The organism is Cupriavidus sp. 21MJTG02-4, assembly GCF_057798975.1.
The window spans coordinates 10839-68509 of record NZ_JBYOJP010000009.1; the positions used below are offsets into that span (position 1 = coordinate 10839).

Genomic DNA, 57671 nt, shown 5'->3' on the forward strand with positions numbered 1-57671 from the left:
GTGTGTGCTTGTTTGGGCGCCGCGGGGCCTGCTCCGTGGGCTGGCCGCGCCACGCCGGGCCAGTCTAAGGTGCCCCGGCGCGCCTTAGCTTCGTCGAAAACGACGATTGCGGGAGACGCATTCTGCACTAGTGTGGACCAGACCTACCCACGCCCCTGACTGCCATGACCCAACCCATCCCGACCTTCGAGACCCTGCGCTACGCCGTGGAAGACGGCGTAGCGACCATCACCCTGCACCGGCCCGACCAGCTCAACGCCTTTACGGGCCAGATGATGCAGGACCTGATCGCCGCCTTCGACGCCACCGATGCCGACGACAACGTGCGCGCCGTCATCGTCACGGGTGCCGGCCGCGCGTTCTGCGCGGGCGCGGACCTGTCGGGCGGCAGTTCCACCTTCGATTTCGAGAAGCGCTATGGCGCGAAGCCCGACACGGCTCACCGCGACGGCGGCGGCCGCGTGTCGCTGCGCATCTTCCGCAGCCTCAAGCCGGTCATCGGCGCGGTGAACGGCGCGGCGGTCGGCGTTGGCGTGACCATGCAGTTGCCGATGGACATCCGGCTGGCGTCCACCGATGCCAAGTTTGGCTTCGTGTTCGCGCGGCGCGGCATTACGCCGGAAGCCGCGTCTTCGTGGTTCCTGTCGCGCGTGGTCGGCATCTCGACCGCACTCGAGTGGTGTTACACCGGCCGCGTGTTCTCGGCGCAGGAAGCGTTCGAGCGCGGCCTGGTGCGCTCGCTCCATGCGCCCGACGACCTGTTGCCTGCCGCACGCGCCATTGCGCGGGAGATCGCCGATAACGCGGCGCCGGTGTCCGTGGCCATCTCGCGTCAACTGATCTGGCGCATGGCCGGCGCCAGCCACCCGATGGAGGCGCACAAGCTCGACAGCCGGGCGATCCAGTCGCGCGGCCGTTCGGCCGACGTCAAGGAAGGCGTCAGCGCGTTCCTGGAAAAGCGCCCCGCCGCCTTCCCCGATCGCGTTTCGGAAGACATGCCGGACTTCTTCGAATGGGGCAACGAGCCGCCGTTCGCCTGAGGAGAAGCCAACATGAAAGTCAGCCAGGCGGTCGACAGCCGCAAATCCGTGCGTGGTTTCCTGCCGAAGCCCGTTGATGCCGATACCATCCGCCGCGTGCTGAACACCGCGGCACGCACGCCCTCGGGCGGCAACCTGCAGCCGTGGCACCTCCACGTGGTGGGCGGCGAAGAGATGGATCGGCTCAAAGGCATCATGCGCCAGCGCGTGGCGGAAGCGCCCGGCGGCGAAGACCGCGAGTACGCCATTTATCCGCGCGAGCTGGACTCGCCGTACCGCGACCGCCGCTTCGAAGTGGGCGAGGCGCTATACCGCTGCCTGGATATCCCGCGAGAAGACAAGCGCGGGCGCCTGGCGCAGTTCGCCAACAACTTTGCCTTCTTCGGCGCGCCGCTGGCGCTATTCTGCAGCGTTGACCGGCGCATGGGGCCGCCGCAATGGTCCGATCTGGGCATGTACCTGCAGACGGTGATGCTGTTGCTGCGCGAGGAAGGCCTGGACAGCTGCGCGCAGGAATGCTGGGCGATCTATCCGCAGACTCTCGGCAACTTCCTGTCGCTGCCACCCGAGCGGATGCTTTTCTCGGGCATGGCGATCGGCTACGAAGATCCTGAAGCACGCGCCAACCAGTTGCGCACGCCACGCGCGCCGCTGGAGGCGTTCACCGAGTTCATGGGTATCTGAGCAGGTAGCAAGGCGCGCCGGTGCGGCGCGCCTTTTTTCACAGCAGCCCGAGCTGCCTGGCGATAGCCACTGCCTGCGTGCGGTTGCTGGCGTGCAGCTTGGCGCTGATATTGCGCAGGTGCGTGCGCACGGTGGTTTCCGACACGAACAGCCGTTGCGCCATGGCGACGTTGGAAAAGCCTTCGGCCAGCAGTTGCAGCACCTTCTGCTCCTTAGGCGTCAGCGGTTCCACGAGCGGCGCCGGCGCAGGCTGGTTCGCCGGCGCCGCGTCCGGTCCCATGCCACACGCGTCGAGCAGCTTTTCCACATACGCCGACGGCAGGTTGCCGCCTTGTCTCGAACAGGCCTGCGCCACCAGGCGGCGCACTTCGTCACCCTCGTCGGCAAAAATGCGGACAAAGCCTTCCGCCGCGCCGAAGCGCAAGGCTTCACTCATGACCACGAGCGCCTGCGCGCCGTCACCCGTGCGCTGGTACGCCTGCGCCAGCAGGATGCGCAGCTTCAGCGCGCGCCGCATCAGCTGGTTGGACACCGCCGCCGCCAGTTCGCGCTCCAGCGCTTCACGCACCTGCGCAGTCGGCTCGACATGCAAGGCCAGCCGCAGGCGGCCGACGGTGATGTCTTCAACATCGCTGGCAAAGGAGCTGACGCCTGGCCGAGTGCGCCACAGCGCAGGGTCGGCGGCGCGCTGCAGGGCTTCCTCGGCGGCATGCCGGTTGCCCTGGCGCAAGGCCAGGCGCGCGCGTTCGAGCATCGCGGCCATGACCAGGCGCGTCAGCCCACGATGGTGCCCGAGGTGCTCCAGCGCGGCCAGCCATTCATGGGCCTGATCGACTTCGCCGCGCTCGAACGCAATGCGCGCGAGCACCAGATGTCCGGTGATGATCTGGTCCGGCAGGCCCAGGTCTCGCGATAGCGGCAGATAGACATTGAGCAGCCGGCCGGCGCGGTCGGAATCGCCACTCTCATAGAGTCCTTCGGCCAGCAGGATGCAGGCCATGGCGTTGCCGTTGGTTGGCCCGAACCGGTTCGGCAGCATGGTGCGCGCGGCAATGCGGAAGCGTCCCAGCGCCTGCTGCAGCCGACCCTGGCGCAGATCGATCAGCCCTTCGACCGACTCCGAGAAGATCTTGTTGAAGTTGCTATCCGAGCCGCGCACGGCCTGGCGCGCGACGGCCAGAAGACGGCGCGCCTCTGCGTAGTCGCCACTGACCGCCGCCAGCCGACCCATCGACGTGGCGAGAATGGCATCGGGAAACGCGTAGCCCATCGGCAGCGGCGGCAGCTCATTGCGCGCAAAGGCACGGGCGTCGTCGAAGCGATCCATCATATTGAGCAGCATGTGGCGCAACGCGCGCACATGCGCCAGCAGTTCACCGGCCGCCCCTTCGGTGGATGCGGCCTGCAGCAAGGCAATGGCCTCCGCCGGCCCGCGCGTGAACGACACCGCCCACGCGCGCGCGATCTGCAGCTTCGGCCAGCGCGCCAGTTCGTCGGGCGGCACCACCTCCAGCCAGCGCGTCAGCAGCCGCATGCGGCCCTGCGCCAGCAGTTCGCCCGCGGCGCTGTCCAGCAGCTGCAGCGCATGGGCCACGGCCCCGGCGGCAAACGCGTGTTCGATGGCCGGCACCGGACGTCCCTGGCCTTCATACCAACGCGACGCCGCCATGTGCAGTTCGGGCACGGCCTGCGGCATCGTCTGCGCGAGCTGTCCGCGCAGGAAGCTGGAAAACAGGCTGTGATAGCGATACCACTGCTGGGGCTGCTCGCCCGTGCCGCGCTCGCCATAGCGCTCGCTTTCCAGCGGCAGCACGAACAGGTTGGCACGCTCGAGCCAGGCCAGGATGTCCGCGCTGTTGCCGGCCGGCGCTTCCCCTTCGACGGACGCCGGGGGTTGCGGGCCGGCCTGGTACAACGCGTCGCACAGCGGTCCGCACAACTGGTCGAGGATCGACGTGCGCAACAGGAAATCGCGCACCGGCTCGGGCAGGTGGTGAAAGACGTCCTCGACGAGGTAATCGGCAATGGCCGCGTTCGAGCCCGAGAAACCCGCGATAAAGGTCTCGGGCTGCGCGCGCCGCTCCATGGATACCGAGGCCAGCCACAGCGCCGTGGGCCACCCTTCGGTGCGCCGGTGAAGCGCGCTGATGGCGGCTTGCTCAAGCTTCAGGCCACGCGCCTGGCGCAGGAACGCTTCGGTTTCCACGGCGCTGAAGCGTAGTTGCGCGGGTTCGATCTCGAGCAGTTCGCCGCGCGCGCGCAGACGGCCAAGGCCGGTCTCGGGCACCCAGCGCGTGCCAACCACGACGCGCGCGCCCGGAGGCAGGCTTTCGACGAGTTGCCAGACCAGCCCGACCACGGCCGGGTTCTGGAGCGCTTCGAAGTCGTCCAGGAACAGCGTGAAGGCGCCAGCATGCCGCGCCACGCGGTCCATCAGCGCGAGCGCCTGCTCGCCGGCATCCACGCCGGCATGATCGGCGGGACGCTTCGATCCACCTTCCAGCACCTGCGAGAGCGCCACCTCGAGCGAACCGATGAAACGCGTGGCGTCATTGTCGGCACGGTCCAGCGTCAGCCAGACCGTCGGCACGCCGGTCGATTCCAGCCGCGCCCGGCATTGCAGCATGGCCGTGGTCTTGCCGAAGCCTGCCGGCGCACGCACCAGCACGAGCCGCACGAAGCCGGCCGCGCAGACGGTGTCGCAGATGGCCGATCGCTCGACCTGGTAAGGGGTCAGCAGGGGCGGCCGCAGTTTCGCGACCAGGGTGCCAGTGCCCGTGCCCGGCGCCGGGCGCGGGGCAGTGTCCTCTTTGCTCGCCATTGGCTAGTTTGTGCTCCGCATCCGGGTTCAGCCTTGCCCTGTGTACTGCAGGCCGGCCGGTGTGATGGCGCGGCCGTGCCTGGGAATGAACAGGGAATTATGGCGTAAACCGACCCGGGCGTCGGCAAGCGAGACCGCGACGGGACATCGCGGCGCCGGTCGGCCTCAAACCAGCTTGTTGCCGTGGCCGGCCCAGTAGCGGTCGCGCAGCACCCGCTTGAGCAGCTTGCCGGTCGGCAGGCGCGGCAGTTCGGCGGCGAAATCCACGGTGCGCGGACACTTGATGCCGGAGAGGTTCTCGCGGCAGAACGCGATCAGCTCGGCGGCCAGTTCCGGCCCTGCCTCCGCCATGCTGGCGGGCTGCACCACGGCCTTGACTTCTTCGCCGAAATCTTCGTTCGGCACGCCGATCACGGCCACGTCCATGACCTTCGGATGGGTCATCAGCAGGTTCTCGGCCTCCTGCGGATAGATGTTCACGCCGCCGGAGATGATCATGTTGGCCTTGCGGTCGGTCAGGTAGAGGTAGCCGTCCTCGTCCACGTAGCCGATATCGCCGATGGTGCTCCAGCCCGCGTGTTCTGGATGGCGCGACTCCTCGGTCTTGGCCGGATCGTTGTGGTACACGAACTGGCGTCCCTCGGCGAAATAGATGGTCCCGGGCTGCCCCGCCGGCATCAGCGAGCCGTCCGCATCGCAGATGCGCAGCTTGCCGATCATGGCGCGACCGACCGTGCCCTTGCGCTGCAGCCATTCGGGCGAGCTGACCACCGTCACGCCATTGCCCTCGGTGCCGGCGTAGTACTCCCACACGACCGGCCCCCACCATTCGATCATCTGCTCCTTGACCTGCACCGGACACGGCGCCGCGGCGTGGATGGCCACGCGCAGCGACGACACGTCATAGGCGCCACGCGTGTCCGCCGGCAGCTTCAGCATGCGCGAGAACATGGTCGGCACCACCTGCGTATGCGTGATGCCATGCTCCTGCACGAGCCGCAGGAACTGCTCCGCATCGAAATGCTCCATCACCACCGAGGTGCCGCCCAGCGCCTGCACCGACATGTTGTAGCGCAGCGGCGCGGCATGGTACAGCGGCGCCGGCGACAGGTAATGCATGTCGGGCCCAAAGCCATACAGCTTCTCGGTGAGCGTGGTCAGCGACGTCGGGGTGTCGATGTCCGGGCTGCCCGGTGGCGCGTAGACGCCCTTCGGACGCCCGGTGGTGCCCGAGGAATACAACATGTCGCCGCCCGTGGTTTCGTCCTCGATGCGTTGGGCCGGATACTGTGCCAGCGTGGTTTCGTACGATGTGTAGCCCGGCAAGGTGCCGTTCAGCATCAGATAGCCCTTCAGGCCCGGGACCTGTTCCGCCAACGCGGCGGCCACTTCCGCTTGCGCGTGCGAAGTGATCAGCATCTGCGCGCCGCTGTCGCGGATGATGTAGGCGGCATCCGCCACGTTCAGGCGCGTGCTCAGGCAGATGAAGGTGATGCCGCTGCGCTGCGCCCCCCAGCACAGCTCGAACAGCCGCGGATGGTTTTCGATCAGGAAGGCCACCCGGTCGCCCGGTTGCAGGCCATGGTCGCGATAGAGTCGGGCCACCTGGTTGGAGCGCTCGTCCAGCTCGCGGTACGTCACCACGGTGCCGTTGTCCATGATGACGGCCGGCTTGTCTGGGGTGCGCTGCGCGTGGACATACGGGTGCATGGTGGTCTCCTGGAATTCGAATGGGTACCGCCGCGTCGCCGGCGGTTGTGCTGGGAGCATTCTCATGAGCCCGGCCAGACTCGGGCATCGTCGGAAACGACGAACGGGACGGGGCCCGCAATGCCGCAGTGCGGCAAGAGCAGGCCCCGGGGCTTCGTCCGATGCGACGATGCGCACGCGACAAGCTTGCGCCGAAGATGGCCGTCGCAGCATGTCATTGCGTCATGGCAACTCCCCTTCCCATTCCCATTCCGAGCCCATCCCTTGCCAAAAGGAGCCGCGGTGGATTTCCAGTTCAGCGAAGAACAATCAATGCTGCGCGACACGCTCGCGCGCTACCTGGCCGATCACTATGACTTCGAAGCACGGCGCGCCGCCGTCCGCACGGACGCCGGGTGGCGCGCTGACTGCTGGCGCGCCTTCGCGCGCGAGCTAGGCATCCTTGGCGCCGGATTTCCCGAGGCGTTGGGCGGCCTGGGCGGCGGCGCGGCCGAACACTTGATCGTCATGGAACAATTCGGTCGGCACCTGGTGCTGGAACCGTACCTGTCGACCGTCGTGCTGGGCGGCGGTGCCCTGCTGCAAGGCAGCAAGGCACTGGCGGAACAATGGGTACCGGCCATCATCGGCGGAGAAGCCCTGGTGGGCTGGGCTCACGCCGAGCCAGCCAGCCGCTACTGCCGGCACGACGTGCAGGCCAGCGCGGTCGCCGACAGTGCCGGCTACGTACTCGATGGCCACAAGTGCGTGGTGGCGGGCGCGCCGTTCGCCACGCACTTCGTCGTCAGTGCCCGCACCGGTGGCGCACGGCGCAACACCGATGGCATCAGCCTGTTCTGGGTGCCGCGCGATACGCCGGGCGTGACGCTGCGCGAGTACCCGACCATCGACGGCAACCGCGCCGCCGACGTGCGATTCGACCAGGTCCGCGTGCCGTTCAGTCACCTGATCGGCACCGAAGGCCAGGCGCTGCCGCTGATCGAGCAACTGAGCGACGCCGCGCTCATGGCGCTGAGCGCGGAAGCCAATGGCGCGATGGCCCGCATGCTGGCGGACACGATCGACTATGCCCGTCAGCGCAAGCAGTTCGGCGTCGCCATCGGCAGCTTCCAGGTGCTGCAGCACCGCATGGCCGACATGGCGATGCAGCTCGAACAGTCCGTGGCGCTGACCCAGGTCGCGGCCATGCAGGCCACGGCGCCGTGGCGCGAACGCGCGCTGGCAGCCTGCGCGGCGAAGGCGCAGGCCGGGCAGGCCGGCCGCTTCATCGGCCAGGCCGCGGTGCAGATCCACGGCGGCATGGGCGTGACCGATGAGCTGGCGGTGGGCCACTACTTCAAGCGCGTGACGGCCATCGACCTGCAGTTCGGTTCGGCCGAGCACCACCTGGGCCGCTACGCCGACCTGCTCTATCCCGCGGCAGCCTGAGGCTGCGCTACCCAACCCCAAGCATCCTTCCGTCCTTCAGCGAGGCCCGCCGATGCATCTCGAGTTCTCCAAGCAAGACCTGCAGTTCCGCGACGAAGTGCGCGCCTGGATTGGCGAGGCGTTCGATCCCGAATTGCGCGCCATGATGGCGCAAACCAAGAACGGCTACCTGGACAAGGCCGGCCAGGTGCGCTGGCAAAAGGCGCTGCACGCGCGCGGCTGGGCCGCGCCCAACTGGCCAGAGGCCTACGGCGGCCCGGGCTGGACGCCGACGCAGCGCCACATCTTCCAGTCGGAGCTGGCCGCGGCCGGCTGCCCGCCGGTGTCGCCGATGGGCCTGAAGATGGTCGCGCCCGTCATCATGAAATACGGCACCGACGCGCAGAAGGCGCGCTTTCTGCCGCCCATCCTGAAGTCCGATGTGTGGTGGTGCCAGGGCTACTCCGAGCCCAATTCCGGCTCCGACCTGGCGTCGCTGCAGATGCGCGCGGACCTTGCGACCGACAGCGAAGGCGCCCACTACGTGCTCAACGGCTCCAAGATCTGGACCACGCATGCGCAATGGGCCGACTGGATGTTCTGCCTGGTGCGCACCAGCCGCGACGCGCGGCGCCAGGAGGGCATCTCGTTCGTGCTGGTCGACATGCGCACGCCGGGTATCACGGTTGCCCCGCTACCCACGCTGGATGGCCCGATGCCCGGGCAGCAGGAAGTCAACCAGGTGTTCTTCGATAACGTGCGTGTGCCGGTCGAGAACCGCATCGGCGAAGAGGGCATGGGCTGGACCTACGCCAAGTACCTGCTCGAGTTCGAGCGCGGCGGCACCTATGGCCCGACTCTGGGCAAGCAGTTGGCAAAAGTCGCCGCGATCGCCGCCGACCAGCCCGGCGATGATGGCCGCCCGCTGCTCGCAGACGCCGGCTTTCGCCGCAAGCTGGCCCAGCTTCACCTGCGGGCGGCCGGACTGCAGGCGGTGGAACTGAAGCTGTTCAGCGGCGTGGAATCGGGCAAATCGATCGGCGCGGCGTCCAGCATGCTCAAGCTGCTGGGGACGGAGGCCATGCAGGCCATCAGCGAACTGGCCGTGGAAGCAGCCGGTCCGGCAGCGCTGCCCTTCGTGCAGGACACCTGGGCCGAGATCCAGGGCCGCGAGGCCCCGCCGCGCGTCGGGCCCGAGTATGCGGCCGTGCTGGCGCCGCGCTATTTCAATTACCGCAAGGCTTCGATTTACGGTGGATCCAATGAGATCCAGCGCAATATCATCGCCAAGCTGATGCTCGGGCTCTAGCGCCATCCGAGCCTTGACACGGACAGAAGCCCGCCGAAGCGGGCTTCTGTCTTTCCAAGCCCCGGTTCCCGTCTACCCGACGCCTCCTTGTCTCCTTGTTGCATGAATGGCTTGACGCGCAGCTTTTTTCGCGCATAAACTTTTATGAACAATACGTTCATTTATGAATATGTGCCGGCAGCTTCAGATTTTGCGGAATCCGCGCTGGCGCCCCCATCACTGGCAGACAAGAGGCAGACCACATGACTTCACTGAAGATCGGCATCAACGGCGCCGGCATCGGCGGCCTTGCGGCAGCGATTGCGCTGCGCAAGCTCGGCATGGACGTGACCGTGTACGAACAGGCCGCCCGCTTCGCGCGGGTCGGCGCCGACATCAACCTCACACCTAACGCCGTGCGCGCGCTTGACGGGCTTGGCGTCGGCGATGCGTTGCGCGAAACCGCCGCGCGCCCGACCCACCGCATCAGCCGTACCTGGGACACGGGCGAGGAAACCTCGCGCCTGCCCATGTCCGACGAGGCCGAGCAGCGCTATGGCGCGCCGCAACTGACCATGCACCGCGCCGATCTGATGAGCGCGCTGGAAAGCGCGCTACCGGCCGCCCATGTCCGGCTCGGCCACAAGGCTGTGGCGATCGATCGCAATGGCGGTGGCATCACCGTGCGCTTTGCCGATGGCAGTGAAGACAACGTGGACGTGCTGGTCGGTGCGGACGGCATCCATTCGATGGTGCGCACCGCCCTGTTCGGCCAGGAAAGCCCGATCTTCACCGGCGTCGTGGCGTACCGCGCGGTGGTGCCGGCCGCGCGCCTGGCGGGCGTGCCCAACCTCAACGCCTTCACCAAGTGGTGGGGCACGGATCCGGCCTCGCAGATCGTCACCTTCCCGCTCAACCGCGGACGCGACATCTTTGTCTTTGCCACCGTGGCGCAGGACAGCTGGCGCCATGAGTCATGGACCACGCCGGGCCGCGTGGAAGACCTGCGCAGCGCCTACGCGGGTTTCCACCCCGAAGCACGCGCCTTGCTGAATGCCTGCGATGACGTGCTGATCTCCGCCCTGTACGTGCGCGATCCGCTGCCGTCGTGGTCGGACGGCCACGTCACGCTGATGGGCGATGCGTGCCACCCGATGATGCCGTTCATGGCGCAAGGCGCGGGCATGGCGATCGAGGACGGCGTAGTGCTGGCGCGCTGCCTGGCCGACGCCGCGGGCGACGGCTATGCCGCCGTGCCGGCCGCGCTGGCGCGCTACCAGCGCGCGCGCCATGAGCGCACCAGCCGCATCCAGATCGGCTCGCGCAGCAATGCCTGGCTCAAGGAGGGTGGCAATGCCGACTGGGTGTACGATTACGACGCCTGGAACGTTGCGCTGGGATAAGCGATAAGCGATAAGCGATAAGCGGTAAGCGCAACATGCCGACTGCGTGTTCCAGCATTGCCAGCAGTTTTCACGGCCGCGCCTGCGCGGCCGTTTGCCTTTCCCGATAACCATGCCCAAGCCACCAAGCCCCGACACCGACGACATTGCCGACACCGACGACGCCAAAGACCCGCAACTGGTCTCCCCCGTCATTCGCGGCCTGCGGCTATTGCGCTTCATTGCCGAAGGCGGCTCGACCGCCAACCTCAGCGAGGTCGGCCGGCGCATCGACGTAAATCGCGTCACGGTGATGCGGCTGCTCGCCACGCTCGAACATGAAGGCATGCTCCAACGGCTGCCCCAGGGGGGACACGAGATCGGCTTCGGCTTCCTGAAGCTGTCCGCGCGCGTGCTGGCGGCCAATGACCTGACGACGTTTGCGCGGCGCGTGCTGGCGCGCCTGAGCGCTTCGCTGCAGCTGTCGGCCTATCTGGTCGTGCGCGATGGCGGCCATGCGCTCTACCTGCTGCGCGATATGCCCAATACCTCGCTGGTCAGCAATATCCAGGTCGGCAGCCGCGTGGCCGCGCACCTGACCACGCCCGGCCGCATGCTGATCGCGGATCTGCCGCCGGAGGCACTGCGCGCCATGCTCGGGGATGATCCGCTGCCAACCGTGACGGGCCAGAGTCCGGCCACGCATGCACGCCTGGCCGAAATCCTGGGCGCCGACCGCGAACGCGGCTGCGCGTGGAGCTTCTCCGCCTATGAAGCCGGCATCGATTCCTGCGCCGCACCGGTGCGCGACGCGAGTGGCGAGGTGATTGCCGCCATCAGCGTGGCCGGTCCGCAGCAGCGCTTCGAGGCCGACGGCACATTGCGCGAACGCGTGGAGCGTGAGGTCAAGACCGCGGCACGCGACCTGTCCGCCCTGCTCGGCGACCGCACCGGAAGCAGCCGGACGCGGTAGCACGGCCCGCCGTTATTCGGGCTTGATGCCGTATTCGTGGATCAGCTTGGCCCAGGCGGCCGTTTCCTTGCGGATGCGGGCAGCCAGTGCTTCCGGCGTGCTGGCCAGAGGCTCCATGCCCTGGCGCTGAAGTTCCTTCCGCACCTCTGCGCTGCCCAGCAACGACCGCACTTCGGCGGCCAGCCCGTCGGCGGCTGCCGCCGGCGTGGCGCGCGGCACCAGCAACGCATACCAGGAACTGACGTCGATGCCGGTCACCCCCTGCTCGGCCAGCGACGGCACGCCTGGTGCCGCCGGGGAACGTTTCGACTGCGTCACCGCCAGCGCGCGCAGCTTGCCCGACTGGATAAACGGCGCCAGCGTCGGCCACGTGCCCAGCAGCAGCGGCACCTGGCCACCCACCACATCGTTGAGGGCCTGCGTCGTGCCCTTGTACGGTACGTGCAGCAGCGTCACATCGGCCTTGTGCCGGAACAGTTCTCCGGCCAGGTGCAGGCCGCTGCCAACCCCGGGACTGGCATAGCCAAGCGGCGTCCCGGCTTGCGCGGACTGCCGCGCGAGCCGGATCAGCTCCTGCACGGAGTTCGCCTTGACCGACGGATGCACGGCCAGCACGTTGGGCGAACCGGCCAGCAGCGATACCGGCCGGAAATCGCGCTCAACCTGGTACGACAGCGCGGGAAACAGCGTCGGATTGATGGTCAGGTTGCCGGCCGGCACGACCAGCAGCGTGCAGCCATCGCCCGCCGCACGGCGCACGGCGTCGATGCCGATATTGCCGTTGGCGCCGGGCTTGTTGTCGACGATGTACGGAACGTTCGCATGCCGCTGCTGCAGCCCGTGCGAAAGCGTGCGCGCCAACTGGTCGGCCGGTCCGCCGGCCGGAAACGGCACGACGATGCGCACGGTGGCGCAGGCGGCCGCGGCGTTCTGCGCCGCCAGGCCGGCCGCCACGAGCAAAGCCGCCGACACGGCGGCAAGCCAACGGCGCCGGCCTCGGACCAGGGCCCGCTCGCCAGCCTGACAGAAATGACTTCGCTGCATCGGTAGATGGTTTCAGCCCAGGCCAAACGGCCGGGGCGGTTCGGGCGGACGATAGTCGAGCAGCCGCGACAGTTCGGCGCCGGCTCCCCTGACCATTTCCACCATGTTGTCGAGTTGCGCCGGATCGATGCGCGATGCCGGAATCGTTGCGCCCAGCGCCGCAACCACCTTGCTGGTACGGTCGCGCACGGGCGCTGCAATGGTCGAGATACTGGCCTCGAAGAAGCCTTCATGCAGCACATAGCCGCGTTCGCGGTCGCGCTGCACCATGTCGTAGAGTTCCTCCACCGTGCGCGGCGTGCTTTCCGAGAACACCTCCAGCCGCGATTCGGGATACAGGGCGCGCAACTCGTCCAGCGACAGGTCTTCGAGCAGCACGCGCCCGAGCACCGTGGCATGCGCCGGAAGCCGCGTGCCCACGTTCACCGTGCTGGCAAACGGGCGCGGCGCCACGGATTTGGCCACATAGACGATGGAGCGCCCGTCGCGCACCACGAGGTTGCACGGGTAATGGATTTCGTCGCGCAGGCGGTCCAGCAGCGGGCGGCCCAGCTCGGTCAGTTCCAGCGACGCCAGGTAGTCAAAGCCCAGCCGCAGCACCGCCATGCCGAGCCGGAACTCGCGGCCGCCATCGGTGCGCTCGACAAAGCCCATCATTTCCAGCGTGGCCAGCAGGCGGAACACGGTCGAGCGCGGCACCTTCAGGCGCCGCGCCAGCTCCGCGGCCGACAGCGTGCGCTCGCGGCTGCTGAACTCTCCCAGCAACCGCAGGCCGCGCTCCAGCCCCGGCACGATGTACTTGTCCTGGGCGTCATCGGGCGGCGATTCGGTGGTCATGGTTTGTCTCTGCTATGGCGAGTGATGGCGATCTTGATGCGGTGCGGGGTGCTGCGGACGCGGCCTCCCGCCGCTCCCGCGCATCCGTAGCTGTCCCATATATCACGCCTGAGCCCCGTAGGGTACCGTTCCGTCAGACTTGCTCATTCCTGCTCAAACAGGAACAAAGCTGACTTTCTGCTTCACTGAGGCTGGTTTCGCCACCGTCTTGCGACGGCGGCCAGCGCCTTCCTCTCCACAGACTGACACCGTGGAACTCACGGCCATGATCTTTAGGTTTGTTGCGGCATTTGCGTCTCGGTCGTGGACGACCCCGCATGACGGACACGTCCACTTGCGCGCCGACAGTGGCAACGCATCGAGCTTGTGCCCACATGCCGCGTTCGAGCACGTTTTGCTGCTGGCGTAGAAGCGGTCGGCCACCACCACCTTGGCTCCGCGCATGTCCGCCTTGTACTCCAGCTGCCGCCTCAGTTCGAAGAAGCTCATGTCGGCGATGGCGCGCGCCAGGTGCCGGTTCTTCACCATGCCGCGCACGTTCAGGTCTTCAATGCCGATGGTGTGGAAGCGGCGAGTGAGATCAGTAGTGAGCTTGTGCAGGGCATCCGAGCGGATGGCGGCGATGCGGGCATGCAGCTTCGCCAGCTTTGCCTTCGCCTTGCGACGATTGGCCGATCCCTTGACCTTGCGCGACAGGCTGCGCGATAGCTTGCGCAGGCGGGCTAGCAAAGCCTTGTGCGGCTTGGGACCAGGAATCGCCTCTCCCGTCGAGAGCGTGGCCAGCGCCGACACACCCAGATCGATACCCACCGCGCCTTGGTTTTCGGCTTCGGGCAGTTGCGAACTGTCGGGTGTGTCCACGGTGATGCTGACGAACCAGCGGTCGGCCACACGGGAGACCGTGGCCGACATGATCTTGCCAGCAAAGCGCAACGTCTCGCGCATGCGCACCCAGCCGAGATTGGGGATGCGAATGCGTGAGGCGTCGATACTGAACTGATCGTTGGTGAGCGTAAAGCGGTCGTGCACGCCCTTCTTGCGGAACTGCGGATAGCGGGCGCGGCCCGCGAAGAAATTCTTGAACGCCTCGCCCAGCTGGATGATCGCCATCTGCGGCGCATTCTTGGTGACTTCCATCATCCACGGAAACTGCTCGCGCTTGATCGCGTTCAGTTGGCGTCGCAACGCCGCCTGCGACGGCTTGAGCAGCGCATTGTCCGTCTTCCACGCCTCGTACTGGCGCTTCCACTCGGCCAGCGCCCAGTTATAGGCGAAGCGCGCCGTGCCCGCGGCACGCGCCAGATACGTGGCTTGCGCGTTGTTCGGATCGAGCGCGATGCGGTGGGCAATCAGCATGACTGGGCATGCTCGACGGCCTGGCGCACGCCGTCGAGCAGTTTCTGATTCTTGCGTGAACGGCTGCCGTAGAGCCGGGCGCTGAACACCGTGATGATCTCCAGCACGTCCTTGGCCAAGTCTTCCTCGAACGTCGTGTCCTCGCCCTGGTTTAGGATCACGACTTCGACGTTCTTCGCCTCGCAGATGGCGAACATCAGTTCCGCACCGAAGCGCAGCAGCCTGTCCTTGTGGGTGATGACCAGGCGCCCGACAGCGCCCTCGATGATCGCGCCCAGCAGGCGCTTGAGGCCCTTCTTGTGGTAGTTCATGCCGGAGCCAAGGTCGCCAATCACCTCAAACGTCCAGCCCTGGCGGGCACAGTAAAGCTCCAGCACCTGCTTCTGCCGCTCAAGGTCATCCTTCTGGTCGTGGCTGGAAACGCGGGCGTAGGCCACGGTGCGTCGCGCCGGATCGGGCGTGTGGAATTGTTCGGGGCGCAGCCGCGCCAGATCGTAGCGTCGTCGCCCGCCCGCTGTGCGTTCGTCCGGAATGAGCTTGCCTTCGCGCTCCCAGCGCCTCAGCGTTTGAGCCGAGACGCCCAGAAACTCCGCAGCCTCTTGTATGCTGACCATCGTGCGTATCATGCGCAAATTGTCCACAACTGCGCAAGAACGCGCAACTAATATATCAGCAGTTGAAGCCCCGCGCTTATTTCATGTAGTCGCGCAACCAGCCCGCGCACTGCTCCCCATACTGGGCCGGCCAGCGCACCACGATGGTCTCGTCACGGCGGCGCAGTTCCACGCAGATGTCCGAGTGCGGCCCGCGCTGCACTGGCGCACGGCCGAACAGCCGGGCGAGCAGCCCGCCGCCATGGCCATTCACGGCCGGCGCACTGACGGCATGGCCGTTGTGGCCAGCGAGCGGCGCCGGCACGGCAAGCGCCGGCATGGTGGCGGGCTGCTGCGCAGCGACCGCGGCGGGTACCGCGGTCGACACCGCTTCCGCCCCTTGCGGCGACAGGCGCGCCAGCAGGTTGGCGCCGAACTCGTCCCACATGCGGTCGGCCTTGGTCTTCATCACGCTCAGGCCAAAGGTCCCGAGGCGGCCCAGCACATCGACCTGGACCGCGATGCGCATCTGCGTCGAGCCATCCTCCTGCTCTGTCAGGAAGATCTCGCTCGACTGGCGCAGGGAACTGGCGACGGATGCGTCCTCGCCGGTGCCCTCGGTGCGCAGGTAGTGCGGCGCGCGCGTCTCGACGATCTTCGTATGCAGGCGGAAGCGCGCGTTGATGAACGCGATCTTCACCGCCATGTGCGCGATGTACTCCACATCGCTGATGACCTCGATCGATTCCATGCCGGGCACGCAGGCGCCCATCACGTTCGGGTCGAGCAGCAGTTCCCACACGCGCGCCGGCGGCGCCGTGGTGACCAGGGTCTTTTCAATTTCCACGCATTTTCTCCGCGGCGGACAGGATGGATTCGACGATGCCGACGTAGCCCGTGCAGCGGCACAGGTTGCCGTTCAGGCCGTGGCGGACTTCCGCTTCCGTTGGGTTGGGGTTGTTGGCCAGCAGCGCGCACGACGTCATCAGGAAGCCCGGCGTGCAGTAGCCGCACTGCAGCCCGCCGCATTCCATGAAGCACTGCTGCAGCGGGTGCAGTTCGCCATCGGCGGCCAGGCCTTCCACGGTCATGACGTGTCGCCCGCGCACCTGCGCGGCCAGCATCAGGCACGACTTGACGGCCTCGCCGTCGACCAGCACCGTGCAGGCGCCGCAGATGCCGGTCTCGCAACCGCGCTTGGTGCCGGTCAGGTTCAGGTCGTCGCGCAGCAGGTCGGACAGCATGCGCCGCGCCGGGACTTCGACGGTGTGTTCTTCACCGTTGACGGTGACATCGATGGTGATCTTGCTCATGGCAACTCCTCAGTCCGCAGCGACGCCGAACAGCTCGGCGATGGTGCGGCGTGCGACGGTGCGCACGATGTGGCGGCGGAAGTCCTCCGAACCGCGCATATCCGAAACCGCGTTGATGTCGGCGGCTACGATGTCCGCGGCCTCGGCGGCGAGATCCGCGGTCACGGCCTTGCCGGCCAGCAGCGCCTCGGCGCGATGCAGGCGAGCCGGGATCGGCGTGGAAGCGCCGACGGCCAGCCGGGCTTCCACGCAGACATCGCCCTCGCGCCGCACCGACAGCGCCACGCTGGCGAGCGGCCGGTGTTCTGCCGCCGTGCGCAGGAAACGCGCGTAGCGCCCGTCCGCGCCCGCTGCCGGTGCGGGCAAGCGGATCTCGGTGACGATCTCGCCCGGCATCAGCGCCGTGACGTAGTAGTCAACGAGGAAATCCTCGATCGCCAGCACGCGTTCGCCAGCGGTCCCGCTCAGCACGATCTGCGCCCCAAGCGCCATCAGGCAACCTGGCGGATCGGTGGCCGGATCGGCATAGCAAAGATTGCCGCCGATGGTGCCCTGGTTGCGCACCTGCGGATTGGCCACGCGCGAGGCCATGCTGGACAGCATCGGGTAGTGCGCCTGCACGATGGGCGAACGCGCCACCTCGGCATGCAAGGTCAGTGCGCCGATGCGCAGGCCCTGACGCGGATCGAACGTGATGCCGCGCAGCGCATCAAGCTTGCCGAGATAGACCACGTGGCTCGGCGTCAGCATGCGCTGGCGCATGCCAAGCATCAGCGCGGTCCCCCCTGCGTAAGCGCGGCAGTTGTCGCCAAGGTCAACCAGCATGCGACTGGCTTCACTGACCGTCGCCGGTTCCAGGAATTCGAAATCACGCATGGGCGGCCTCCTTCTCCGTCTCATTGCGCTCGCGCAGCGCGGCCAGTACCTTCTCGGGCGTGATCGGCAGCGATTGGATGCGCACGCCAATGGCGTGATGCACCGCGTTGGCGATGGCCGCCGCGCCGGGCAGGATGGCCGTTTCGCTCGCGCCCTTGGCACCGAACGGGCCGTTGGGATCGTTGGACTCCACGAGATCCGTGCGCAGCATCGGCAGCGCATCGGCCGTGGCCATGGTGTAGTCGGCAAAGTTGCCGTTCTGCAGGCGGCCGTCTTCGTAGCGCAGTTGCTCGTAGAGCGTCCAGCCGATCGCCTGCACCGTGGCGCCGTGGGTCTGGCCGTGCACCGCGAGCGGGTTGATCGCCTTGCCGCAGTCGTCGGCGACAAAGCTGTCGATCACGGTCACGCGGCCCGTGCAGGTATCGACCTCGACCTCCACCGCCTGCGCCGCGAACGAATAGGCGGGCGCGACGTTGCCGTAGTAGTTGGCGTCGTGCATGACAGTCGGCGCGTCGTAGGTGGCGCGCACGTGGATGCCCTCGCCGCCATGGCGGAAGATATGCAGCCGCGCGATCTCGGCGAGCGTGGCGGTCTTGTCCGGCTGGCCCGGCACGCCGATGCGGCCATCGGCATACAGCAGGCTTTCCGCATCCACGCCGAACTTCTCCGCCGCCAGCGCCATCACCTTCTGCTTGGCTTCACGCGCGGCGCGCAGCACCGCGTTGCCCGAGATGATGGTCACGCGCGACGCCAGCGATCCGAGGCAGAACGGCGCGGTATCCGTATCCGGCGCCATCACGGTCACGTGCGACAGCGGAATCCCCATCTCCTGCGCGCAGATCTGGCTGAGCATGGTGTTGGCGCCCTGCCCCATGTCGCATTCGCTGGTCTGCAGCATCACGCGGCCATCTTCATTGAGCTTGAGCAGGATGGTCGAGCCGTCCCAGTTGCCCAGCGTGCGGTTGCCGCTGACATGCATCGCCGCCGCAATGCCCACGCCGCGCCGGCGCGTGCCGGTGCCGCGGGGCGCGTCGCGCTTGGCGTCCCAGCCAATGGCCTTGCGCGTCATCTCCAGGCATTCCTGCATGCCGGTGCTGCCGATCTGCCAGCCATGCACGCTGGTCTCGCCACGGCCGATGGCATTGCGCTTGTGCACCTCGATCGGGTCCATGCCGATCATCTCGGCCAGCACGGTCAGGTGGCAGTTCAGCGGGAACTGCATCTGCTGCCCGCCGAAGCCGCGGAAGGCGCCGCGCGGCGGGTTGTTGGTATAGGCCAGCACGGCGTGCGAGCGCACGTTGGTGACGCGGTGCATGTTGTCGCTGCGCATGGCGCTGACGTGCATGACATCGCCTGCCAGCCCTGAAAAGGCGCCGCACTCGGCAATGATCCGCACGTCCTTGGCCACGATCAGGCCGTCGGCCGACAGGCCCATGCGCAGCCACACCTTTGCCGGCACGCTCGCACGCGCGCCCTGGAAATCTTCGAGACGGTTGTTGACCATCCGTACTGGACGATCAAGCTTCGTTGCCAGAAATGCGCAAATCAGGCTGTTGTTTTCCTCGACGATCTTGGCGCCGAAGCCGCCGCCCGTGGTGGCCTGCACCACGCGGATGGTCGACGCAGGACGATCGAGCGCCTCCGCCAGGCGGCTGCGCGCAAGGAACACCGACTGCGTCGACGCATACACGGTCAGTCGCCCATTGCCGTCCTGCGTCGCCACCGACGCCATCGGTTCGAGGTAGCCCGGATACTGCGAGTGCATGTCGTAGGTGGCTTCGTACACCGCGGCCGCCTCGGCGAAGCCGGCTTCCACGTCACCGCGCTCGATGTGCATCGCATGGCCGATATTGCCCGTGCCGGCATGGATCTCCGGCGCGCCATCGGCCAGCGCGGCCTCGGGGCTCAGCAGCGCCGGCAACGGCTCGTACTCGACGCGGATCAGGTCCAGCGCATCGCGGGCGATTTCCTCGCTGACCGCGACCACGGCCGCGACTTCCTCGCCGACATGGCGCACCACGCCCACGGCCAGGATGCGCTGCTCCTTGCGGTGCGGCCCCCACAGGCGCGTCGGGGTATCGCGCCCGCTCACCACCAGCTTGACGCCCGGCAGCGCCTTCGCCGCCGAGGTATCGATGCTGACGATGCGCGCGTGCGGGTGCGGGCTGCGCAGCACCCTGGCGTGCAGCATGCCGGCCAGCTTGATGTCGCCGGCATACTGCGCGCGTCCCATGACCTTCTCCCGCGCGGTCACCTGCGGCGTGGATGCTCCCACGATGGACTGGCTCATGCCGGCCTCCTGCGTCTTGTCTTGCATGGTTCTGCTGCGTGCCGCGTCATTCCGCCGAAATACCCATGTCGCGGATGACCTTGCCCAGCCGCTCGTAGTCCGACACGTTGACTTTCTCGAGCGCCGCGGGGGCACCGCCGACCGGCAGCGCGCCGAAGGTCGCCATCTTTTCCGCGACGTCCGGCAGCTTGATCACGTCGTTGAGTTGCGCGTTGAGGATCTTCACCACCTCGGGCGGCGTGCCCTTGGGCGCCATCACGCCATGCCATGCGCCGACCACCACGTCCTTGTAGCCGAGCTCGGCCAGCGTCGGCACGTTCGGCAGCAGCGCGGAGCGCTTGGCATCGGTGATGGCCAGCGCGATCAGCTTGCCCGTGTTGATGTACTGCGCGACCGGGCCCAGCGTGACGTAGGCGAAGTTCACGTGACCGGCCACCACGTCGTTGACGGCCGGCGCCACGCCCTTGTACGGCACGTGCTGGATCTTCACGCCGGCGGCGCGGTTCAGCATCTCGCCGGCAATGTGCATCGGCGAGCCGGCGCCCGGGCTGCCATAGGTAAAGTTCTTGCCGGCCTTCGCGGCGGCGATCATCTCCGGCACCGTCTTGACGCCGGCGGCCGGATTGGCGACCAGCAGCACCGCCTGCACCGCGGTCTGGATCACTGGCGTGAAGCCGTGCAGCGGGTCATAACTGGCCGCCGGGGCCAGCTTGAGCACCATTGGCGCTAGCGTGAACGGGTTCGGCGTATAGAGCAGCGTGTACCCGTCGGCCGGCGCGCGGCTCACGAACGAGGTCCCCACTACACCCGCCGCGCCGGGCCGGTTCTCCACGATCACCGGTTGCTTGAGGCGCGCGGACAACTTGTCGGCATACAGCCGCGCCATGGCGTCGGTATCACCGCCCGGCGGATAGGCGACGACCATGGTCACGGTCTTGGTCGGATAGGCTGCGGCGGCGGCCGTGCTGCCCGCGGCAAGCGCCAGTGCCGCCATGGCACTGGCGGCAAGGAAAAGTCGGCGGTCTCGTTTCATCAACAGCTCCTGTGGGGCGCTCCGCGGCGGGAATCTGGTCGGTTGTGCTCAACGCGAAGACAGGGGGTGGCTCGATGGGAAACATCTCTACGGATGTTTTATTAGTAAAACGTATGCTCACTACCGGAACGTTCACCTATCGTAGGTCGAGTTTATTGACTACTCAACTTACGTTAATCCCCTATTGACACGAGTACGTTTGCATTTTTCAAAACGCTAAGGCGCAATGTGCACGCAAGCGGGCAAAGCGTTCGCCCGTGAGACAATCTGGCGCCCTCCGCGCCGCTTGCAGCCCGTCCGCGCGGCACATGTGCCCAATCCATCTCAACTGGAAAAACTCAATGACCCGAAAAACCGGGCCTGCAACAGGCCAGCAAGTTCAGCCGGCGCCCCGCACGGACGACAGCCCCTGGACGGAACTGGACGAAGCCGGCAGCGGCCTGACGGTGGACAACTTCCTGACCACCATGCTGAGCCAGCTCATCACCCGGCTGAGGAGCACGGTGACCCAGCCCTATGCCGAACAGTTCGGGCTGACCGTGCCGGAATGGCGCATCCTGGCGCTGCTGGCCTACGCGCGGCGGCTGCCCTTCGCGGAACTGGTGGTGCAGTCCACGTCGGACAAGGCGCTGGTCAGCCGCACGCTGCGGCTATTGGAGGAACGGGGGCTTGTGTTGCTGGAGACGGAAGGGAACACGCCGCGCAAGAAGCTGATCTGCAGCGTGACGGAAGCCGGGATTGCCCTGCATGACGAGGTGATGCCGCTGGCGCGGCGCGGGCAGGCGGAGGTGATCCGGCAGCTGGAGCCGGAGGAGCGGCGGGCGGTTTATCTGGGGTTGAAGAAATTGCTGAAGGGGCAGGGATAAGGGGCGCCTTTCCCTGCCCCACTTGTGAAAAATTAACGGCCTCTTCCCGGCCACTTGATGGGTGCGCTTCAGCATGGCACTGCCCATTCGGCAGTGCCGGACCCTATCCGGCTATACCGCCGCTGTGGCTTCGATCCCATCACCAACTTCACTGATCCGGTCTGCCAGCAGCGATAAGGCGGCCTGGCACAAACCTCTCAGTGCATCGGCGCTGGTCGGACGCAGCGCCACGATCCCGTCATCCTGGGCATTGCAATCGCTCTGAGTGAGCAGAGTCAGGACACAAGCTGCGCCACATACGACTGAGTGGGCGTGGTCCAGCAAGGTGAGCAACAACAGTTGCCGGGGAATGGACAGGGAATCCGTCCGCGCCGCGCGCAGGGTTTCGGGACTGAAGTAGGAGATTGGCTCGTCGAGCGATGGCGGGATGGAGGAATCGGAATCGATGGCAGATTGATACGCACTGTCGATCCGGTCGTTGATGGAATCGGGCATTGCTGACCTCCGTAACGTGTGAGCAAAAGCACCACCACTCTTTGTTACGTGAGGTGGCGGGCCTGACGGCGGGGGTGAGAGCCGGGTTCACGGTAACCGGTCCAGCCGAAGCTGGCCCCGCCCGGCCCGCCGTAAAATCATTGCGTGCACAAGCGCATCGGGAGGACGAATGATGGCTCGCGTCACCATTCGCCTCAACGTGAACCGGGCTCTCACACCCGACCCCTGATGTATCAGGAGCCCGACCAGTCTAGGGAACCCTGCCGTTCACACTCAAGTTCGCGATTGTGAAAGATCGATGCGACCAGTCAATCGCAGAATGCTGTGAAATTTAAGACATCGGGCATTGAGGGAATGGTGGGGTCGGGGGTTCAAGATGGCCTGGTGGGTCCCCAGCTGGCCACACCGACCCATAATGAGTTCACGGCGATTTCGTGGAAGGCCGGGTTCGGCCATGAGCCGGCCTTCGATGCTCGGAACACAAAAGGCTGCTTCTGGGTCCACTACCGCCGTTCGGCTGGCTGTCGCGAGCTACGGACGGCGCGCCCGCGCGAGCTGAAGTTGCTCGAGACCGTAGCGCAAGCTGCAGGCTGGAACCAGCCGCTGGCATCGGCCGCGAGCGCGCGGGCTTGCGCTACACGACTTATTTGGCTCGGTGGTGGCGGAGGTGTCTCTGAAGGACGACAGGCCGCGCGTGCATCGCGTTGTCTGCTCCGTGGACTGCGGCACGGTGGTGAATCAAGTTGCGCAGCAGATGGAACGCGGGATCATATTCGGGCTGACCGCGGCGCTGTACGGCCAGGTCTAGATCAAGGGCGGGGCAAGTTGTGCAGAGCAATTTCCCCGACTATCCGGTGCCGAAGATGGTGGAGTCACTGGTGATAGAAACCCACCTCGTGCCCAGGAACCTGGCGGCGTCGGCGAAATGATGGTGTAACGGGCTTCTCTCTCGGCCGATCAGCCGCCAGCGAACCAGCCGCTGCCACGGACTCAGCGCACCATCGCTACAACCCCATTGCCTGGGTCAAAAACGCTATCACATCGGCTTCTGATTTTTTTCCCTGCTCGGGACTGGCGCCGGCGGAGACGCCTCGGCTAATGCAGCGCTTGTATTCGGCGTCCATCGCCTGGAAGCTGGGGTATTTCTCACCGCCCGGCAGGCGGTAATACCTGTCGTGCCGAGCGTCAAGGAGAATCTGGGGGCAATCCCGGAGCGTCGTGGCACTGGGGAAATACTTGAAGTAGACGCGCGTATTGTCGAAATCGTGATAAGCCCCGGGGTAGACGTGCACCGCTACCGGCTGTCCATCTCGCTTCATGGTGTCCGCGGCACTGAAGCACGGCTGCGCTGGCGTGTAGTCATCCTTCTCGCCCACAGCCAACATCAAGGGTGCGCCACTCAACGAGGGTGGCGGGACCTCCCACCACAGTTGGGTGCATGAGGGGTAGAAACCGATCAATGCGACGAACCGTGCATCGTCGTCAATGACACCCTTACGGAACGATTCGAGCACCAAATCCATCGCCACGTGCCCGCCGCGCGAAAATCCGATCTGCCCGATTCGTTGCGGATCGATACGCGGATCCGTACTCAGCAGTTTCAGGGCAAATAGTGCATCGGCGTCGTTGGCGGCAGGGCTCAGTTGCGACTGGTCATTCATGGTGTTGGCAATCCCGCGCCCGCCAAACGAATCGACCACGAACGCAGCCACTCCCATCTGGTTGAATACGCGTACCCATCGGTCGGTGTCCTTGTCCTGTACGCCCGCCGACCCGTGGGAGATCACCATGGCTGGAACCCTGCCCTGGACACCCTCGGGCAGATACAGCGTGCCCCAGATTGTCGTCGGCTTCGGGTCGTACTTGCGATGGACCAGCTCCCATTTGCTCTTCGGGGTGACGCTGTTGAAATAGATCTTTCCGGCTGGCCTGGACGCGAGGTCGTTGTAGATTTCCTGCGCCAGTGCCGGCAACGAAATTGCTGCGGCGAGGCTGATAGCGAGCAACTGGCGCAGCAAGCTGGCTTCAAACAGGGTTCTCATGGGCTTTCCGCGTGGCAAGGTTGCCCACTCTACCGCAATTGAGGGCGACCGAATGCGCCAAGCGGGCTCGTCTGCCGGTTGGATGAACTTGCGCGCTGGATGGCGTTATCCGCCCTGTCCAATCCAATCATTCTCAGCCAACTCGGCGAGGCCGAGCGGCGGTTGTACATCGGAAGTGGTCGTTACGGCGTCTCGAGCTCAAAAGGCGGTTCAGCGTCGATCAGGGACGACCGCGGTCTCGCGGGGATGGCTGACTGCCCTAGGTCACTGTAAAAGATGCCTGTCGCCTATTCGGCCAATGTTCCGGCCACACCTTTTTCTGATTTATCCTTGCGCCGCGCGTGGCGTGCACTACGCTTTAGAAGCACCTTATAGCGCACGGCCATTCCGGCGCTTAAGAAGCCGCTTCCTGGTATGCCCGGCCACCCTCAGAGAAGGAAACCATGCGAAAACTCCTTGCCGTAGTCGCCCTGATGCTTGCCATGGCCCACCCTTTGCACGCACAGGTGAAGCCATATCCGCCGGGCTTTCGCAATCAGAATATCAAGACTGACGGGGCTACCTTGTTTGTACGTGTAGGTGGCAACGGGCCGGCGGTGGTATTGCTGCATGGATTCGGCGACACGGGCGACATGTGGGCACCATTGGCCGCCGAGCTGGCGCGCACACATACCGTGGTGGTTCCTGACCTGCGGGGAATGGGGCTATCGTCACACCCCGACGGCGGCTATGACAAGCGCACGCAGGCTGGCGACATCCGGTCGCTACTGGCTCAACTGAATATCGATCAGGCCGACGTGGTCGGCCATGACATTGGCACGATGGTCGCATTCGCCTATGCGGCGCGCTATCCGGACAAGGCAAAGCGGCTGGTCGTGATGGATGCTCCGGTGCCGGGGGTGCCGCCGTGGGAGCAGATCGTCCGTATGCCGGCTCTTTGGCATTTCTCTTTCGGGGGCCCCGATGCGGAGCGGCTGGTAAAAGGCAGGGAGCGAATCTACCTGGACAGGTTCTGGAATGAATTCGCAGGGGATGCCTCGAAACTCGACGAGGCGACACGGGTTCACTACGCCCGGATATATGCGAGGCCGGGTGCCATGCATTCTGCGTTTGCGCAATTCCTGTCGATTCCGCAGGACGCCGAGGACAATCAGAAATCGCTGGCGACCAAGTTGACCATGCCCGTGCTGGCGATTGGCGGCGAGAAATCCTTTGGACATAACGAGGCAATAGTCATGCGAAACGCTGCCAGCAACGTAAAGGAACTGGTCATTCCCAATGCCGGACATTGGCTGATGGAAGAGCAGCCACAAGCCACCGTGAACGCCATCGTAGATTTCCTCGCGCAATAGCGTCAGGTCTGACCACACTGAGGACCCTGTTCGTGATGCACGAATTTTGGTCAGAATGCAAAACTCCCGCCGACGGACCAGAGTTCCGCAAAAGCTCGCTTCCCGTTGTCGAAGGCGCCGAGAGGCTGCATAGAAGTGCACTCGCGTTCCCGTTTACGAGTCGGTGGCATCAGACGGCCCGATAGGCGGTCGACTCTTACCGGCCGAGGTTGTGTGAAAACACTAGAGCATGTGAGTACTGAGATGAGCCTGCACGTGCTCGCATACAATCTCAAACGCGTAATCGGGGTGCTAGGGATCGCCAAAATGATGAAAGCGGTAAAGCTGGCGGGAGCATAAGCCCTTCTTAGCGATCTTTTAAGGCTCGTGGGGCGCTTCAAAGCCAATTAAGAAGGCATTACCGCCTTCGGTGTCGAATCGGCACTGAATCGACAGCGAAAAGGGAGCGCCAGGTGCGACCTACATATATGGACGCGACCATGGCAGTCAACTGAGCGTTTCCACACGGCCTCGGCCATGAAGAGACCCTCGTCCGATGCGTCATCGAGACGTTCGCATGGCAGCCCTCAGTAAGCGGTCGTTTGATCTCCGAGAGACAGCGTCGCGCCATCGAACACCCCCTGCACATGTTACTGCGCGAACGCGTAAGCAATTCAGAAACCGATTGGTCGAGATCTTTACAGACCTTCCCCGCTGGCACCACGAAAATCAGACGGACTGACGCCATTGTCCCGACGAAAGGCCCTGCTGAAATTGGCTACATCGGTGAATCCGAGACGGTAAGCGATCTGAGAAATCGGGAGCTTTCCCTCAAGCAGAAGGTTTCGCGCGCGCCGATTACGCACCTCGATTGCGAGATCGCGGAAGCTGCTTTGTTCTTTCTTCAGGTAACGGTCAAGGGTGCGCGCCGAAATGCCGAGCAGGCCGGCAAGTTCGTCCAGCGTAGGCTGGCTTTCCTCCGCTTCGTTCAACATCATGACAACCCATTCGGCCCAGTTCCCCTGTTCGCTGTACCTCTGCAGCAGTGCGCGGCATCGCTCCTCCGCCATGCGAACCGCATGCACGTCGGCCATCGGAAGCGCTGCGTCCAGGCTCCAGGTGTCGGCCGCCAAGCGGATCTCCGGTAGCGACGACGCGGCGAAATGCACGCGCGCGGGCGCCAGTTCGCGATAGCGTGCCACATGCGGCGGTGCCTCCATCGAGAGATAGATATCGTAGACCGATGAAGGGTTCTGCAACAGGGACCTGCATTGCAGGTGCGTCGAAACGGCAATCGCCTCTTGAAGCAAATTTAGCGTTTCCCTGGCCATTGGCAGCGCCGGCCGGTAAATGATTTCCGCATGATGACCGGTGCGCTGATAACTCATCCTGAACATAGGCGTCAGCAGCCTGTAATAGCGGGAACACAGGCGCAGCAGTTGGTCCAGGTTGGGGCAGGAAAGCAGTGCATACCCCAGGATATCGTGCGAATTCAGCTTGAGGCGGCGCCCCCACTCGAAGCCGATGTCGCTACGTCCGGTCACGCGCAGCGCTTCTGCCAGTAAGTCATCGATCTGCTGCGTGGTGAGACCGAAATCCGTTTCCCTGAACCGGTCAGGATCAATGTCGGCCGCGCATGCCAGCTCGCGCAGCGAAGTGCCTGCGGACTTGAGGTAATCGTCGATCAGCAAGAAATAGCGGGCCGGTACCAGGGTACGGATGGTTGCTTTCATGTTTTGCGAACGCATGACAGCAACAAAGTTGCCCAAGCGTGACATCAGTTACTGTCTGAAAATGATAGCTGGCTGTCTGAAAATGACAAGTACGGAGGTGGGCTCACTCGCCAGAATGGGAATGCCAAAGCCGAATCCGCTCCCGGAACAAGGCGACATATCAGGAGAGAGAGTCTATGTTGTTCGAATCCATCAATACCGGTTGCCTGGATGGCAACGACACCCCGTGGATGCCCTTTGCTCCGTACAGCCACGACGTGATGATCAAGTACTTCAAGATCGATCCGGTCCGCGGGGAGACCATTACGCTGCTGAAGGCGCCCGCCGGCATGGAAATGCCGCGGCACCATCACACCGGTACGGTGATCGTCTACACCGTTCAGGGGAGTTGGCGCTACAAGGAGCACGATTGGGTCGCCCATGCTGGCAGCGTCGTCTACGAGACGGCATCCACCCGGCATACGCCTCAGTCTGCGTATGCAGAAGGTCCTGACATCATTACGTTCAACATTGTGGCGGGTGAACTGCTGTACCTCGACGACAAGGACAACATCATCGCGGTCGAGAACTGGAAGACCTCGATGGATCGCTACCTCAACTACTGCAGGGCCAACGACATCAAGCCCAAGGACTTGTCTACCTTCGAGGGCTGATCTTTTCATCTGCGCGCTTTGCGGTTCGCGCAGTTTCATCGAGCATTGCCCGTCGTCGGCGCCGTGCTGACATGCGCGGCGACATGCAGGAGGCTATCCGTGAACTGGTGTACTGGTTGGCCGGTACGCGAAACCGACGTACCACCTTAAGCGCCACGCAAGCTGGTCAGGTCAATGACGATCAATGACACGAGAAGAACGGCTTTCTCGAAGCCGCAAAATGAATCGTAACGCCACAAAAGAGACAGGAGGAAACATGACTGCATGGGCTCGCACGAAGGGGCTTCGGCGCTTTCTGGCTGCGCTGATTGGCACAGCCGCCATTCAGGCAAGCGCAGCCGCGGCGCCGCCAAGCGCTGCCGACGTACAGAAGATCGCGACGGAGGCCTATATCTACGCCTACCCGATGGTGCTGATGGAGGTGACACGCCGCGTTTCAACCAACGTCGACGCCGCGGATCCCAAAGGCGGAATCCGGGCGCCAATGAACCAGTTCGCGCACGTGGCGAACTTTCCGGACGACAAGTTCGACACGGTGGTTCGCCCGAATGCGGACACACTGTACTCGTCGCTCTGGTTCGACGTCACGCGCGAGCCACTGATCATCACCGTGCCGGATTCGGGCGACCGCTACTATCTGCTTCCGGCGCTCGACATGTGGACGGACGTCTTTACTTCTCCCGGTACGCGCACCACCGGGAATGGTCCGCGGCAGTTCGCCATTGTCGGACCGCGCTGGCATGGCAAGCTGCCGGCCGGCATGGCCGCCTATGTCTCGCCGACAGCCGTGGGCTGGATGATCGGGCGGACGCAGACCAATGGCGTTTCGGACTATGCATCCGTGCACAAATTCCAGGCTGGCCTGAAGGCCACGCCGCTCAGCGCCTGGGGAAACCCGCGATACGTGCCAGCCAAAAGCAGGAAGGATCCGCAGCAGGACATGAGCGCGCCGATGGAACAGGTGGCAAGGATGGACGCCGCGAGCTACTTCACGATGTTCGCCGAACTGATGAAGAACAACCCGCCGCATGCGAACGACTATCCGGTTCTTGACCGCATCGCGCACATAGGGCTGGTGCCTGGGCAAGCCTTCGAGCTGAACCGTCTGGCACCGGACGTTCAGACTGCGCTCCGGGACGCTCCGGCGGCCGCGCGCAAGCAAATCGCCGAGGCGCTGCCCCGTGCCGGCTCCGTGAGCAACGGCTGGAGAACGATCGGGAATCCAATCGGCACGTACGGCACCGACTACCTGCGCAGAGCGATGGTCGCTTTTGCCGGGCTAGGGGCAAACACGATCGAGGATGCAATCTATCCCATTGCGCTGACGGATGTCGACGGCAAGCCTTTCGACAGTGCGGCGAAGTACGTGATCCATTTCGATAAGGAGCGGCTGCCTCCGGCCCGTGCCTTCTGGTCCCTGACGATGTACAACGACCGCCAGTTCTTTGCTGCCAATCCGATCCACCGCTTCGCCATCGGGGATCGAGATCCGGTCAGGTACAACGCGGATGGCTCGCTGGATTTGGTGATCCAGCGCGACCCGCCCAAGGACGCCGAGTCCAACTGGTTGCCGGCGCCCGCGGCAGGCAACTTCTCGATGAATCTCCGCCTGTACCTGCCCATGCCTGAGGCGCTGGACGGTACCTGGAAGCCGCCGACGGTCCGACGCATAGCAGGCTGATAACGGATGCCCGCATGCCGGGTCTTCCGGTAGCGCGTGCGCTCTTGCCATTGAACAGCCCGAGTGCGGTTGTGGATTCAAGCGGTCGATGGCAAGGGCCGTTTCGAACTCGGCCAAGACTGACCTTCATCGACGGCTACGCCGGCGAGACCGCGGCGCGTGCCAAGAACGCCCCACCTTCGGCTAGGGAAACCCTCTAGTCCATTCCAACGATTCACCATCAGCCCCCGCTCTCTACCCTGTCCTCACCGACACACGCCCCGCGTGCCTGGTCCCCGACAGTGCGCCGTAGAGCCCATCAAAACGGTCCTACTGCCGCCATCGGGAAAAAGCCGACGGCTTCCTACCGGCGCGGGCGCCGCCGGGCAATTCCTTACAAGGAGCGAGACTTCAATGACATCCCCAACAAAACGCCTGTTGCGCGGCAGCGTGCTGGTCACCAGCATGGCACTGGCCGCGGCATCGTGGGCAGCGGCCACCCCGGAAGAACTCAAGCAGCTTGACAGCACCCTTACTCCCATGGGCGCGGAGCGTGCCGGCAGCAAGGACGGCGACATCCCCGCCTGGTCGGGCAAGTGGCAGGGCACTCCGCCTCACGTCAAGTACCAGCGTGGCGACCGCTATCCCGACCCGTATGCCGACGAGAAGCCGCTGTTCGTCATCACCGCGCAAAACATGGCGCAGTATGCCGAGCGCCTGAGCGAAGGCGAGAAGGCGCTGTTCAAGAAGTACCCCGACACCTTCAAGATGCCGGTGTACCCGAGCCATCGCGACTTTCGCTATGAGGACGCCGCGTACAAGGACATCCGCACCTACGCTACTACCGTCAGCATGACGCCCGATGCGAATGGCCTGAAGGATGCAGGACCGCAGGTGCCGTACCCGATTCCGAAGACGGCCATGGAACTGCTGTGGAACCAGCGCTTCTCCGCGGCCATCGGCACCGAGAAGGCGCAGTACGACCAAGCCGTGGTCTATCCGAACGGATCGATCGCTTGGGGCCGGGTCTCATACAGCATTTTTTCACCGCGCAACAACGGCAAATTTGACCCGAAGAACCCCCTCAACGAACGCACCTTCTTCCGCACGGCAACCGACCTGCCCTTGCGTGACCGCGGCCAGGTGATCGTCGGGTATGCCGTCTGGGACCAGGAAGGCTCGGACACCAACCGGACGTGGATCTACAACCCTGGCACGCGCCGCGTACGCCAGGCGCCGGAGTTCGGCTTTGATCAGCCCCAGGGGCCCGGCGGCTTCCGTACGGTGGATGATGACCGGCTGTTCAACGGCTCGGGCGAGCGGTACAACTGGAAGATCGTCGGCAAGAAGGAGATCTATGTCCCGTACCACACCTACAAGCTGATGAGCGCTTCGGTGAAGTACAAGGACCTGCTGACGAATGGACACGCCAACCCGGACGTCATGCGCTACGAGCTGCATCGGGTGTGGATACTGGAGGCTACGCTGAAGCCGGGGTTCCGACATCAGTACGCGAAACGGGTGCTGTATCTCGACGAGGATACCTGGCAGTCGGTGGCCGCCGATAACTACGATGGGCGCGGGCAGCTGTGGCGTACCAACCTCCAGGCGCTGGTCTATGCGTATGATGCGCGCCGCTTCTCTGCAGCGACGGTGTTTTATCACGACCTTATCTCCGGGGCGTACCTGGCTGACCGCCTGACCAACGAGGGGCCGATGGCGAAACTCAACAGCAATCCGGAATTCAGCGAGGCGCTGTTCTCGCCGGACGCGGCGCGCGGATCGGGCACCTGATCGCGGCGCATTTCCTGACGGGCGAGCCCTTCGCCTGGCGGATCCACCCACTACGCCCTTGCCGCACGGCAAGGGCGTTTTCGCTTTGTCGCCGGTTCGACAAGTGCGCCGGCGCAGCGCCGGTAGCGATCGTCAGCGGCCATGCGCCTCCTTGAGGGGCTGAGGTCCGGCATGGGAAAGTTTGGCAGAGAAGGACGGGTGTGAATCAGGGGTGTGCCCGATTCCCGAATGTACGCGCCGGCAGTAGCCTTCCGGTACACCACAAGAAATGAGGCCCAATGTCTGACCGTCTCCTGAAATCACCGCGCCCGTCACGCCCTGCCGTGCTTGCTCTGACGATCTCCGCCACAGCCGGGTTGCTCGCCGCTTGCGCGGGCAGCCTGCCCGGCCAGGCGGCGAAGGTGCCCGAACTGCGCCCCGGCGTTCCCGCGGGCTACCTGGTGCCGGAAGCCCGACCCGACAGCCTGGCGCTATTGCCGCAGCCACCGGCGATCGAGTCGGCGGCCTTCGCGCTGGACCAGGACACGGCAAGGCTGGCCCAGACCCAGTGGGCGAAGTCCGGCTCGGCGCGCTGGAAGCAGGCGCAACTCGACGCGGACCTCAGCTTCCCGGCCGCGGCAGGAACCTTTTCCTGCGCACTGAACGCCCCTGTCAGCGAGGCGCAGACGCCGCGCCTGTATATGCTGCTGCGGCGGACGTTGGTCGATGCGGGCCTGGCGACCTACCGCGCGAAGGACCGCTACAACCGCACGCGCCCATTCGTGGCTACGCACACGTCGTCATGCACGTCCGCCGACGAAGCCAAGCTGTCCAGGGACGGTTCCTACCCGTCCGGCCATAGCGCCGCCGGCTGGGCATGGGCCCTGGTATTGACCGAGATCGCTCCCGATCGCACCGACGCCATTCTGGCGCGCGGTCGTGCCTTCGGGCAAAGCCGCGTCGCCTGCAACGTGCACTGGCAGAGCGACGTCAACGAAGGCCGCATGGTCGCGGCGGCCACTGTGGCTCGCCTGCATGCCGATCCGGTATTCGAGGCCGATCTGGCGGCTGCGCGCGACGAGCTGGCCAAAGTGAGCGCCCAGGGGCTGCTGCCGAACCGGGACTGCGCCGCAGAGGCTGCCGCACTGGCGACAAACTCGTGAAGCAATACCAAGCGCCCGCGTCGGTTGACGCGGGCCGCGTTCAGCCATCTGCCTGATTGCAGAGCGCGCCCGAGCGGGAAGCGGAGCCATGATTGCAATGCCGCAGGCGATCACGGCAGCGCTTCGACCTCCGGCATCCTGAAGCGTCCCTCGAGAATTTCCGCCTTTGGCTCATACGCCCGCGCAAAGAGCTGGAACCTTGAGCCGTCGGCCGGGGCGGGGAGCCAGTTCGAGCGCTTGTCCTCGGACGGTGGCGTGGACTGGATCCAGATGTCGAGGCTGCCGTCGGGATTCGTCTTCAGACCGGTGCGGCTACCCACGTGGTAGCGGTTGATCGGATTTGCCGCGAGGAACTGGCCGTCCTTTTCGAATGCATACAGCGCCACGGACCAGAACGCGTCGGCGGGCAGTCCACCCGTCGCGAAATGCAGGCGGTAGCTGCCTGTGCCCTTCAGCGGCTGGCCTTTCGCGTCGTTGAAGGTCATCCAGTAATCGGCTTCGGCAGGCGCCACGCCAAGCATGCCCTTGCCCACGGACAAGGCCATGGCGCGCAGCGCGTAGTCGAGCATCTGCGTGGAACCGAGCTTCGAGCCCGGCGGGTTGTACTCGATCCAGCCGTTCGCGCGGCCGGCCGAGCGGTACGCGGCGAGGAACTTGCCTTCGAGCGACGGATACGTCGCCGTCCACTGCGCCTTGACACTGTCGGGCAACGCCTCCCAGCTGCACGCCGCACCGCAGATGCCGATGGCCCGGTATTTCGCCAGGACAGGCGCGTCGCGCTCGGGTGGCGGATTCATCGCGATCATCTGGTTGACGACGTCGACGAAACTGCTGCCGTCCCGCGGCACGGGCTGCACGCGTGCCGTCGCGGCTTCGGCAGGCGTGCGTCGCACCGGGGTAAAGCGGAAGCCGTCCTGCACGGCGTTGGCGGCGGCCTGGTCCTCCGGTCCGTCGATCAGCACGCGCAGGTTGACATAGACATCGTTGGTGGGGGCCCGCAGGAGCTGCGTCCCGGCCGGAACGGCGCCGTGCCAGTCCGGACCCGCGACGAAGTAGCGCTGGGCGTGCGTACCGGTGGTCCGGTGGCCGGCGTAGAAAAACGTGTTCGAGTAGAAGTCGATCAACGTCAGCACGTAGTACCGGCTGTGCGTCTCGGGCGTGTCGAGCCAGACGGGGCCCCGCGACAGGTCGAGCCAGGCGGTCGAGTACAACGCGTCGACGATGGGTGCATCCGCCCACTTGTCGTCGGGCGTCGCGCTTGCCCGCGAATGGGCGAAATGGTTCAGCGTCGTGCTCGTCCTGGCGTCGCGCGTGTTGAGCGCGATCCAGCGATATTCGGACAGCTTGTAGAGCGGGTAGGCGAAGTCGTAAGCCTCCTGCATCAACTGCTGCCAGGACGGCGCCGCGGTCTGCGCCGTCGCCGGGACGGCCACACCGGAAACCGTGGCAAGCGCAAAGCCAAGCGCCGCGCGTGCCGGCGAGGTTCGCCCGACGCGCGCCGTATGCTGCTGTTTAGTCATCAGATGTGCTCCGAGAAACCCCACCATTCATGAACAACACGTTGCCGGGCAGGAAAGCGGCATCCAGCCCGCACAGGACGGCAATCGGCGCAGCCACCTCTTCCGGCCGACGCCGCTCACCACAACGGTCCTCATGGTCAGTCCTCGAACACGTGCCGCAGCACCGGCGGCTCGATGTTGGCCAGGTTCATCTCGACTACGCGCCGCGCCACGCTGGACGGCCGCACCTGCTCCACGTCGGTGTAGAACTGCTGGTACCAGTCGCGCATCTGGTAGATCGGCCCGTCGCCTTCGCACAGCAGCGGGTTGTCGATGCGGACCTTGCTGTCCCAGATCGCCACGTCCTCATAGAACGCACCGCGCGCCTGCTCCACATAGGCTTGCGCCATGGCGCGGTTCTGCTCTTCCGACAGCCCCGCAATCTTCTTCACCAGCACGCCATAGCGCAGCACGAAGCTGTTCTGGTCGATCGGCACGTGGCAGTTGAGCAGGATCGAATGAATCTGCTGGTCGCCCATCTGGCCGGTCATCTCGGTAATGTGGTACGCCGGTCCGAAGTAGGTGGACAGCGCCGTCAGCCGCGCATCGCCGGACAGGCGCGCGCTGCGCCCGATCATCAGTTGCGTGGCCTTGTGGTCTTCGAACAGGTTGGCGAAGTAGTCGACCGGCGAGCCATGCACCACGCCAAAATGCGCCATGTCGGAGATGTTGTCGACCAGCTCGCGGCAGTTGGTGCGGATCACCATCTCGTCGATGGCCCAGTCCGACCACTCCGGCGAATAGCAGGCGTCGATGCGCGGGATGGCCACTTCCGGCGGCGCCGGGCGGCCCTCGGGATCGTTCCAGATGAACAGCAACTTGTTCTGCTCGCAAGTCTCCCAGGCGCCGACACGCGCCTTGGGCGGCACGCGCTTGCAGTAGGGGATGGATTTGCAGCCGCCATCACCGCCCCACTGCCAGCCGTGGAACGGGCACACCAGGTTGTCGCCCTCCACGGTGCCGGTGCTGAGGTCCGCGCCCATATGCGGGCAGTGGCCGTCGATCACGCGGATAGCGCCGGTCGAGTCGGCAAACGCGGCCAGGCGGCGGCCGAAGATGTCCAGTGTATGCGGCTTGCCATCGCGGTAGGCATCGGCCAGGCCCAGGCAGTGCCAGCCGCGTGCGAAGCGATTCTCCGGCGGTCGTGATTCGATCTTGTAGCCGCTGATGCCGCTGGTGCCGCTAGTGCCGCTAGTGCCGCTAGTGCCGCTAGTGCCGTTCGTGCTCATGGTGTCTCCTTGATATCCCGTGGGGAACTTCAAGATAAGAGCGTCCGGCCGGCGGCTCATCGTCCCATCGGACTACTGCAGTGCGACAACACGCGTCAGCGCCGGATCGTTGCCGGGACCATGCACACAGCTCACGCCGGCAGGATCGTAGATGCGCGCCACGCAGCCATTGCAGCTGTCGCAGGCCGAGCGCTGCACCGCGCCGCTGTGCCAGTGGGCGACCAGCGCGGGATCATGGATCAGCGCTCGGGCGAGCGCGATGCCGTCGAAGCCCTCTTCCATCAGTTGCGCCACGTTGCCGATCGACTTCACGCCGCCGACGTAAGCCAGCGGCATGCGCACCGCTTGCCGCACCACGCGCGACGCTTCCAGGAAGTACAGCTCGCGGAAGGCCAGGTCGCGGGGCGTGCGCTGCTCCAGCATAGTGATGCCAAAGCGCGCCAGGGCGGTCGGCGCGGCGGCTTTCATCTGTGCGGTCGGCATCGGGCTGCCGAACAACGCCCACGGGCTTTCCACGTTGCGGCCACCACTGAGCGTCAACAGGTCTGCCCCTTCCGCTTCAAGGATGCGCGCGGTCTCGGCGGAGTCGGCTGGCTGGTTGCCGCCCGGCACGCCGTCGCTGACGCTGAGCTTGCAGCACACCGCCATGTTGGCACCGACAGCATCCTTTACCTGCCGCAGCACCGCCGCCGGGAAGCGCGTGCGGTTCTCCACGCTGCCGCCAAAGCGATCGCGCCGCCGGTTGCTCAGCGGCGACAGGAACTGGTTGAGCAGGTAGCCGTGCCCCATGTGGATTTCGACCGCATCGAAGCCGGACTCGCGCGCGAGCCGCGCCGCCGCGGCGAACTGGCAGGCAACGCGCGCCATATCGGACTCGCGCATGGCGCGCTGGAAATACACGCCATGCATCATGCCGAAGGCATTGAGCCCGGACGATGCACTGCCCGGCGCGCGGCTGCCGCCGTGGCGCATGGTGGTGAACGAGCCCGCGTGGGTGATCTGCAGGCAGGCCGCCGCGCCTTCGCGATGCACCGCGTCGGTCAGCACGCGCAGGTGCGGCACCTGTTCCGCGCGCAGGCTGAGCTGGTGCGCAAAGGTCAGGCCGTCGTAGGCCACGGCCGCGTAGGCCACCGTGGTCATGCCCACGCCACCCGCGGAAAGATCCCGGTGATGCCTGACAAGCGCCTGCGTCGGCAAGCCATGTGGGGTCATGCCCTCGTTCGCGCCCGCCTTGATGAAGCGGTTGCGCAGCGTGAGCGGGCCGATGCGCAGCGGCGTGAACGCCGCCGCCGCGGATGCCGGGGTATCGCGCATCATGTCTCTCCGGTGTTCCCTGCGAGGATCAGGTCGCGTCCGACTTCAGCGCGTGGGCCGGCGGTACGGTCTGGCCGCTGGCCGCCGCAGCAGCGGTGCGCGCCGCCGCGCGTGCGCGCTCCTCGCCCTCCACACCCAGCCACGCGGCCAGTGCCGGCAGCAGCGATACCGCGCCGAACAGGTTCACCAGGAACATGAAGGCCAGCAGGATGCCCATGTCGGCCTGGAACTTGAGCGCGGCAAAGGCCCAGGTTCCCACGCCGATGCACATCGTCAGCGCGGTGAACAGCGCCGCGGAACCGCGCTGGCGCATGGCTTCGGCAAACGCCTGCGGCAGCGCCTGCCCCTCCTCGCGGATCTGGTGCTGGATGCGCTCGTACAGGTAGATGCCGTAGTCGACGCCCACGCCCACGCCCAGCGTGATGACCGGCAGCGTCGACACCTTCAGGCCAATGCCGAGCCGCGCCATCAGCGCATTGCACAGCACCGACACCAGCGTCAGCGGCACGATGATGCACAGCACCGCGCGCCACGAGCGGAACGTCAGCAGGCACAGCAGGGTGATCGCGCCGAAGATCGCCAGCAGCATCGCCACCTCGGCCTCTTCCACGGCTTCATTGGTGGCCGCCATCACGCCGATATTGCCGCCCGCCAGGCGGAACGCCACGTTGGGCGTCTTGTCGGTGGCATTGAAGCGGCGGATCTCGCGGATGATGTGGGCAATGGTCGCGCCCTCATGGTTCGCGGTGTAGATCAGCACCTGGATGGCCTGGCAGTTGGACGTGTTCATGCCATTGTCCGGGTCATAGGCCTTGGCGCCCTGGCCCAGGCCCTCGCTGCTGCGCGGCAGGGCTTCCCAGCGCGGGTTGCCTTCGTTGTAGGCGCCGATGACCACCTTGGCCAGCGACGACACGCTCACCACCGACTGCACGCCGGAGACGCCGCGCATATGCATCTCGAAGCGCTCCACCGCGCTCATCACCGGGTAGTGCAGGCAGCCATCGTCGAAGCCGGTTGGTTCCACCACCACGGTGAGCGCATCCGAGCCGATGTTGTACTGGCTCACGATGCTGGCGCTGTCGCGGTTATAGCGCGAATCGGCGCGCAGCTCCGGCGCACCGGTTCCCACATCGCCGATCTTGAGGCCGCGCGATGCAATGGCACCGCCCGCCAGCAGCGCCAGCGCGGCCAGGAACACGCACAGCGCGGGCGCCGGGCGGGCCAGCGCGCCGAACTTCTGCCACACTCCGCCACTCCCCTGCCCCGTCTCCCGCGCACGCCGCGCCTGTGCGCGGGCCAGCGCCGACGGCTCCAGCGTCGTGTACGACAGCAGGATCGGCAGGAACACCTTGTTGGTCACGATCATCAGCAGCACGCCCAGGCATGCGGTAATGCCCAGCTCGCGCACGATATCGATCTCGATGCGCATGATGACCATGAAGCCCAGCGCATTGGTCAGCAACGCCACCGTGCCGGGAATGAACAGATTGCGAAAGGCTGCGCCGGCACTGTCCAGTGCATCGAGCCCCTGCACCACCTCCTGCTTCCACGCATTGGTCATCTGCACCGCGTGCGAGACCCCGATCGAAAAGATCAGGAACGGCACCAGGATCGACATCGGATCGATGCCATAGCCCAGCAGCGGCAGCAGGCCCAGCAGCCAGCATACGGGCAGCAGCGCCACCACCAGCGACAGCACGGTGATGCGCAGCGAGCGCGTGTACAGCCACAGCAGCAGCGCCGTGACGGCGAAGGCCAGCGCGAAGAAGCCCATCACGCCCGCGATACCGTCTTCGACATCGCCTACCAGTTTGGCGAAGCCCACCACATTCACTTCGACATCGGTGCCGCTGAACTGCGCGCGGATCTTCTCCAACTGGTGCGCCACCGAGCTGTAGTCGATGGTCTTGCCGGTGGCGGGGTCGGTCTCGCGCAGCTCCGCGCGGATCAGCGCGGACTTCAGGTCATTGCTGACCAGCCGGCCGATCTGGCCTGAACGCGCCACGTTGCGCCGCACCTTGTCGAGTTCCTCCGGCGCGCCGGAAAAGCGGCCGGGCACCACCACGTCGCCACGGAAACCGGCCTCGGTCACCTCGGTGTAGCGCACGTTGGGCGTGAACAGCGAGAACACGCGCGAACGATCCACGCCGGGGATGAAGAACACTTCATCAGTGGCGTGGCGCAGCTTGTCCATGAAGGCGGCGTTGTAGATATCGCCGTCGCCCTTCCAGCGCAGGCTCACCAGCACGGTATTGGCACCGGAGAAGGTGCTCGCGTACTTGGTGAACACCTGCATGTACGGGTGCTGCAGCGGGATCATCTTGTTGAAGCCGGGATCGAGCCGCAGGCGCGTGGCGGAGAAGCCCAGCGCCATGGTCACGGCCAGGCATATCAACAGCAACAGGCGGCGCCGGCGCATCAGCACGCTGGCGCAGGCATCGACGAAGCGGCCCAGGCGGCCGGGGGAGTGGGGGCGGGTCATGGTGGTTCTCGCGTTCGTTCGTGCGGGTTCTGCGGGATTCAGCGCGTGGCGGCGAGCGTGGTGCCGGCCAGGCCGCCGTTGCCACCGAGCGCCAGCGTGTCCTTGCCGGTGGGGATCAGCGCGGCCAGTGACTGCGGACTGCCGGCCGGCAGCGCAGCGAAGTGGCGGCCGCCGTCGGCGGACATCACCAGCATGCCGCCCTGCCCGGCCAGCACGATGCGGCCATCGGGCAGCTCGGCGCCGCCGAAGAATGAAGTCCTGAGACCGGTTTCCGCAGCCTGCCAGGTCGTGCCGAAGTCCTCGCTGCGCAGTGCGTTGCCGCGCATGCCGTAGGCCAGCCAGGCGCCGTCGCGCAGCGGCAACACGCCGTACAGCGAGCCTTCATACGGGGTCTTGAGCGGCTCCCAGTGGGTGCCACCATCGGTCGAACGCAGCACCAGGCCGGCTTCGCCGACCAGCATCAGGCGCCCCTGCGCGTCGGCGGCGATGGCGTTGAGGTGGCGGTCCTGCATGGCCTTGTCGGGCGCGGCTTCCCAATGCCTGCCCTGATCGCGCGAGACCAGGAAGCGGCCAAAGCTGCCAACGGCGAACCATGCCCCGTTGGCCTGGGCCAGTGCGCCAAGCAGCGGGTCGGAGGATTGCTGATCGAAGGCAACCTGCTGCCAGTGCGCGCCACCGTCTTCCGTGCGCAAGATCAGGCCGCTGTGGCCGACCGCAATACCCTGGCGGCGGTCGGCAAAGGACACTTGCGTCAGCGTGGCGCCTTGCGGCTTGTCCACCGCTGCCTGGCGCCAGTTGCGCCCCAGGTCATCACTGAACAGGATCTTGCCGCGCTCGCCGACTGCGACCAGGCGTTCGCCGGCACGGGCGACGCCGTTGATCTGCAAGCCATCGGGGCGCAGCGCGGAGGCGGGGAACGGCGGCAGCGGACGCGGCGCGAAGGCCCATACCGCGGTGGCCAGCACGGCCACCGACATGGCGATGCCGATCAGTCGTTTCATGATGTCTCCTCCGTGTGGAGTGGTGGCAGGCGGCCTCGTGGCGTGCCGGTTCCTGCGAGGTTGTGAGCTTGGGTGCATGGCAGGCGCCGCCGTTTCGCCGGCGTAGCCGGCGAGTCACTTTTTGTCCGAGCGACAAAAAGTAACCAAAAAGCGCGTTTTCCTGCGGGCACAAGCCCAAGCACGTGGGGACCACCTCCTTCGAAACCGCTGAACCGGGAGTGGCCCCCTGTCTGGGACTACAGGACGTCGAACAGCGCTGCGGCACCCATGCCGCCACCAATGCACATCGTCACCACCGCCTGCCGCACGCCGCGGCGCCGGCCTTCGATCAGCGCATGCGCCGTCATGCGCGCGCCCGACATGCCGAACGGATGGCCGACCGAAATCGCGCCGCCGTTCACGTTCAGCCGCGCATCAGGGATGCCCAGCTTCTGCTGGCAGTACAGCACCTGCGAGGCGAAGGCTTCATTCAGCTCCCACAGCCCCACATCTGCCACCGTCATGCCGTAGCGCGCCAGCAGCTTCGGCACCGCGAACACGGGGCCGATGCCCATTTCGTCCGGGGCACAGCCCGCCACCGCCATGCCGCGATAGCGGCCCAGCGGGCGCAGGCCGCGGCGGCGCGCTTCGTCGGCGCTCATCAGCAGCACGGCGGCGGCGCCGTCGGACAACTGCGAGGCATTGCCCGCAGTGATGTGCTCGCCTTCAGCCACCGCCTTGCCGCCACTCCAGACCGGCCTGAGCGCCGCGAGGCTGGCTGCCGTGGTATCGGGCCGGTTGCATTCGTCCTGCGCCAGCGTCACGCTCTCGTGGCCCGTCATTACGCCAGCCTTGTCGAACAGCGCGCGGCGCGTTTCCAGCGGCACGATCTCGTCGTCGAACGCGCCGCGCCTTTGCGCGTCGGCGGTGCGCTGCTGGCTGCGCCAGGCGTAGGCGTCCTGCTCGGCACGGCTGATGCCGTAGCGGCGCGCCACCACCTCGGCGGTCTCGATCATGGCCATATACGCGGCCGGCTGCCGCGCCAGCACCGCTTCGGACTGGGCGCGGAAACTGTTCTTGTGCTTGTTCTGCGTCAGCGAGATCGATTCCGCACCACCGGCGACGATGATGTCGGCCTCGCCGCACTGGATCGCACGGGCACCCGCGGCGATCGTCATCAGGCCCGAGCCGCACATGCGGTCCATGGTCATGCCCGGCACGCTGTCGGGCAGACCTGCCGCGACCGCGCACAGGCGGCCCAGGTTGTAGCCCTGCGTGCCCTGCTGCGCGGCGGCGCCGATCAGCACGTCGTCGATCTCGGCCGGGTCCACGCCTGCGCGCTCCACCACAGCGCGCACCACGTGGCCGCCCAGCACCGGCGTTTCGGTATCGTTGAACGCACCGCGGAAGGCCTTGCCGATGGGGGTGCGCGCGACGGCGACAATGACTGCTTCATTCATGTTCGATTCCCTCTGCTCAGAAGTAGTAGCGGCTGATCGTCTCGGCCACGCAGGCGGGCTTGGCCTCGCCCTCGATCTCCACCGTCATGCGCACCACCGATTGCACGCCGCCCGCCAGCGTCTCGGCCTGCACCAGTTCGCCCACGCCGCGCACGCGCGCGCCGACGCGCACTGCGGCCGGAAAGCGGACCTTGTCGCAACCGTAGTTGACGCCCCACTTCAGGCCTTCGACGGTGACCAGTTCCGGCAGGAACTGGTTGACCAGCGCCAGCGTCAGGTAGCCGTGGGCGATGCAGGCGCCGTAGGGGCCTTGCGCGGCGCGTTCCGGGTCGACGTGGAGCCACTGGTGGTCGCCGGTGGCATCGGCGAACTTGTCGACCTGTTCCTGGGTGATGCGGGTCCAGGCGCTCTCGCCGAGGCGCTGGCCGACAGCGGCGTGGATATCTGCGGCGGAGCGAAAGATTCTTGGCATTGCTGTTTCCTCAAGCCCTCTGACTACTCACCGGCAACACCTCCCCGGTCATGTACGACGCATACTCACTAGCCAGAAACACCATCACATTGGCCACCTCCCACACTTCCGCCGCGCGCCCGAACGCCTCGCGCTCGCTCAGCTGGCGCAGCAGGTCCGCCGGCGCCGACTTCTTCAGGAAGTCGTGCAGCGCGATGCTGGGCGCCACCGCATTGATGCGCACGCCAAACTCGGCCGCCTCCATCGCGCTGCAGCGCGTCAGCGCCATCACGCCGGCCTTGGCCGCGGCGTAGTGCGACTGCTCCTTCTGCGCACGCCAGCCGAGCACCGAAGCGTTGTTGACGATGGCCCCGCGCCGGCGCGCCTGCATGTGCGGCAACATCGCGCGCGTCATGCGGAAGGTGCCGGTGAGGGAAATATCGATGACGCGCGACCACTCGGCATCGTCCATATCAACTAGGCGCCGCGAGCCGCCCAGCCCGGCGTTGTTGATCAACACGTCGGTGCCGCCAAGCGCCTCTTCCGCGGCGGCCACAAGTGCGCGCACCTGCGCTTCGTCCGAGACATCGCAGAGCTGGCCGTAGACCGCCTGCAGTCCCGTTTCCGCGCGCAGCCGCGCTACCGCTTCGTCCAGTCGTTTGGGATGGACGTCGGAAATCATCAGCGCGCGGCAGCCCTCTTCCGCGCAGCGGCGCGCGGCGGCAAAGCCGATGCCGACGCCCGCGGCTGCGGTGATGAGAACGCTCTTGCCGGCGAGCAGCTGGTGGCCGGGCACATAGGCCGGCGCGGCCGGTGCTTCGTAGTTCTGTGTCATGACTGCCCCCTGGCTTCGCGCGGCATGCCGAGGCCGCGTTCGGCGATGATGTTGAGCTGGATTTCGTTGGTGCCGGCGTAGATGGTGTCGGCGCGCGAGAACAGCGCCATCTGCTGCAGGCGCGTGCGTCGCGCATCGCTGGCGTCGAGCACATTGGCCAGCGGGCCCAGCACGTCCAGCGCGAGCTGGCCCAGGTCGCGGTGCCAGTTGGACCAGTAGTACTTGTAGATCAGCGCCTCGCGCTGCAACGCGGTGCCGCCGTCCTGGCCGGCCTGCGCCGCTCCAGCCAGCATGCGCAGCGCGTTGGCGCGCATTACGCGCAATCCGGCCCAGGCGCGCGCGATGCGCTGGCGCACCAGCGCGTCGCGGCTGCTGCCGTTGTCGCGCGCGGTCTGCGCCACCCACTCGAGCTCATGCGTGAACTGCATTTGCTGGCCGAGCGTGGAGATGCCGCGTTCGAAGCCCAGCAGCGCCATGGCGATGCGCCAGCCGTCGCCGGGTTCGCCCAGTACGTCGGCGGCCGCGGCGCGCGCGCCGTCGAAGAACACCTCATTGAACTCGGCGCCACCGCCCATCTGCCGGATCGGGCGGATCTCGATGCCGGGCTGGTCCAGCGGCAGCATCAGGAAGATCAGCCCCTTGCTGCCGCGCGAGCCCGGCTCGCAGCGCGCCAGCACGAAGATCCAGTCCGAATCGTGCGCGAGGGACGTCCACACCTTCTGGCCGCTGACCAGCCAGTCGCCGCTGGCGGCATCGCGCACCGCGCGCGTGCGCACATTGGCCAGGTCCGAGCCCGCGCCCGGTTCCGAATAGCCCTGGCACCAGAACGTGGTGCCGTTGCGGATGCCGGGCAGCAGGCGCGCCTTCTGGTCCTCGGTGCCGAAGGCGATCAGCGTCGGGCCGATCAGGCCTTCGCCGATATGGCCCATGCGGCCCGGGCCGCCGGCGCGCGCGTATTCCTCATGGAAAATCACCTGCTGCATCACCGGCAAGTCACGCCCGCCATGCGCGCGCGGCCACCCCAGGCCGGTCCAGCCGCCTTCGGCCAGGCGCCGTTCCCACGCCTTGCGCAGTTCGGGGAAGGCGTCTTCATCGCCGGGACCGCCGCGGTGTTTCAGGCAGGCGAATTCGCCGGCCAGGCTGGTGACCATCCATTGGGCCACCTCGGCGCGGAATGCCGACTCTTCATGCGAGGTCATGCTGTCCTCCAGTCTTGCGAGCCGCTATCGGCGTATCGACGAAATCCGCCAGGTATGCGAGCGCGGCACCGGCGCCGCCCAGCCAGTGGCTGGCGGCCTGCGCGCGCTTGAAATAGAGCTGGGGGTCGTATTCCCACGTGAAGCCGACGCCGCCATGCAGCTGGATGGCCTCCTGCGCGCCGAAGCGCAGCGCTTCGTCGGCCGCGACGGCGGCGGCGGCGATTTCAATCCGGGCATCCGCCATGTCAGCGGCTTCCCATGCCTGCGCCGCGCCATACACTGCCGAGCGCGCCGCCTCGACCAGCACCATCATCTGCGCGCAGCGGTGCTTGACCGCCTGGAACGAGGCGATGGCGCGGCCGAACTGGACGCGCTCCGACGCATAGGCAACGGTCAGGTCCAGGCACTGCTGGGCCGCGCCGAGCTGCTCCGCGGCCAGCATCAGCTTGCCGTGCCACCAGGCTTGCGCCAGGCCTCGCGCCGCGGCGTCACCGCGCGCAAGGCAAGCATCTGCGCGTACCGGCAGCCCGTCGAGCCGCAGCGATGCCATAGGCCGCGTACGATCGAGCGTATCGTGCAAGGTCATCGAAAATCGCGCCTCGCCGGCCAGCGCAGCGGGCTCCAGCAGGAACAGCGCGGGCTCGCCACCATCGAGCATGGCAGGCACCAGCAGCCAGTCGGCGCCGACGGCGTCGTGGACCTGCGCGGCACTGCCATGCAGCGCAAAGCCATCAGCGTGCGCCGGCGCGGCGATCGCTTCAGCGCCGTACCGCCAGCCGCCATCGGCTGGCAGCACCGCGGCCGCGCGGCATTCGCCCGCGCCCAGCCGTTCCAGCCACTGCGCACTGTCGCGCTCACCCAGCGCAGCGTGCAGCCATGGCGCGGCGACGCAGGCCGTGGACCAGAACGGCACGCACGCCAGGCGCTGTCCGAGCTGCTCCTGCAGCAGCGCCAGACCGGGCGCGCCGAGGCCGGCCCCGCCGACGGCTTCCGGCAGCGCGATGCCGCACCAGCCAAGTTCGGCCGCGATTGCCTGCCACAGCGCCTCATCATGCGCCGCGCCCGCCTCTGTCACGCACCGCACGGCCGCCGTATCGCTATGCGTGGCAAGGTAGTCGCGCGCGCTGTCGCGGACCATCTGGAGTTCTACGGAGTTGGAAGAATCCATGGCCGTCGCGCTCAGGTGCCGTAGACCGCTTGCGGCGGCTCGGCCTGCGCCAGCAGGCCCGCCACCGCCGCGCCGACTTCCGCCGGCTGCCAGCGTGCGCCCTTGTCGGCCTTCGGCCCGGTGCGCCAGCCGTCGGCCATCGACACCATGCCGCCGGCCGCCTCGAACATGCGCCCCGTGACCTGCGCCGAATCCGCGCTGCCCAGCCACACCACGAGCGGCGCGACGTTGGCCGGATCGTAGTAGTCAAAGCCGCCCTCCGGCGCCTTCATCATGTCGGCGAAGACCTGCTCGGTCATGCCGGTGCGCGCGGCCGGCGCCAGCGCGTTGGCGGTAATGCCGTAGCGGCCCAGTTCGGCTGCCTGCACCAGCGTCAGCGCGGCAATGCCCGCCTTGGCCGTGGCGTAGTTGGACTGCCCGACCGAGCCTTGCAGGCCCGCGCCCGAACTCGTGTTGATGATGCGGGCGTCGACGGCGCGCCCGGCCTTGGCCGCGTCGCGCCACCGTTTGGCCAGCAGGTTGGCCAGGCAGAAGTGGCCGCGCAGGTGGACGCGCATCACCTCGTCCCAGTCGGCCTCCGTCAGGCTGAGGAACATGCGGTCGCGGCAGATGCCTGCGTTGTTGACCAGCACGTGTACCTCGCCGAAGGCTTCGACCGCCGCATCGACGATGCGCTGCGCCGTGGCCAGTTGCGTGATGTCGTCATCGCTGGCCAGCGCAGTGCCGCCGGCCGCGCTGACTTCCGCGCAGACCGCCTCGGCCGCCTCGCGCCGGATGTCGTTGACGACCACATTGGCGCCCTCGGCGCCGAACGCCAGCGCATACGCGCGGCCCAGCCCGCCGCCGGCGCCGGTGATGATGACGGTGCGTCCGTCGCAGATTCCCATGGCGCTCTCCTTACAGGCGTTCGATGATGGTGACGTTGGCCAGGCCGCCGCCTTCGCACATGGTCTGCAGGCCATAGCGGCCACCGGTGCGTTCCAGTTCATGCAGCAGCGTGGTCATCAGGCGTGCGCCGGTGGCGCCGAGCGGGTGGCCCAGCGCGATGGCGCCGCCGTTGGGGTTGGTGCGCTCGGCCGCGTAGCCGGTCTCGGCCAGCCACGCCATCGCCACCGAGGCAAAGGCCTCGTTGATCTCGACCACGTCGATGTCCGACAGGCGCAGGCCGCTGCGTTCCAGCGCGCGCTTGGTTGCCGGAATCGGCGCGGTCAGCATCCACAGCGGGTCGTCGCCCAGTACGCTCATATGCGCGATGCGGGCACGCGGCTTGAGCTGGTAGCGCTTGAGCGCATCCTCCGAGACGATCAGCAGCGCGGCAGCCGCATCGGCAGTCTGGCTGGACACCGCCGCCGTCAGCGCACTGCCCGGCATCAGCGGTTCCAGCGTGGCCATCTTCGCCAGCGTGGTATCGGGGCGCGGCGTCTCGTCCTTCGTCACGCCTTCGCACGGCACGATCTCGCGCGTGAAGCGGCCGCCCTCGATCGCCGCGGCCGCGCGCTGGTGGCTTTCCAGCGCATAGGCTTCCATGGCCTCGCGCGACAGCTTCCAGTGGTCGGCAATGCGCTGCGCGGCATGGAACTGCGATACCGGCGCATCGCCAAAGCGCGCCTGCCAGCCCTTGCTGCCCGAGAACGGGTCGGCAAACCCGAGCGCCTGCCCGGCCAGCATGGCCGACGAGATCGGGATCTGCGTCATGGTCTGCACGCCGCCGGCGATCACCACGTCCTGCGTGCCGCTCATGACGGCCTGCGCAGCAAAATGCACGGCCTGTTGTGAGGAGCCGCACTGGCGGTCCACGGTCACGCCCGGCACGGTCAGCGGCAATCCAGCGGCCAGCCATGCGCTGCGCGCGATATTGCCGGCCAGCGGCCCGATGGTGTCGACACAGCCGAACACCACGTCGTCGTAGTCCTCTGCCGGAATGCCGTTGCGGCGCACCAGTTCGGCCAGCACGAAGCCGCCCAGGTCGGCCCCGTGCATGTGCGACAGTCCGCCCTTGCGGCGCCCGGTGGGCGTGCGCAGGGCATCAACGATATAGGCGTCTTTCATGTTCATTGCTCTCTTTGGATTCAGGCGAAGGTCGCTCCGGCGCCGATGTCGTGTGCGCCATCCAGGATGTGCGCGCCCACGCGGGCCTTGTGGAAAGCGCGGTCTCCCCAGCTTCCCGCCAGCGCCCAGGCCCGCTTGGTGAAGATCTGCAGGTCCAGCTCCCAGGTGTAGCCCATGGCGCCATGCACCTGGATCGCCTGGCGCGCTGCGGTCCACGCACAGCGCGCAGCCGCTACGCGGGCATGTGAAACGTGCAGGCCCGCATCGGGCAGGCCATGCGCGAGCGCGGCCGCGGCGCGCAGCAGCACGGGCTTGGCGAATTCAAGCTGGATCGCCACGTCGGCCAGCAGATGCTTGACCGCCTGGTAAGCGCCGATGGCCTTGCCGAACTGCTTGCGCTGGGCGCTGTAGTCGATGGCCAGGTCGAGCATGCGCTGCGTCAGGCCCAGCTGCTGCGCGGCCACGCCGAGCGCGCCTCGGTTCAGCGCCATGTCCCACAGGCCGGTGCCGGCGGGGATCAGTTCGGTGCTCGCGTCGGGCTTCCACGCCAGCTCGAACAACCGGCGCGACGGATCGAGTCCGGTGCGCGGCGTCAGCGTGACCTGGTCCTGGCGCAGCAGGTGGACAGCGCCTTCGTGAGCGCACAGGATGGCGTCGGCGACATGGGCGTCGGCCACCAGCCGCTCCTGTGGATGCGCGACCGCCACGCGGGCATCGCCCGTGGCAATGCGCTCCAGCAACGTCGCGCAGCGCTCGCGCGCCGACGCATGTGGAGCGACGGCCAGGGCATCGCGCAGCAGCCCGGCCGCCACCAGCGCGGTGTCGAGCAAGGGCTCGGGCAGCGCGAAATAGCCGCACGCCTGCGCCAGTGGTGCCCATTCGAGCTCGCCCAGCGCCAGTCCGCCTTGCTGCTGCGGCACCATCAGGCCGGTCAGCCCCTGGTCGGCAAGCTGGCGCCACAGCGCGTCGGAGCGGCCCGTGTCGGTGTTCCAGAGTTCGCGCGTCAGCTCCGGCGTCATCTCTGTCATCAGGAAGCGCCGGATCGCCTCGGCGAACTGTTCCTGGTCTTCGGTCAGTGTGAAATCCATCGTGTTTCCCCCGGGTGCCCTGATGCGTCGCTATGCGCGCGGCATGCCGAGCAGGCGCTCGGCGACGATATTGCGCTGGATCTCGTTGGTGCCCGCATAGATCGGCCCGGCCTGCGAGAACAGGAAGCCATCCAGCCAGTGCCCGAGCGAACCCGGCGGCTGCCCTGCGGGCGCGACTTCCGCCGCCTGCCCGAGGATGGCCAGCGCGGTGTCGTGCATATGGATGTCCAGCTCGGACCAGAACACCTTGTTGGTGCTCGATTCCGCGCCGATATGGCCGCCGCGCACCAGCCGGCTCGCGGTGGCGTAGGTGGACAGCGTGTAGGCCTCGGCGTCCATCCATGCGCGCAGCACCGCGTCGCGCAGCGAGGGGTCGCGGTCCGCTGCCTCGCGGTTATCCTGGTACAGCCGCACCAGCGCACGTGCGGTTTCCTGGAAGCGCGCCGGCGAGCGCAGCATCAGCCCGCGTTCGAAGCCGGCCGTCGCCATGGCCACCTGCCACCCCGCACCTTCGGCGGCCAGGCGGTTCTCCACCGGCACGCGCACGTCGTCGAAGAAGATCTCGGCAAAGCCGGTCTGGCCGTTGAGCTGGCGGATCGGGCGCACGGTGATGCCCGGCGTATTCAGCGGCACCAGCACGAAGGTCAGCCCGTGGTGGCGCGTCGACGCCGGATCGGTGCGGAACAGCCCGAACAGCCAGTCCGCCCACACTGCGCGCGTCGACCAGATCTTCTGGCCGTTGATCACATAGTCATCGCCATCGCGGATCGCGCTGCAGCGGATCGCGGCCATGTCGGAGCCTGCATTCGGCTCCGACCAGCCCTGCGCCCAGATATGCTCGCCCGAAGCCATGCGCGGCAGGAAGCGCGCCTTTTGCGCCTCGGTGCCGAACTCCATCAGCGTCGGGCCGAGCAGGAAGATGCCGTTCTGGTTGACGCGCATCGGCGCGCCGGCGCGCCAGTATTCTTCCTCGAATATCAGCCACTCGATCAGGTCGCAGCCGCGCCCGCCCAGTTCGGCCGGCCACGTGACCATGCTCCAGCGGCCCTGGTTGAGCGCCGCTTCCCACGCGCGGTGCTGGACAAAGCCTTCCTCGGTGTCGAAGCTGGCCAGCGGCGTGCGCGGCACGTGCGCGGCCATCCAGTCGCGCACCTCGGCGCGGAAGGCGCGCTGGGCGTCGGTGTATTCAAGCTGCATCGCGCGCCCCCTCGCTTCCTGTACGGGCATCGGCGAAGCTGGCTTCGCGGCCTTCGACGAAGGCGGCGCGCGCCTCGCCGGAGTCCGCGCTCATATAGGCCTGCAGCGTGAAGCCCTGCTCCCAGCGGTACTTGTCCTCCAGGTTGCCGTCTTCCACGCCGTTGAGCGCTTCCTTGGCCAGTTGCAGCATGGCCGGGCTCTTGGCGGCGATCTGGCGGGCCAGCGCCATCGCGGCGTCGCGCAGTGCCGCGCGCGGGACCACGCGCTCGACGGCACCAAGCCGGTACGCCTCGGCGGCGTCGATCATCTCGCCGGTGAAGTACATCGCCCTGACCTTCTGCACGCCGAACATGCGCTGCAGGTGCGCGCCGCCGCCCATGGCGCCGCGGTCGATCTCCGGCACGCCAAAGCGCGCGCACTCCGACGCGACGATGATGTCGGCCGCGCCGCAGATGCCGATGCCGCCGCCCAGCACGAAGCCGTGCACGGCCACGATGACCGGTTTGGGATTGCGGTGCACGGCGCGGAAGGTGGCGTAGTTGCCGGCATTGACGTCGACGATGCGCTCCGGATGCGCCGACAGCTCCTTGATATCGACGCCCGCGCAGAAGCCGCGGCCTTCGCCGCGCAGCATGATCACGCGCACGGCCGGATCGGCGCCGAGGCGGTCGATGGCGGCGGCCAGCGCGTGCCAGCCGGCGTTGTCGAGTGCGTTGACGGGCGGGTGGTCGATCACCAGTTCGGCGATGCCATCGGCGGTGTCGATGCGGAACGGCGCAGTCTTGTGGTTCATGTATTGGTGTCCTCTGTCTGTGGATCAGGCTGCTGCAGCCAGCCCCGCCCCCGCCAGCAACGCAAGCCGTGCCTGCGCCTGCGCGGCAATGCCGGCCACGATCTGCTCGCACGATTCGATCGCTCCGATGGCGGCAGCCGCCTGGCCGCTCGGCAGCACGCCCTCGTCCGGGCATCCCTCCACCATGGCGCGCTGAATCAGCACCGGCGCATTGGCGGCCATCAGCGTCTGCGCCGCGCTGTAGTCCTGCTCGCGCATGGCGCGCCAGGCGGTGGCCAGCATCTGCCCACTGCGCATGCCGGTGCGCGCCTGCCATTTGCGCGCGGCTGCCAGCGCCAGCCAGGTGCGCCGCAAGGGACCTGCCTTCTCCAGTTCCAGCAGCAAGGGGTTGTCGATCATCCGCTGCGGCAGTCCGTCGATGGCCAGTGACACGCGGATATGGCCCGGATCACGCACCTTGACGTAGCGCTCCAGCGTCTGCGCTGGCACGGGCGATTCGGCCGACATCAGGAAGCGCGTGCCCATGGCCACGCCGGCCGCGCCGTAGGCCAGCGCAGCGGCCAGTCCGCGGCCGTCGTAGAAGCCGCCTGCCGCCACCACGGGGACGCTGACGCTGTCGAGCACCTGCGGCAGCAGCAAGGTCGTCGGCGTGCCGCCGGTATGGCCGCCGCCTTCGCCGCCTTGCACGGTGACCACGTCCGCGCCCAGCTCGACCGCCTTGGCCGCGTGCTTGGCGGCGCCGACCGTCGGCATGCAGACGATCCCGGCCGCCTTGAGCCGGCCGACCATCTTCGCGTCCGGCCCACGGCCGTAGCTGACTGCGCGCAGCCGGTGACGGATCGCCATCTCGATGACTTCGTCCGCGTTGGTCTGGAACATGTGGAAGTTGATGCCGAACGGCCGGTCGCTGAGCGCGCGGACCCGCAGGATCTCTCGCTCGACCTCGCCGGGCGGGATCGTTGCGCCGGCCAGGAAGCCGAACGCTCCGGCGTTGGCGCTGGCCGCGACCAGCTTCGCGTCCGCCACCCAGCCCATCGCCGTCTGGACGATCGGATAGCGGCAGCCCAGCAGGTCGCACAGCACGGTGTGCAGGCTCGTGTTACTCATGCCTTGTCCTCGCCGCCGGTGCGTTGCGAGGCCGCCATAGCGCGCGCGTCATAGCCGCCGAGCTTGTCGCCGCTGACCAGTTCGTTGTGCGCATGGGCGAAGTGGTGCCAGGCAAAGACCGCGTCCATCGCCGTGCGCTTGCCCTGCAGGTCTTCCACATGGTTGATCGCCTGCTTGGTCAGCGTCAGGCCCAGGCGCGGCATCTGCGCGACCTTGGCCGCCATGCCGTAGACCGCCTCCTCCAGCGCCTCGCGCGGCACCACGCGGTTGACCATGCCCATGCGTTCGGCGCGCTCGGCGCCCATGCGCTCGCCCAGGAACAGGAATTCCTTGGCGATGCGCGGGTGCAGTTCGTAGGGATGCGCAAAATATTCCACGCCGGGAATGCCCATGCGCACCACGGGATCGGCAAAGAAGGCATCGTCCGAGGCGACGATGAGATCGCACACCCAGGCAAGCATCAGCCCGCCGGCAACGCACGCGCCGTGCACCATCGCGATCGTGGGCTTGGGCAGCTCGCGCCAGCGCCGGCACATGCCGAGGTAGACCTCCTGCTCGCGCGCATAGAGGAACTCGCCGCCAGGCTTGTTGACGTGGTCATACCAGAGCGAGGCACGCTCGAACGATTCATTGATGTCGCGCCCCGGCGTGCCGATGTCGTGCCCGGCCGAGAAATGCTTGCCGGCGCCGCGCAGCACGATCACCTTGACCGCGTCGTCGGCGGCAGCGCGCCGGTAGGCCTCGTCCAGCGCATACGTCATCTTCGAGTTCTGCGCGTTGTGGTACTGCGGCCGGTTCATGGTCACGGTGGCGATACCGTCCGCGACGCTGTAGAGCACCTCGGCGTTGGGGCCAAGCACGACGGCTTCCGTGGGTTCGATGGCTGGCGTTGTCATGTCGGGTCTCAGGCGCGTCCGGAAGGATTGCCGCGCACGATCGTGGCGCGCAGGTTGTGCGGATCGAGCAGCGCGATCAGCCGCAGTTCTTCCGCCGTCGGCGGGGCCGTCTCCGGCACGGCGTCAGCGGTGGCATTGGCCAGCGCAAAGCAGGTGGCTGCCTGCACCTGCTCCAGGCTCACGCCGGGGTGCAGCGAGCGCACGCGGATGGCATGGTCGGGGCCGCCGAAGTCCATCACGCACAGGTCGGTGACGATCACGCGCAGGTCGACGAAGCTGCGCATGCCCTCGATCTGGCGGGCCGGGTTATAGCCGGCGCTGCAGACCATATCCACTTCGCCGCCGACAAAAGCGCGCGTACTGTGCGCCGGCACGAAAAAGGAATTGGCGTGGTGGATGCTGTTGCCCGGGAAGCCACGCGCACCCAGCAACTGGGTTTTAGGCTGCGCATGCGTGCCGCCCAGGCAGGAGATATTGGCCTGCCCGAAGCGGTCGATCTGCGTGGGCATCACCAGCGCGTGGCGCCGGCCGCCCCACAGGCAGTCGAACACGCGCGAATAGCCCATCCAGCCGCTGGCGCGCACCTTGTAGCCGGGCTCGCGCGGCCCCAGCGGCACGGGCGTTTCGACCAGGTAGGCTTCGCCATCGGTCATCAGCAGGCCCGGGTTGTAAGCAAGCCGCGCCAGGCCGGCGGCGATGCGCGGGCCGGTGCCGATGCCGGTAGCCAGTACCTCGCCGTCGTCGGTCCAGACGCGGGCGGCGGCGGCGATCATCAGCTCCGCGCGGGTGAATTCATAAGTGGCGCTCACGGTCGCTCCTTGGTTGGCGGATTCAAACGGCGGGTTCAAAGGACGGGCAGCGGCAGGTCATGCACGTGGCCGAGGCCGCCGATGCGCGCCAGGTAGGCCGCCTCGCTGGCGCCCACCACTTCATCGCGATAGGCGCGGAAGCCGTCCTCCGCTTCGGCACTGGCGCAGTACGCCTTCAGCGCAGGCAGGTCCCAGCCATACGCAGGGGCGCAGGAAGTCGGATGCGCACCGGCCGGCGCGTGCACCACGCCGGTCACCAGCGAACGCTCGAACGGGTTGTTGCGGGCGTGCGCCAGGTCTTCCTCTTCAAGCCGCGGATGCAGCGTTTCGCAGCTCACATAGCAGCGCCGCGCGGCGCGCGCGAACCATTCATCGAAGAACGGATCGGGACCATCGATGCGGGTGTTGCCCAGCACATCGCTCTCGTTCACGTGCAGCAGCGCCGCGTCGAGCGGGATGGCCGGCATCGCCACCAGCACCTCGCCGTCGGCATAGGGCGAGCGCACGGTTTTCAGTTGCGGGTTCTTCGTGAGTACGTCCGTGCCCAGCGCCGTGCGCGTCGGCAGGAACGGCAGCCGTGCCGCCGCCGCGCGCAGGCCGAGCTGCAGCATGCCTTCGTCGAGCTCGGTCACTTCCAGCAGCCCGCGCTCGCGCGCCTGGCGGAAGTACGGCTCCAGCGGAATCACGTCGAGCGAGACAAAGCCGAACACCAGCCGGCGCACCTTGCCGGCTGCGCACAGCATTCCCACTTCCGGGCCACCGTAGGCCACCACGGTCAGGTCTTTCAGCGGCGAGCGCAGGATCTCGCGCACCAGCGCCATCGGCTTGCGGCGCGGGCCCCAGCCGCCGATGCCGATGGTCATGCCATTGGCGAGCTGCCCGACCACATCGGCCGCGCTCAGGGTCTTGTCGATTGTCTTGTTCATAGCGGTGTCGCGCTGATCAGCGCGCTTTAGCGGTATCCGATGCTGAAGTCGTGTCCCCACAGGCTGACGCGCGTGGCTTCGTAGGCGGCGTGGCGGCCCCAGTCCACCACCAGCCCGCCGTGGCCGTACTCGAGGTCGAAGCCGCCGGGGGTTTTCATGTAGAACGAGGTCATGCGGTCGTTGCAGTGCTGGCCCAGCGTGGCGGACAGCTTCACGCCGTGCTGCTGCACGCGATCGAGCGCGCGGCCCACCTCGGACATGTCCGGCACCTCGGCCATCACGTGGATGCAGCCGGCCTCGGACGGCATCTCGAAGATCGCCAGGCTGTGGTGGCGGCCATTGGCGCAGTGCAGGAAGTGGATGCGCTTCTCGGGCTCGTTGGGATCGCTGGTAAAGCGCACGCGGAAAATGTCGGACAAGCCGAAGCCCATCACGTCACGCAGGAAGGCGTAGGTCTCGTCAAATGCCGGCGCGGGCAGAACGGTATGGCCAGCGCCCATCGGATCGGTGATGAAGCCCGGCACGCCGACCGGCGAAACAAAGCGCAGGAAGTCGGAACGCATGCCCCACGAGATCTCGTGGCGGTTGCCAGATGGATCGGTGAACCAGGCCATCGCCTGCACGCGGCGCTGCGCCACTTCCGCCGCAGTGGCGTGGACGACTTCCACGCTGGCCTGGCGCAACGTATCGAGCGCGTGCCGGTAGGCCAGCTCGTCGGCGAGTTCCCACCCGGATGCCAGGTAGCGGTCGCGCGCACCCGGCACCACCAGGTAGCGGTAGTCGCGCTCGTCCATCTTCACGTACAGGGCACCGCCGGGGGCGCCGGCGCAGCTCATGCCGAGCACCTGCTCGGCATACTGCCGCCATTGCCCCAGGTCGGTGGACTCGACCACGATGTAGCCAAGCGCACGGATATCCAACATGCGGGTCTCCTCAGGTTCGTTGCCACTGCTGGCTGATGAGACCTATTCTTCCGTGCGCGCCTACCCGGCACATCGTCCAGTGGGACTAGCCGATCCGGTGCCGGATTCAGGCGCTGGCTGGGCGGACGATGTACTGGCTGGTGGGGACCACGTCGATCTTGTCGAAGTCGATAAAGCGCTGGCAGCTCTCCATCATGGCCTGCAGGTTGCGCTGGAACTTGTCTTCGTTGCCCACGGCGTCGAAGAACGCGTGCGGGTCGGTCATCGCCGCGTCGGGGAAGCATTCCTCGACGATGGCGTCGTAAGGTGGCGCGGCGTAGGTGAGCGGGCGCACCACCACGTTCTGCACGTAGAGGAAGTTGTCCTGCGTCTCGACCGCCACCTGCGTGTGGTGGTTGTGCCAGGTGTCCAGCCACGCCTGCGGCGTGAGCCGGGGCGGGCGCGTCAGGAAAGCCAGTTGCGCGAAGCCGGGCGTGCGCTCGCCCGGCGCTGCCGGGAAGCGCGTATTGCGGATCGGCTGGGACTCCGTGACGAGATAGCCCGCCATGCGGCCGGTCGCTGCCTCGACCGCCTGGTCGAACGGCTGGCGCAGGCGGTCGACGGCGCTGTCGACCCAGACGGCGACCAGCGCTTCCATCTGCGGGCGGGTATTGGCCTGGCGCAGGCCGGCCGCAGGCAGCACGGCGTCATCCGCCACGTTGACCTGCAGTCCGCGCGCGCCCAGCGCCAGCAGCTTGTCCGCAAGCGTCGTGCGCAGCCGGCGCGCGAATTCCGCCGGCTCTGTGCGCGCATCGCGCCAGACGATATAGATGACTTTTTCCATGCTCCACGCTCCCTGGTAGGGGTGCCGGCCGTGGCCGGACAGGTTGAAGCGTGCGCGGAACAGGAACGGGCGCGGACCGCGTGCATTGCCGCGTCCGCCTGACGTGCCATCCAGGTGCCGCGCCCGCTGGTCCTGTGCATGCTAGGCGCGTGGATGGCGGCGCTCATCCTCCAATCGGACTACACGCGATGGCGCTCAGCCGAGCGTCACGACACTGCTCAGCAGCATGCGCACCAGCGTGGCCTGCCGCGTGACGCCGGTCTTGGAGAAGATCGAACGCAGGTGGGCGCGCGCCGTGTTCTTGCTGGTGCCCAGGGCCTCTGCGGCTTCGTCGAGCGTCATGCCATCGGCAAGCACCAGCGCCAGCGCGGTTTCGGCGGGGGTCAGGTCGAACAGCTTGCGCACCACCTCGTGCGAGGCGCGCGACTTGCGCTCGGGATCGCGGATAAAGACCGCGCAGGCGGGCCGGTGCCGGTTCTCTTCCGACCATTCGCTGAGCGGGATGGTGCGGATCAGCACGCCGAGCTTGCCGCGCCCCGACGGGCGGGTGATCGACATGGCTTCGGCCAGCGCCGGCTCGGTGCCGTGATGACCCAGCTGCGCGCGGCGCAGCAGGTACTGGAACTTGCGGCTCTCCTGGGCATAGGCAATCTCGAAGGTGTTCCCGTTAAGGCGGATGCCGTCGTTATCCGCCAGGATCTCGTCGGCCTCGGCATTCTTCTTGAGGATCGTCCCGGCGGCGTCGAGGATGACCATGCCCACCAGCATGCGGTCGATCGCGCCCGCATAGAGCGAGCGCTCGGATTCGACCACATCCAGCCGGGAATGTAGCCGGATCGCGCGCTTCAGGTGGGGCAGGATTGCACCGCAGGCCGCCTTGTCCACTTCGGAGAAATCCTGCGCGTCGTCCTGGCGGCAAATGCGCAGGCGGCACTCGACACCGTCCTCGGTACGGATGTCCGCGCCCAGCAGGTAGCGGACGCCGAGCGGCTGCAGGAACTGGCGGTAGAGCTCGCTGCGGCACCAGTTGCCGGTGCCCAGCGCTTCATCGACTGTCACCGCGCGGTCGGTGGGCAGGTTGATGAAGGGATCGATGGCGTAGTAGTAGCTGTTGTAGGAAGCCTCCGCCTCCAGCGAGGTGCCATGCGCCGAAGCATGCACCGCCAGGCCGCTGCGGTCGCTTGCGGGCGAGCGCAGGATGAAGCTCACATAACTGGCATCGAGTTGCTTGCGCAGCATCTCGAGCGCATGGCCCCAGGGCACGGGTTCCATCGGCCCTTCATAGACCGCGGCCAGCAGCGCGCCGAACTGCGTGACGCTCAAGCCTGCCTGCGCGAGCAAGGGCGACGCCATTTCCTGCGCCTCAACGGTCGCCATCAACATTCTCTGTCTCCTGATTCCACACCACGTGTGCGCCTGCCGGCGCTCTGCGGCACCTTGGGGCAGCGCAGATTATAGGGACGCTGCCCGCCCGCTGTTCGCCAATGCGCGGCCCTCGGTGTTTTCCCTGACCTGCAATCGGACGATGTCCGCGGCGCGTGCCGTCGATTCAATGCGTGCATCCCCGCAGTGCAACCGAAGGAGAACAACCGAGATGGATTTCACCGACAAGACCGTGCTGGTCACCGGCGGCGGCGCCGGCATCGGGCTCGCCACCGCGCAAGCCTTTCTGGATCAGGGCGCGCGCGTGGCGATCCTCGAGATCGACGCGCAGCGCGCCGACCATGTCCATAAGCTGCTGGGCAAGGCCGGCGCAGACGCGCTGGTGGTGCACGGTGACGCCGCCGATGCCGGCACCGTACGCGAACTGGCCACGCGGATCGAGCAGCGGTTCGGACGGCTCGACGTGCTGGTCAACAACGTCGGCGACTTCCTGCGCATCGCCAAGCCGTTCGAGGACTACGCCGACGACGAGATCGCCAGCCTCTACGCCGCCAACCTCGGCCATGTCTTCACCATCACGCGCGCCATGCTGCCGCTGCTGCGGCGCAGCGCCGCCAGCAGCATCGTCAGCGTGTCG

49 protein-coding genes and 1 pseudogene (1 of these 50 only partly in view) are annotated in these 57671 nt (G+C 66.7%); 14 read left to right on the top strand and 36 right to left on the bottom strand.

Annotated features, from left to right (window positions below):
* Positions 1–164 precede the first annotated feature (164 nt).
* Both AC3FKH_RS18620 and AC3FKH_RS18625 read left to right on the top strand, forming a co-directional pair.
* Positions 165–1040, top strand: a complete 876-nt coding sequence (locus AC3FKH_RS18620; RefSeq protein WP_488677311.1) for a crotonase/enoyl-CoA hydratase family protein — start codon at positions 165–167, stop codon at positions 1038–1040.
* Between the two features lie 12 nt (positions 1041–1052).
* Complete coding sequence (locus AC3FKH_RS18625) at positions 1053–1724, top strand: nitroreductase (protein ID WP_488677312.1); 672 nt, start codon at positions 1053–1055, stop codon at positions 1722–1724.
* 37 nt (positions 1725–1761) lie between these two features.
* On the opposite strand, the gene AC3FKH_RS18630 is transcribed toward AC3FKH_RS18625, so the two are convergent.
* Positions 1762–4545 carry a winged helix-turn-helix domain-containing protein gene (locus AC3FKH_RS18630; protein WP_488677313.1) on the bottom strand — a complete coding sequence of 928 codons (2784 nt, stop codon included), beginning with the start codon at positions 4543–4545 and terminating at the stop codon, positions 1762–1764.
* A gap of 165 nt (positions 4546–4710) precedes the next feature.
* Positions 4711–6255 carry an AMP-binding protein gene (locus AC3FKH_RS18635; RefSeq protein ID WP_488677314.1) on the bottom strand — a complete coding sequence of 515 codons (1545 nt, stop codon included), beginning with the start codon at positions 6253–6255 and terminating at the stop codon, positions 4711–4713.
* Positions 6256–6537: 282 nt separating this feature from the next.
* Between AC3FKH_RS18635 and AC3FKH_RS18640 the strand changes: the two genes are divergently transcribed.
* The 4 genes from AC3FKH_RS18640 to AC3FKH_RS18655 all read left to right on the top strand — a co-directional run bounded on the left by AC3FKH_RS18640 (position 6538) and on the right by AC3FKH_RS18655 (position 11305).
* On the top strand, positions 6538–7683 hold the full coding sequence (locus AC3FKH_RS18640; protein ID WP_488677510.1) for an acyl-CoA dehydrogenase family protein: 1146 nt from the start codon (positions 6538–6540) through the stop codon (positions 7681–7683).
* A 52-nt stretch (positions 7684–7735) separates the two neighbouring features.
* On the top strand, positions 7736–8971 hold the full coding sequence (locus AC3FKH_RS18645) for an acyl-CoA dehydrogenase family protein (protein WP_488677315.1): 1236 nt from the start codon (positions 7736–7738) through the stop codon (positions 8969–8971).
* Between the two features lie 242 nt (positions 8972–9213).
* On the top strand, positions 9214–10353 hold the full coding sequence (locus tag AC3FKH_RS18650; protein WP_488677316.1) for an FAD-dependent monooxygenase: 1140 nt from the start codon (positions 9214–9216) through the stop codon (positions 10351–10353).
* A 112-nt stretch (positions 10354–10465) separates the two neighbouring features.
* Entirely contained in the window at positions 10466–11305 is an 840-nt protein-coding gene (locus AC3FKH_RS18655; RefSeq protein WP_488677317.1) for an IclR family transcriptional regulator, read from the top strand.
* Between the two features lie 12 nt (positions 11306–11317).
* Here AC3FKH_RS18655 and AC3FKH_RS18660 read toward each other — a convergent pair whose 3' ends face one another.
* The 9 genes from AC3FKH_RS18660 to AC3FKH_RS18700 all read right to left on the bottom strand — a co-directional run bounded on the left by AC3FKH_RS18660 (position 11318) and on the right by AC3FKH_RS18700 (position 20647).
* The gene (locus AC3FKH_RS18660) at positions 11318–12349 is read right to left on the bottom strand and encodes a tripartite tricarboxylate transporter substrate binding protein (RefSeq protein ID WP_488677318.1); all 1032 of its coding nucleotides are present in this window, start codon (positions 12347–12349) and stop codon (positions 11318–11320) included.
* Positions 12350–12361: 12 nt separating this feature from the next.
* Positions 12362–13186, bottom strand: a complete 825-nt coding sequence (locus AC3FKH_RS18665; RefSeq protein WP_488677319.1) for an IclR family transcriptional regulator — start codon at positions 13184–13186, stop codon at positions 12362–12364.
* A gap of 153 nt (positions 13187–13339) precedes the next feature.
* Positions 13340–14542, bottom strand: coding sequence for an RNA-guided endonuclease InsQ/TnpB family protein (locus AC3FKH_RS18670; RefSeq protein ID WP_488677320.1), 1203 nt, complete (start codon positions 14540–14542; stop codon positions 13340–13342).
* Complete coding sequence (locus tag AC3FKH_RS18675; RefSeq protein WP_488677511.1) at positions 14536–15165, bottom strand: IS607 family transposase; 630 nt, start codon at positions 15163–15165, stop codon at positions 14536–14538. The genes AC3FKH_RS18670 and AC3FKH_RS18675 overlap by 7 nt, the downstream gene beginning before the upstream one ends.
* A gap of 67 nt (positions 15166–15232) precedes the next feature.
* Positions 15233–15982: an SRPBCC family protein gene (locus AC3FKH_RS18680; RefSeq protein ID WP_488677321.1), complete on the bottom strand. Its 750-nt coding sequence runs from the start codon at positions 15980–15982 to the stop codon at positions 15233–15235.
* Positions 15972–16448, bottom strand: a complete 477-nt coding sequence (locus AC3FKH_RS18685; protein ID WP_488677322.1) for a (2Fe-2S)-binding protein — start codon at positions 16446–16448, stop codon at positions 15972–15974. The genes AC3FKH_RS18680 and AC3FKH_RS18685 overlap by 11 nt, the downstream gene beginning before the upstream one ends.
* A gap of 9 nt (positions 16449–16457) precedes the next feature.
* Positions 16458–17324 carry an FAD binding domain-containing protein gene (locus tag AC3FKH_RS18690; protein WP_488677323.1) on the bottom strand — a complete coding sequence of 289 codons (867 nt, stop codon included), beginning with the start codon at positions 17322–17324 and terminating at the stop codon, positions 16458–16460.
* A complete protein-coding gene (locus tag AC3FKH_RS18695) occupies positions 17317–19641 on the bottom strand; it encodes a xanthine dehydrogenase family protein molybdopterin-binding subunit (protein ID WP_488677324.1) in 2325 nt (774 codons plus the stop codon). The genes AC3FKH_RS18690 and AC3FKH_RS18695 overlap by 8 nt, the downstream gene beginning before the upstream one ends.
* A gap of 19 nt (positions 19642–19660) precedes the next feature.
* Complete coding sequence (locus tag AC3FKH_RS18700; protein ID WP_488677325.1) at positions 19661–20647, bottom strand: Bug family tripartite tricarboxylate transporter substrate binding protein; 987 nt, start codon at positions 20645–20647, stop codon at positions 19661–19663.
* A 341-nt stretch (positions 20648–20988) separates the two neighbouring features.
* Here AC3FKH_RS18700 and AC3FKH_RS18705 point away from each other — a divergent pair, with 341 nt between their 5' ends.
* Positions 20989–21513 carry a MarR family winged helix-turn-helix transcriptional regulator gene (locus AC3FKH_RS18705; protein WP_488677326.1) on the top strand — a complete coding sequence of 175 codons (525 nt, stop codon included), beginning with the start codon at positions 20989–20991 and terminating at the stop codon, positions 21511–21513.
* A gap of 111 nt (positions 21514–21624) precedes the next feature.
* On the opposite strand, the gene AC3FKH_RS18710 is transcribed toward AC3FKH_RS18705, so the two are convergent.
* Positions 21625–22008, bottom strand: coding sequence for a hypothetical protein (locus AC3FKH_RS18710; protein ID WP_488677327.1), 384 nt, complete (start codon positions 22006–22008; stop codon positions 21625–21627).
* Between the two features lie 525 nt (positions 22009–22533).
* Between AC3FKH_RS18710 and AC3FKH_RS18715 the strand changes: the two are divergent.
* Positions 22534–22910 (top strand): annotated as a pseudogene (locus AC3FKH_RS18715) (molybdopterin cofactor-binding domain-containing protein); the annotation flags it as partial.
* Between the two features lie 102 nt (positions 22911–23012).
* Here the strand turns inward: AC3FKH_RS18715 and AC3FKH_RS18720 are convergent.
* On the bottom strand, positions 23013–24050 hold the full coding sequence (locus AC3FKH_RS18720) for a dienelactone hydrolase family protein (protein WP_488677328.1): 1038 nt from the start codon (positions 24048–24050) through the stop codon (positions 23013–23015).
* Positions 24051–24493: 443 nt separating this feature from the next.
* Here AC3FKH_RS18720 and AC3FKH_RS18725 point away from each other — a divergent pair, with 443 nt between their 5' ends.
* Positions 24494–25402 carry an alpha/beta fold hydrolase gene (locus AC3FKH_RS18725; RefSeq protein WP_488677329.1) on the top strand — a complete coding sequence of 303 codons (909 nt, stop codon included), beginning with the start codon at positions 24494–24496 and terminating at the stop codon, positions 25400–25402.
* Between the two features lie 677 nt (positions 25403–26079).
* Here AC3FKH_RS18725 and AC3FKH_RS18730 read toward each other — a convergent pair.
* Entirely contained in the window at positions 26080–27114 is a 1035-nt protein-coding gene (locus tag AC3FKH_RS18730; protein WP_488677330.1) for an AraC family transcriptional regulator, read from the bottom strand.
* 176 nt (positions 27115–27290) lie between these two features.
* On the opposite strand from AC3FKH_RS18730, the gene AC3FKH_RS18735 reads away from it, so the two are divergent.
* The 4 genes from AC3FKH_RS18735 (at position 27291) to AC3FKH_RS18750 (ending at position 32363) form a co-directional block, all read left to right on the top strand.
* Positions 27291–27767 carry a 2,4'-dihydroxyacetophenone dioxygenase family protein gene (locus tag AC3FKH_RS18735; RefSeq protein ID WP_488677331.1) on the top strand — a complete coding sequence of 159 codons (477 nt, stop codon included), beginning with the start codon at positions 27291–27293 and terminating at the stop codon, positions 27765–27767.
* Between the two features lie 220 nt (positions 27768–27987).
* Positions 27988–29448, top strand: coding sequence for a DUF1254 domain-containing protein (locus tag AC3FKH_RS18740; RefSeq protein ID WP_488677332.1), 1461 nt, complete (start codon positions 27988–27990; stop codon positions 29446–29448).
* A 393-nt stretch (positions 29449–29841) separates the two neighbouring features.
* Entirely contained in the window at positions 29842–31221 is a 1380-nt protein-coding gene (locus AC3FKH_RS18745) for a DUF1329 domain-containing protein (RefSeq protein ID WP_488677333.1), read from the top strand.
* A 278-nt stretch (positions 31222–31499) separates the two neighbouring features.
* Positions 31500–32363: an acid phosphatase gene (locus AC3FKH_RS18750; protein ID WP_488677334.1), complete on the top strand. Its 864-nt coding sequence runs from the start codon at positions 31500–31502 to the stop codon at positions 32361–32363.
* Positions 32364–32473: 110 nt separating this feature from the next.
* Here the strand turns inward: AC3FKH_RS18750 and AC3FKH_RS18755 are convergent, their stop codons facing one another.
* The 22 genes from AC3FKH_RS18755 to AC3FKH_RS18860 form a co-directional block, all read right to left on the bottom strand.
* On the bottom strand, positions 32474–33883 hold the full coding sequence (locus tag AC3FKH_RS18755) for a DUF1254 domain-containing protein (RefSeq protein ID WP_488677335.1): 1410 nt from the start codon (positions 33881–33883) through the stop codon (positions 32474–32476).
* A gap of 137 nt (positions 33884–34020) precedes the next feature.
* Positions 34021–35151, bottom strand: coding sequence for a 3-ketosteroid-9-alpha-monooxygenase, oxygenase component (locus AC3FKH_RS18760; RefSeq protein ID WP_488677336.1), 1131 nt, complete (start codon positions 35149–35151; stop codon positions 34021–34023).
* Between the two features lie 72 nt (positions 35152–35223).
* Positions 35224–36465, bottom strand: a complete 1242-nt coding sequence (locus tag AC3FKH_RS18765) for an NADH:flavin oxidoreductase (protein ID WP_488677512.1) — start codon at positions 36463–36465, stop codon at positions 35224–35226.
* 28 nt (positions 36466–36493) lie between these two features.
* Positions 36494–38947, bottom strand: coding sequence for an efflux RND transporter permease subunit (locus AC3FKH_RS18770; RefSeq protein WP_488677337.1), 2454 nt, complete (start codon positions 38945–38947; stop codon positions 36494–36496).
* Positions 38948–38985: 38 nt separating this feature from the next.
* A complete protein-coding gene (locus AC3FKH_RS18775; RefSeq protein WP_488677338.1) occupies positions 38986–39948 on the bottom strand; it encodes a WD40/YVTN/BNR-like repeat-containing protein in 963 nt (320 codons plus the stop codon).
* A gap of 236 nt (positions 39949–40184) precedes the next feature.
* Positions 40185–41387, bottom strand: a complete 1203-nt coding sequence (locus tag AC3FKH_RS18780) for an acetyl-CoA C-acyltransferase (RefSeq protein WP_488677339.1) — start codon at positions 41385–41387, stop codon at positions 40185–40187.
* Positions 41388–41403: 16 nt separating this feature from the next.
* The gene (locus AC3FKH_RS18785; RefSeq protein WP_488677340.1) at positions 41404–41859 is read right to left on the bottom strand and encodes a MaoC family dehydratase; all 456 of its coding nucleotides are present in this window, start codon (positions 41857–41859) and stop codon (positions 41404–41406) included.
* Between the two features lie 10 nt (positions 41860–41869).
* Positions 41870–42673 (bottom strand): SDR family oxidoreductase, encoded by an 804-nt coding sequence (locus AC3FKH_RS18790; protein WP_488677341.1) that lies wholly within the window; start codon positions 42671–42673, stop codon positions 41870–41872.
* Complete coding sequence (locus AC3FKH_RS18795) at positions 42670–43872, bottom strand: acyl-CoA dehydrogenase family protein (RefSeq protein WP_488677342.1); 1203 nt, start codon at positions 43870–43872, stop codon at positions 42670–42672. Before AC3FKH_RS18795 ends, AC3FKH_RS18790 begins: the two co-directional genes overlap by 4 nt.
* Entirely contained in the window at positions 43859–45040 is a 1182-nt protein-coding gene (locus tag AC3FKH_RS18800; protein ID WP_488677343.1) for an acyl-CoA dehydrogenase family protein, read from the bottom strand. Before AC3FKH_RS18800 ends, AC3FKH_RS18795 begins: the two co-directional genes overlap by 14 nt.
* Positions 45041–45051: 11 nt before the next feature.
* Positions 45052–45927 (bottom strand): SDR family oxidoreductase, encoded by an 876-nt coding sequence (locus AC3FKH_RS18805; protein WP_488677344.1) that lies wholly within the window; start codon positions 45925–45927, stop codon positions 45052–45054.
* A gap of 10 nt (positions 45928–45937) precedes the next feature.
* The gene (locus AC3FKH_RS18810; RefSeq protein WP_488677345.1) at positions 45938–47089 is read right to left on the bottom strand and encodes an acetyl-CoA C-acetyltransferase; all 1152 of its coding nucleotides are present in this window, start codon (positions 47087–47089) and stop codon (positions 45938–45940) included.
* A 20-nt stretch (positions 47090–47109) separates the two neighbouring features.
* Positions 47110–48177 (bottom strand): acyl-CoA dehydrogenase family protein, encoded by a 1068-nt coding sequence (locus tag AC3FKH_RS18815; protein WP_488677346.1) that lies wholly within the window; start codon positions 48175–48177, stop codon positions 47110–47112.
* A gap of 30 nt (positions 48178–48207) precedes the next feature.
* Positions 48208–49374 (bottom strand): acyl-CoA dehydrogenase family protein, encoded by a 1167-nt coding sequence (locus tag AC3FKH_RS18820; RefSeq protein ID WP_488677347.1) that lies wholly within the window; start codon positions 49372–49374, stop codon positions 48208–48210.
* Positions 49364–50167: an enoyl-CoA hydratase family protein gene (locus AC3FKH_RS18825; RefSeq protein ID WP_488677348.1), complete on the bottom strand. Its 804-nt coding sequence runs from the start codon at positions 50165–50167 to the stop codon at positions 49364–49366. The genes AC3FKH_RS18820 and AC3FKH_RS18825 overlap by 11 nt, the downstream gene beginning before the upstream one ends.
* Positions 50168–50191: 24 nt before the next feature.
* Entirely contained in the window at positions 50192–51274 is a 1083-nt protein-coding gene (locus AC3FKH_RS18830) for an NAD(P)H-dependent flavin oxidoreductase (RefSeq protein ID WP_488677349.1), read from the bottom strand.
* The gene (locus tag AC3FKH_RS18835) at positions 51271–52170 is read right to left on the bottom strand and encodes an enoyl-CoA hydratase (RefSeq protein WP_488677350.1); all 900 of its coding nucleotides are present in this window, start codon (positions 52168–52170) and stop codon (positions 51271–51273) included. The genes AC3FKH_RS18830 and AC3FKH_RS18835 overlap by 4 nt, the downstream gene beginning before the upstream one ends.
* Positions 52171–52178: 8 nt before the next feature.
* On the bottom strand, positions 52179–52979 hold the full coding sequence (locus tag AC3FKH_RS18840) for a CoA-transferase subunit beta (protein WP_488677351.1): 801 nt from the start codon (positions 52977–52979) through the stop codon (positions 52179–52181).
* Positions 52980–53014: 35 nt separating this feature from the next.
* Positions 53015–53905, bottom strand: coding sequence for a CoA transferase subunit A (locus tag AC3FKH_RS18845; protein ID WP_488677352.1), 891 nt, complete (start codon positions 53903–53905; stop codon positions 53015–53017).
* A 26-nt stretch (positions 53906–53931) separates the two neighbouring features.
* A complete protein-coding gene (locus AC3FKH_RS18850) occupies positions 53932–54828 on the bottom strand; it encodes a VOC family protein (RefSeq protein ID WP_488677353.1) in 897 nt (298 codons plus the stop codon).
* A gap of 106 nt (positions 54829–54934) precedes the next feature.
* Complete coding sequence (locus tag AC3FKH_RS18855) at positions 54935–55651, bottom strand: EthD domain-containing protein (RefSeq protein ID WP_488677354.1); 717 nt, start codon at positions 55649–55651, stop codon at positions 54935–54937.
* A 195-nt stretch (positions 55652–55846) separates the two neighbouring features.
* A complete protein-coding gene (locus tag AC3FKH_RS18860) occupies positions 55847–57034 on the bottom strand; it encodes a helix-turn-helix transcriptional regulator (RefSeq protein WP_488677355.1) in 1188 nt (395 codons plus the stop codon).
* A gap of 211 nt (positions 57035–57245) precedes the next feature.
* On the opposite strand from AC3FKH_RS18860, the gene AC3FKH_RS18865 reads away from it, so the two are divergent.
* Positions 57246–57671: the 5' portion of an SDR family NAD(P)-dependent oxidoreductase gene (locus AC3FKH_RS18865; RefSeq protein WP_488677356.1), read on the top strand. It continues 405 nt past the right edge of the window; 426 of the gene's 831 nt are visible here — the first part of the coding sequence; it begins with the start codon at positions 57246–57248; its stop codon lies off the right edge, out of view.

Coding starts and splice junctions, on each gene's coding strand:
- AC3FKH_RS18795 (WP_488677342.1), bottom strand. CDS start 43,872: ATGACCTCGCATGAAGAGTCGGCATTCCGCGCCGAGGTGGCCCAATGG.
- AC3FKH_RS18650 (WP_488677316.1), top strand. CDS start 9,214: ATGACTTCACTGAAGATCGGCATCAACGGCGCCGGCATCGGCGGCCTT.
- AC3FKH_RS18660 (WP_488677318.1), bottom strand. CDS start 12,349: ATGCAGCGAAGTCATTTCTGTCAGGCTGGCGAGCGGGCCCTGGTCCGA.
- AC3FKH_RS18835 (WP_488677350.1), bottom strand. CDS start 52,170: ATGACAACGCCAGCCATCGAACCCACGGAAGCCGTCGTGCTTGGCCCC.
- AC3FKH_RS18645 (WP_488677315.1), top strand. CDS start 7,736: ATGCATCTCGAGTTCTCCAAGCAAGACCTGCAGTTCCGCGACGAAGTG.
- AC3FKH_RS18770 (WP_488677337.1), bottom strand. CDS start 38,947: ATGACCCGCCCCCACTCCCCCGGCCGCCTGGGCCGCTTCGTCGATGCC.
- AC3FKH_RS18670 (WP_488677320.1), bottom strand. CDS start 14,542: ATGCTGATTGCCCACCGCATCGCGCTCGATCCGAACAACGCGCAAGCC.
- AC3FKH_RS18665 (WP_488677319.1), bottom strand. CDS start 13,186: ATGACCACCGAATCGCCGCCCGATGACGCCCAGGACAAGTACATCGTG.
- AC3FKH_RS18785 (WP_488677340.1), bottom strand. CDS start 41,859: ATGCCAAGAATCTTTCGCTCCGCCGCAGATATCCACGCCGCTGTCGGC.
- AC3FKH_RS18800 (WP_488677343.1), bottom strand. CDS start 45,040: ATGGATTCTTCCAACTCCGTAGAACTCCAGATGGTCCGCGACAGCGCG.
- AC3FKH_RS18695 (WP_488677324.1), bottom strand. CDS start 19,641: ATGCAAGACAAGACGCAGGAGGCCGGCATGAGCCAGTCCATCGTGGGA.
- AC3FKH_RS18755 (WP_488677335.1), bottom strand. CDS start 33,883: ATGACTAAACAGCAGCATACGGCGCGCGTCGGGCGAACCTCGCCGGCA.
- AC3FKH_RS18705 (WP_488677326.1), top strand. CDS start 20,989: ATGACCCGAAAAACCGGGCCTGCAACAGGCCAGCAAGTTCAGCCGGCG.
- AC3FKH_RS18635 (WP_488677314.1), bottom strand. CDS start 6,255: ATGCACCCGTATGTCCACGCGCAGCGCACCCCAGACAAGCCGGCCGTC.
- AC3FKH_RS18845 (WP_488677352.1), bottom strand. CDS start 53,905: ATGAACAAGACAATCGACAAGACCCTGAGCGCGGCCGATGTGGTCGGG.
- AC3FKH_RS18730 (WP_488677330.1), bottom strand. CDS start 27,114: ATGAAAGCAACCATCCGTACCCTGGTACCGGCCCGCTATTTCTTGCTG.
- AC3FKH_RS18830 (WP_488677349.1), bottom strand. CDS start 51,274: ATGAGTAACACGAGCCTGCACACCGTGCTGTGCGACCTGCTGGGCTGC.
- AC3FKH_RS18745 (WP_488677333.1), top strand. CDS start 29,842: ATGACATCCCCAACAAAACGCCTGTTGCGCGGCAGCGTGCTGGTCACC.
- AC3FKH_RS18810 (WP_488677345.1), bottom strand. CDS start 47,089: ATGAAAGACGCCTATATCGTTGATGCCCTGCGCACGCCCACCGGGCGC.
- AC3FKH_RS18850 (WP_488677353.1), bottom strand. CDS start 54,828: ATGTTGGATATCCGTGCGCTTGGCTACATCGTGGTCGAGTCCACCGAC.
- AC3FKH_RS18860 (WP_488677355.1), bottom strand. CDS start 57,034: ATGTTGATGGCGACCGTTGAGGCGCAGGAAATGGCGTCGCCCTTGCTC.
- AC3FKH_RS18790 (WP_488677341.1), bottom strand. CDS start 42,673: ATGACACAGAACTACGAAGCACCGGCCGCGCCGGCCTATGTGCCCGGC.
- AC3FKH_RS18655 (WP_488677317.1), top strand. CDS start 10,466: ATGCCCAAGCCACCAAGCCCCGACACCGACGACATTGCCGACACCGAC.
- AC3FKH_RS18710 (WP_488677327.1), bottom strand. CDS start 22,008: ATGCCCGATTCCATCAACGACCGGATCGACAGTGCGTATCAATCTGCC.
- AC3FKH_RS18825 (WP_488677348.1), bottom strand. CDS start 50,167: ATGAACCACAAGACTGCGCCGTTCCGCATCGACACCGCCGATGGCATC.
- AC3FKH_RS18815 (WP_488677346.1), bottom strand. CDS start 48,177: ATGGATTTCACACTGACCGAAGACCAGGAACAGTTCGCCGAGGCGATC.
- AC3FKH_RS18685 (WP_488677322.1), bottom strand. CDS start 16,448: ATGAGCAAGATCACCATCGATGTCACCGTCAACGGTGAAGAACACACC.
- AC3FKH_RS18775 (WP_488677338.1), bottom strand. CDS start 39,948: ATGAAACGACTGATCGGCATCGCCATGTCGGTGGCCGTGCTGGCCACC.
- AC3FKH_RS18855 (WP_488677354.1), bottom strand. CDS start 55,651: ATGGAAAAAGTCATCTATATCGTCTGGCGCGATGCGCGCACAGAGCCG.
- AC3FKH_RS18720 (WP_488677328.1), bottom strand. CDS start 24,050: ATGAGAACCCTGTTTGAAGCCAGCTTGCTGCGCCAGTTGCTCGCTATC.
- AC3FKH_RS18630 (WP_488677313.1), bottom strand. CDS start 4,545: ATGGCGAGCAAAGAGGACACTGCCCCGCGCCCGGCGCCGGGCACGGGC.
- AC3FKH_RS18700 (WP_488677325.1), bottom strand. CDS start 20,647: ATGAAACGAGACCGCCGACTTTTCCTTGCCGCCAGTGCCATGGCGGCA.
- AC3FKH_RS18625 (WP_488677312.1), top strand. CDS start 1,053: ATGAAAGTCAGCCAGGCGGTCGACAGCCGCAAATCCGTGCGTGGTTTC.
- AC3FKH_RS18725 (WP_488677329.1), top strand. CDS start 24,494: ATGCGAAAACTCCTTGCCGTAGTCGCCCTGATGCTTGCCATGGCCCAC.
- AC3FKH_RS18735 (WP_488677331.1), top strand. CDS start 27,291: ATGTTGTTCGAATCCATCAATACCGGTTGCCTGGATGGCAACGACACC.
- AC3FKH_RS18740 (WP_488677332.1), top strand. CDS start 27,988: ATGAATCGTAACGCCACAAAAGAGACAGGAGGAAACATGACTGCATGG.
- AC3FKH_RS18750 (WP_488677334.1), top strand. CDS start 31,500: ATGTCTGACCGTCTCCTGAAATCACCGCGCCCGTCACGCCCTGCCGTG.
- AC3FKH_RS18780 (WP_488677339.1), bottom strand. CDS start 41,387: ATGAATGAAGCAGTCATTGTCGCCGTCGCGCGCACCCCCATCGGCAAG.
- AC3FKH_RS18805 (WP_488677344.1), bottom strand. CDS start 45,927: ATGGGAATCTGCGACGGACGCACCGTCATCATCACCGGCGCCGGCGGC.
- AC3FKH_RS18820 (WP_488677347.1), bottom strand. CDS start 49,374: ATGCAGCTTGAATACACCGACGCCCAGCGCGCCTTCCGCGCCGAGGTG.
- AC3FKH_RS18760 (WP_488677336.1), bottom strand. CDS start 35,151: ATGAGCACGAACGGCACTAGCGGCACTAGCGGCACTAGCGGCACTAGC.
- AC3FKH_RS18690 (WP_488677323.1), bottom strand. CDS start 17,324: ATGCGTGATTTCGAATTCCTGGAACCGGCGACGGTCAGTGAAGCCAGT.
- AC3FKH_RS18620 (WP_488677311.1), top strand. CDS start 165: ATGACCCAACCCATCCCGACCTTCGAGACCCTGCGCTACGCCGTGGAA.
- AC3FKH_RS18765 (WP_488677512.1), bottom strand. CDS start 36,465: ATGCGCGATACCCCGGCATCCGCGGCGGCGGCGTTCACGCCGCTGCGC.